Raw genomic sequence first — 57671 nt, 5'->3', positions numbered from 1 at the left:
TCTGTTGCTCTGGCAGAACAAATCGCAGGCACAGAAGCGCTGCAACAACGTAGCTTTATTCTTGCGCATGGCTCGAGCACACCACAAAACCGTGTGACAGAATCTTTCATTTACCATCGTATTGCAGAGACCTTTGGTATTGATGGCTGGAAAGTGGCAGCACCCAAAGCATTTGTGGGTCATACTATTGGCCCTGCATCGGGCGACCAGCTTGCCATGGCATTGGGCGTTTTTAGCCATCAAATTATGCCGGGCGTGACAACCATAGACGCAGTCGCTGACGATGTTTATGATCAACACTTGGATATTCGCACACATCACTACCCCTGTGGAGAAATGGATATTGCCTTTATTAACTCCAAAGGGTTTGGTGGTAATAACGCGACTGCGACAGTCCTGTCACCTGCGATGACGCTGAAGATGCTAACCAAGCGTTATGGCGAAGCTGAATTTGCACAGCACGGTGCAAAGCTGGCAGAAACAAAACAACAGCAAGCCAGCTATCAACAGGCGGCTGATCTCGGCCAGTACGAGCTTATTTATCGCTTTGGTAATGGCATGATCGATGAGTCACAATTGCAGCTAAGTAAAGATGCGCTGGGTATTCCGGGCTTTGACAAATCAGTCAAACTGACAGTGAACAACCAGTATGGTGACTTGACCCTATAAAATACTATGTTAAGCAAACAAAAGGCGCGTCAGCGCCTTTTTTTGTGGTTATACCAATTTACCCCTTCAAATTAACCAGGTATCACTTCAGATACTGCGCGTGAAAATCCAGGTGTGCATCTATGAATGACGAAATAAAGAAGTAACTGTGGTCATAATCCGGGTGTATTGTTACTGTGAGCGGATAGTCCACAGCCTGAGCTGCTTTCACCAAAGCTTGCGGCTTAAGCTGTTCTTCAAGAAACGGGTCGGCCTCGCCCTGATCAACACGCACAGGCACCTTCAGGTCGTCCTTACTTTGACTGAGCAAGTAGCAGGCGTCATAGGCCAACCAGGCTTGACTCTCTTCACCCAGATAACCCGAAAATGCTTTTTTGCCCCACGGGCAATCTGCCGGGTTAGAAATAGGGCTAAATGCAGAGATACTACAATAGCGCGATGGGTTTTTCAGCCCGACGATCAGTGCGCCATGACCGCCCATAGAATGACCAGCGATAGCACGCTTATCAGAAACGGGGAACTGCTGCTCGATCAGCGCAGGTAGTTCTTCGCTTACGTAGCTGTACATCTGATAGTGTCTATCATAGGGCGCTTGTGTGGCGTTGACATAAAAGCCTGCTCCCAGACCAAAGTCATAGCACTGCTGAGGGTCATCAGGTACATCTTCTCCGCGTGGCGATGTATCCGGTGCCACGATAGCGATGCCTAACTCATTGGCCCGTTTAAACACTCCGGCTTTTTGCATGAAGTTTTCGTCAGTGCAGGTCAATCCTGACAACCAGTAAAGTACGGGTACTGGCTGGGTGTTATTTGCCTGCTCTGGCAAGAAGATAGCAAAGGTCATGTCACACTGAGTATGCTGACTTTGATGGCGATAGCGTCGATGCCAGCCACCGGCGACCCTATTCTCACTCACTAATTCCATATGCTTCCCTTAGAAATGGATAACAGAACGAATACTTTTGCCCTGATGCATCAGATCAAAGGCTTCGTTGATATCATCAAGTGACATGGTGTGGGTGATGAAATCATCCAGTTTAAACTCACCTGCGAGATAGCGCTCGACAATTTCGGGCAGTTCAGAACGACCTTTCACTCCGCCAAATGCGGTGCCACGCCAGACTCGGCCTGTGACCAGCTGGAAAGGACGAGTAGAGATCTCCTGGCCTGCACCGGCTACACCGATAATAACAGATTCGCCCCAGCCTTTATGGCAGCATTCCAGCGCACTGCGCATTACATTGACGTTTCCAATGCACTCAAATGAGAAGTCCACGCCACCATCAGTCATCTCTACGATGACTTCCTGAATGGGTTTGTCGTAATCATTCGGATTAATCACGTCTGTAGCGCCGAGTTTTTGTGCCAGTGCATACTTGTCTGTGTTGATATCCACGCCTATGATCCGGCTGGCACCCGCCATAACTGCACCTATCACAGCTGACAGGCCGATCCCGCCAAGCCCGAAGATAGCTACTGTATCACCAGGTTGGACTTTTGCGGTATTCATGACAGCGCCCATGCCTGTAGTTACGCCACAGCCTAGCAGGCAGATCTCTTCAAGGGGGGCACTTTTGTTCACTTTTGCCAGAGAAATCTCGGGCAGTACCGTGTACTCTGAGAAGGTCGAGGTACCCATGTAGTGATAAATCGGTTCACCATCTTTGTAGAAACGTGTGGTACCGTCTGGCATGACACCTTTACCCTGTGTGGTACGGATTTTTTGGCACAGGTTTGTTTTACCTGAGGTACAGAACTTACATTCACCGCATTCAGGTGTGTACAGTGGGATCACATGATCGCCAATAGCCACGCTGGTCACACCTTCGCCCACAGCCTCGACAATACCGCCCCCTTCGTGGCCTAAAATAGCCGGGAACACACCTTCAGGATCGTCGCCAGATAAAGTGAATGCATCTGTGTGACACACGCCGGTGGCAACGATTTTGACCAATACTTCGCCCGCCTTTGGCATCATGACATCTACTTCTTCAATGCTCAGTGGTTGTCCTGGTCCCCAGGCAATCGCTGCCCGTGATTTAATAAACTCAGCCATCATTACTCCAGTTTTGTAGTGTGAAAACAAAAGTATAACTTGCTCTGAGAGTTTGATAATCTTAAAAATTAAGAAAGACTTTTACGTATTTGTAATAATGGACAGATGGTCAGGTTTAGATGAATTTGTAGCGGTGGCGACCTGTGGGTCATTTACGGGAGCCGCACAGCAGCTGGATACCTCCGTGGCACAGGTAAGTCGCCGGGTGAAGACCCTTGAATCAGAGCTTGGGTATCAGCTACTCACACGTACAACGCGCAATCTTGCTCTGACGCCGGAAGGTCAGGTATTTCTTAGTCATGCGCGGCTGTTGCAGCATGCCTACGAGGATGCGACAGCCGCTTTGCGACAAAGAGACTCTCAACCGACGGGGAAAATCAGGATGACGGCACCCGTGATGTACGGTGAGCAATATATTATGCCGCTGGTGCACCAATTTATGTGCCGCTTTCCTTCTGTGACTGTGGATATGGAATTGACCAATGCCCAGTTGGACTTGGTGGAGCAGGGCGTGGATCTGGCGATTAGAATCGGCCAGCTTAAAGACTCGTCGTTGCATGCGAAGCGTTTGTCTCAGCGGCGTACTTTGGTATGTGTTTCACCTGGTTACCTGAAACATCACCAGTCAATTAAGCACATCCGGGATTTAGCTGAACACAATTGCCTGCTGGGCAATGCGCAGTACTGGCGCTTTATGGATCATGGCGTTGAACGGCATGTAAAAGTATCCGGAACTCTCAGATGTAACAGTGGCTGGGCCTTACTTGATGCGGCCAGGCAGGGGTTGGGAGTCGTACAACTACCTCATTATTACGTTCAGGAAGCCCTTGAGTGCGGTGCGTTAGTGACTGTTTTGGATGACTTTACGCCTAAGGAGGAGGGGATCTGGGCGGTTTACCCACCCAGAAAGTATTTGTCGACGGCTATTCGTGCACTTATCGACTTTTTAGCAGAGCAGCTCTAAGCTTCAATACTGCTTGTCTCCATGGCTTCCAGTGCTCTGCTCAGTGCCTGTTCGCGGCTATTACAGAATGCATGCTCTCCCAGTTTGCTGCGAATATCAAACTTCTGAAGCTGCTCGCTGGTATCTTTATTAGGTGAGTAAATAAAGACCTGGCAATTCGCGTCCAGTGCATCGCTGATGGCGTTTTCAATTGCCAGGCTAACGGTTACATCCAGCATAGCTACATCGCTTAAATCGAGCACCATTGTCTTATACTCGCCAATATGACGGTGCTGTCGAGTAATGGCTTTTGATACGCTAAAGATCATTGGCCCTGACAGGTAAAAGAATAGCAGCTGGCCCTTTGCTTGTTCTAACAATGCGCGCTCATGCGCGGATAAAGGTACGTCATCATCAGCATCACCATCACTAATGGCTTTGACATGTTGCTCCTGCACACGGCTAAGGCGCTCAATGACCATTATGTTGGAAATAAACACACCTAGACCAACAGCCACCATTAAGTCGACGAATACAGTCAGTAACATAACGCCATACATAATGGCCATCTGACTTATACTGAGTTTGTGCGCGCGCTGGATAAAGCTCCAATCGAGAATGTTAATCCCGACGTAGACGGCGATACCTGCCAGCACAGCCATTGGGATTGGTTCGGTCAGGCTGCCTGCAACAAAGACAACGGCCATCAGGATCAGCGCCCGGAAGATACCCGCCAGCGGAGAGCGAGCACCCACCTGAATATTGACCACAGTGCCCATCGTGGCACCAGCGCCTGGTAGCGCACCAAAAAAGCCTGCAATCATGTTAGCAATACCCTGACCACGCAGCTCTTTGTCTGAGTCATGCTCGGTACGGGTCAAACTATCTCCAATGACGGCTGTCAGTAATGTATCTATGCATCCAAGCGTCCCCAGTACCAGCGCATCGATGACCATCTCAGTGAACAGTTCGGGGGTAAAAGTCGGCCAGACAATCTCAGGCAGGCCACTGGGGATTTCGCCAATTCTGCGAATGCTGTCGGTATCAAAAAGCAGGATGGATATCAGGGTAACAACGACTAAGGCAACCAACTGAGCGGGAACATACTGGCGATATTTCTTTGGCATATAGAACAGTACACCCAGAGTCAGCACACCTAAAAAGAGCTCGGAGAAGTGTAGATTAAGAAACAGCTCGGGAAATGCAGACAAGGTGCCGGGTACACCTCCTGGAGGGGCCTGATGACCCAGCAGTGGCGCCAATTGCAGGATGATTAGTATGACGCCAATCCCTGACATAAACCCTGAAACGACGCTGTAGGGCATTAAAGTGACATATTTACCGAGCTTGAGTGTCCCCAGTAATATCTGAAATGCCCCAGCCATCATCACCACAGTAAAGGCCATTGCTGGTCCGGCTTCAGGATATTTTGACACCATAGTGGTTAGTACTGCTGTCATTATGACCGTCATCGGGCCAGTTGGCTCTGAGATCAGGGAAGTTGAACCGCCAAACAAGGCAGCAAAGAGGCCAACGAGAATTGCGCCCCACATACCGGCTTCAGCTCCGGCTCCGGATGCCACGCCAAAGGCGAGGGCGAGTGGTAGGGAAATGATTGCAGTGGTCACACCACCGAACAAATCTCCCTTGAAATTCATATGTTTAAATCTTGATAACGAAAACATTGAAGGTCCATACCGCGAGATTTGTCGCATTCTACACTAAAACCCAGTGTAATTTAGAGCCACTATTAAAAATTTTTACACTTTTTTTTGGGGTCAAAGGTATGACCCCGCTTTCTTGATTGTGCTAGTATCGTGCACTGAACTTATATATATAAAAATAAACTATTATGTTTCAGCCTGTTAGCCTTTATATAGGGCTCAGATACAGCCGTGCTACAAAAGGCAACGGGTTTGTGTCTTTTATTTCGTTTTTTTCCATTGCCGGTATCGCACTTGGTTTAATGGCATTGATCACGGTCAGTTCTGTGATGAATGGGTTTGAGCAGAGCCTTAAAAACGCCATGCTCGACCTGATCCCCCATGTGCAGTTGCATAAGTCGTCAGAAGACCAAAAAGCCGATGCAGCGCTGCTGTTAGATAAATTAGCAACCTTGCCAGAGGTTAAACGGGTCACGCCATATGTTACCAGTGATGTGATTCTGCAGACCAATAAAGACCTGGTCGGTGTACGACTGCAGGGCGCTTTCAATGGTTATCCTTCAGCACTGGAGCCCCATGTCGAAGCGGGTAATATAGCGCAGTTTCGTGAGCAGAAATATCAACTGGCATTGAGCCGTTACTTAGCGAACCAACTGGATGTCCGTCTGGGCCAGAAAGTTCGGGTGATTATGCCCGATATCAGTAGCTACACGCCGATGGGGCGGGTACCCAAGCAACGCCTGTTTACCGTGGCGTTGATCTACAACACGCGCAGTGAAGCCGATGTTAATTTGGCTTTTGCCGATGGTAAGAGTTTGCAACGTCTGCTTAAGCGCAAGCCAACAGATTTTGATATCAGTATTACTCTGAAAGATGCGTTTGCCGTCAATCAGTTTAAAACAACACATGCTCCGCTGCTGTCAGGGCTGACGTATTCCGACTGGCATGTACAACAGGGGGCGCTATTTGCCGCTGTAGCGATGGAAAAACGTATTATGTCATTGTTACTTGGGCTGATTGTGATTGTCGCGGTCTTCAATATTATTTCTGCTTTATCCATGATGGTCAGTGAAAAGCAAGGCGAAGTTGCTATTTTGCAAACTCTGGGGTTGGCACCTGGTGCTATCGCTCGGGTATTCATGGTTCAGGGATTGTATAACGGCGTAGTTGGTACTCTTCTGGGGGCCGTTTTTGGCTACTTACTGGCCAGCAACATCAATGAAGTGGTAGCACTTAGCGGCTTGTCCTTACTTGGCGGTGCTGAGTTACCAGTTAGGTTCGACTGGTTGAGTTTGTGTCTGATAGTTGCAACCAGTTTGTTATTGAGTTTTCTTGCAACATTGTATCCGGCGTTTAAAGCCGCAAAAGTGCTTCCTGCTGAGGTGTTAAGGTATGAGTGATTTAGTAATTGAGTGTCAGGGTTTGAATAAGGCCTATGATGAAGCGGGGCAGCAGGTTGAGGTGTTGAAAGGGGTTGAACTGGTACTGAAGCAGGGCGATATGATGGCGATTGTTGGCAGTTCAGGCTCGGGTAAAAGTACCTTGCTACACATTCTTGGCACGCTGGATACTGCCAGTAGCGGCACAGTTCGAATTAAAGGGACGGATGTCGCCAAGCTGTCGCGTCGCAAACAAGCGGACTTTCGTAATCAAAACCTGGGTTTTATCTATCAGTTTCATCATTTGTTGATGGATTTTACTGCGCTTGAAAATGTCGCAATGCCGCTGCTGATATCGGGTCAGTCGCCCAAAGCCGCGCACGCTCAGGCCGAGGAAATGCTGGATAAAGTGGGACTGGCCCATCGCGGTGGTCATCGTCCATCTGAGCTATCAGGTGGCGAGCGTCAGCGAGTGGCAATTGCCAGGGCACTGGTTACCCGTCCGGCCTTAGTACTCGCGGATGAGCCAACGGGGAACCTGGATAAACAAAATGCATTAAAAATTTATGCGTTACTCAAAGAGCTTAATCGTGACTTGAAAACCAGCTTTGTGGTGGTGACACACGATCTGGAGCTCGCAGCCAAACTTGGACGTGCTGTGGCTCTGGATGATGGCGTTCTGGTCGAACATACTTTGCAAAGCGAGGCTTAGTGCAATGCTGAGTATATTTATCAGTAACCGGTTACGTGCATCCAAACATCAGGTTGGGTTGATCGGTTTTTTGAGTAAATCGTCAACACTTGGGGTGATGCTGGGTGTGGCCGTCTTGATTGTAGCCTTGTCAGTCATCAATGGATTTGAGCAGCAGCTAAAGACCCGCTTGTTGTCTGTGGTACCGCATGTGGCTTATCAAGCACCGTATGAGCCAATTTCTGATTGGCCCGATAAGGTCCGTTTACTGGAGGCGCAATCAGGTATTGCTGCAGCAGCACCTGAGATCTCGGTCACAGCTATGGTGCAATTCCGTGGTGAGTTGAAAGCTGCCGAAGTGAAAGGGGTTGACTTTGTTTCTCATCACCGTGTTTCGGAAGTCGGTCAGTTTATTAGCGAAGCGTCACTGTCTGAATTGTCCGGGGATGATATTGTTTTGGGCCGGCATATCGCCGAGGAGTTGGGGTTAGATCGAGGTGACAAGGTCACGCTATTAGTGGCCAATCCTCAGGCCGACTCTCCTCTGGCAGCGCCAAAGCGGTTGAATTTTGTATTGGCTGGAGTCATTGATATGGGTGGACCCATTGACCGGTCATTGGCCTTGGTATCGGTGAAAAGATTACAACAGGCAATGGGGCTGGCTGAGGACCAAGTTACCGGATTGCGCGCAAAAGTAGAGGATGTGTTTTCTGCACATCAGATTGCGATGTCTGCGGGCAGGGCGTTACCCGATCTGGTTTATGTTAACAGCTGGTTTCGCACCCAGGGCAGTTTGTATCAGGACATTCAGATGGTCAGAACCATTGTCTACCTGGTGGTGTTTCTGATCATCGCAGTGGCCAGCTTTAACATTGTGTCCTCCATGGTGATGGAAGTAAAAGAAAAGCAGGCGGATATCGCCATTTTAAAAACTATGGGGGCGAAAGACAGTACCATTTTTGCAACCTTTGCTATCCAGGGGATAAGTTATGCGCTTATCGGGGCACTGGTTGGCCTGTTTATTGGTATTGTGCTGGCACTGAATATCTCTGACTTATTCCGTGCCTGGATTGAGATGGATGGCGACAACCCGTTACAGGGAGTGTACTTTATTGAGTTTCTGCCCAGTCAGTTGATGTGGTTTGATGTGGTGGCCGTGTTGTCTATCACTCTGGTGATAGCTGTTTTGTCCTGCCTGTATCCAGCCTGGCAGGCTGTTAGAGTCGACCCAGCCAGAGTTCTCGGGGGCTAAGTGCGAGTAACGCCCGCTCTGAGCAGGCGTTACTCTTCAAAATGCAGATAGCTGGACTTATCCGCGACCACATACTCAACAAAATCAGTAATACTCAGTGGCTTGCTGTAGTAATAGCCTTGCACGTATTCAACGCCTTTGGCCTTAGCGTAAATCATCTGATCTAAGTGCTCAATGCCTTCTGCAACCAGAGGCTTATCGAGATTTTTTGCCAGAGAGACGATGGAATTAAACAAAGACTGCATTTTTCCGTCACTGACCACATGGGTAACAAAGGCCCGGTCTATTTTTATCTCGTCGAAATGTAATTTGCACAAGTAACTCAAGCTGGAGTAACCAGTACCAAAGTCATCTATGGATATCATCAGCCCCTGACTTTGTAGTGTCTGTAATATCTCATTGATGTAATTAAAGTTGTCAATCAGGGCTGACTCCGTCAGCTCTAGTTTTATCTTCGCAGGATTGAGTGCCAGTCTGTCCAGAGCTTGCAGCAGTCGGGTAGTAAAGTTAACATCGAGAATTTCTACAACACTGATATTGATGGCAAAACGGAACAAACTGGCTTCAATTTGTTCCTCGGCCAGCAGCGCTTTTAATACGTTGATCTGGCTTAGCGTAAAGTGCGTCAGTTTGTTGATTTCTCCTGTACTTTCTATGACAGGAATAAACTCAGTTGGCGGAATAGGTTGGCCGTCAAGCTCCCAGCGCATCAGACATTCAGCACCAATCAGGCGTTCGGTTTTGGTGTCATGTATTGGCTGAAAGACCACTTCAAAGCTATCCGCCAAGTTACCCTGATATAGCGCACTGCGCAAACCGGTTTCAATTTTGTTTTGTCGTTCAATCTGTTTGGCCAGTGTATCTTTGAATTCTACCAGGCGATTATGATCCGCGAGCGAATCAAAGGTTGCCATTTCTGCTTTGTTGAGACTCAGCTCATGGTCGTCGTCGGGTTGCTCTTTATAATAGCCAAGTGAGACATTACTGTAGAAACTGTTACCGTTAAAATTGAATGGCTCATTCAGCTGTTTGTAAAGTGTTTCTATGTTGATGGGCACAAAATGCGGGATAAACACACAGTAACAATCGGAAGAATGTTTTGAAAAAATGCCCTTGTCAAACTCGCCCTGAAATCGTGCCAGGATCTCCATAAACACCAAGTTGGCGACGCCAATATTCCACACTTCGGAAATACGTTGAAAATTACAGATGCGGACACAGCAAATGGTCCCCTGATGTGATTGCTCTTTAATTTTACTGATGAAGGCATCCCGATAGAGTAAGCCGGTATGGGGGTCGCGGATAGCTAATTGTTTATTCAAACGTCTGACAGAAATCAGCTCTTCTATGGGTTCCAGTCTAATGTACTGGAGGCCATCCTGTTTGAAGCTATACAACTTCACCCAGATCACGCTGCTGTTATCAATACTGATACCCAACTCTATCTGGTCAAAGATAGGGTCGAACAAGATCTCTGAAATACTAAGCTCTTTAAAATCTTCGTCAATAAACACCAACTTTTGTGACAGGATATCGCCAGGTTTTAAATCCAGCATGCGTTCGGCTGCTTCAGAAAGGGCGACGATCTGACCTTGCTCATCATAGCTTAGATAGGCAATATCCAGAAGTTGACTCAGTTGCTTTTTCATACAGATCACCCAAGCGCTTTTTGGATCTGATAAGGGAGGTTGCTCAGCGCATAGATTTTGTCGACGGCCCCCCTTGCGATGGCTTCTTTAGGCATGCCAAATACCACACAGCTGGCTTCACTTTCTGCAAAAGTGACCGCACCTTTTTGTTTCATTTCCAGCAGGCCACTGGCGCCGTCGTTTCCCATACCGGTTAAGATCACACCAATGGCATGGTTTCCTACCGACTGAGCCACAGAGCGGAACAGCACATCGACCGAAGGCTTATGACGGCTCACCAGTGGCCCATCGCGTATTTCTAAATAGTAGTCCGAGCCTTGACGTTTTACCAACATATGTTGACCACCCGGCGCAATATAAACATGGCCTGGGCGGATCCGTACAGCGGTTTGTCCTTCCGAGACGGTATGTGGTGTGATGTCGTTGAGTCGTTGTGCAAACGCCGCTGTAAACTTGCCTGGCATATGTTGCACAATCACAATTGGAGGAGACTGAACCGGCAGTAGTTGGAGTAGTCGAGCGATTGCCTCTGTGCCACCGGTAGAGGCACCTACAGCAATGACTTTTCCCGCGCTCTCTGGTGGTTGCATAGTTTTGTGTGCAGGCAGTACTTCTTCCGTTGTATGCAATTCCCGAAACGTGCCCTCATCAAGATACTTAAGCTGACGCACTTTGGCTTTGGTGGCAGCTTTGATGGCGTCAATGATCTGAGACACCGAGTCGCTGTGAAGAAACTCCCCCAGCCCCTGTGTGGGTTTGGCAATGACATCGACCGCGCCACAGGCCAATGCCTCGATGGCAGTGGTGGTTTTTTCCTGGGCCAGCGCTGAGCAGATGATCACCGGCGTAGGGCGTTCCTGCATGATTTTTTTCAGGAAAGTTAAGCCATCCATTTTTGGCATTTCGACGTCCAGCAAGATAACATCTGGCCAGTTGAGCTTCATTTTTCGCTCGGCAATGACGGGGTCTGGTGCTGTTCCACTGACATTTAAGGTGCGCTCATGGGCGATGACTTCACTCATGATCTGACGCATCAGGGCAGAATCATCGATGATAAAGACGCTGGTCATAAGGCTACCTTCTTATAAATGCACGGACTCAGAGTCTGCAGACATGCGGGCTTGTCACGCATGGCTTCCGAGTGTCCTAAAAAGAGTAAACCGCCATGGTTTAAACGCTTGATGATATTATTTAGGATGGCTTGTTGTTTGGGTTTGTCAAAATAGATCAGCACATTGCGTAAAAAAATCACATCAAAAGAGAAGTCCACTGTGGTCAGGTTCAATAAGTTATCTTCCTGAAAACTACATTGTTTCTTCAATGTGGAGATAAGCGTAAAATTGTCGGCATTCTTGCCTGTCCCTTTCATGCAATAGCGGATCCGGTAACGTTTAGGGATCTTCCCGACGGTGGAAATCGCATAGCGAGCATCTCTGGCCATCAGTACCGACATTTCAGAAATATCCGTCCCGATTACATGCCAGGGTCGATTGTAAAACAGATCGTCGAGGATCATGGCGAGCGAGTAAGCTTCTTCACCGCTGGAGCAGGCCGCACTCCAGGCGCGGATAGGTGAATGCCTGGGGCGATTGTGTTGATAGTAGTGGTACAGAAACTCAAACTGGGCCTGCTCGCGAAAAAAATAGGTCTCATGTGTGGTCAGCTTGTCGATGAAAATCTGCAGTTCATCTTTGCCTTCGGGCGTCAGTAATAATCGGTAGTATTTGCTGAAAGACGGACTACGACTGGCGCGCAACCGGCTGGCAAGGCGACTGGCCACAATATCGGCTTTGTTTTTACCCAGACTTATTCCGGTATGTTGTTCAAACAGCCGATTGAGTTGTTGAAATTCCAGCGCTGAAATCGCCATAGTAACCTAGCGCTGGCAAAACCGGGTAAAAAACTCAGCCTGAGAGGATTTCAGCTGAGTATTGATTTCGCTGATATTGAGCACGCTTTTCATATCCAGCAAAATAGTGAGCTGATTATTGATCTTGGCCATTTTCCAGACGAAATGACGAGGAATATTAGCGCCAAATGAGGGCGAGTCTTCCAACTGAGCACAGTTAATAAACTGGATCGACATCACGCCGCTGACCAGCATGCCCAGTGTCATGATTTCGTCCAGGCTTGGGTCATAGAAGTCATATAAAACGATACAGCTGTATTTATTGTAGGGCTGAGGGCTTTTCAGCATCAGTCGATGCTGCAGGTCCAGCACGGGGATCACGCTGCCCCGAACGTTGATCACGCCTCGGATCACTTGGTCGCACATAGGCACCATGGTGGTGTCAGTCAGCTCTATCACTTCCTTGACCGATTCTATGGGAATGCCAAAGGTGTCGTTTCCGATAGACACCAACAGTGAATGAAGCTCGTCGCTGATGGTATTGTTGTCGGGTCGTATAGACTCTGAACTCATGTTAGGTCTCCTCAAACTGGGTATTGGAGTCAGCGTCGAGAGGCAGCTCAAAAGACAGCTGTTTGTGCTGCAGCTGTAAATCGTCAAACAACTGGACATCATCCAGCGTGAGTATTTTGGTAATGTCCAGTATGGTCATCAGGTTGTCTGTTAATTTTGCCAGGCCATAGACAAAGCGACTATGAAACTGACCGGCAATACTGGGCACCTGATCAACCTCATGAGCCGGGATATCCAATACCTTGGTGACCATATCGACTTTCAGACCCACAGTAATATTTTGTGCCTTGTAGTCACATTCGGCCACAATAATACAGGTGCGATTGGTAATGGCTTGCGCCGGTTTGTTGAGTCTGACAGATAAGTCAAAAACCGGAATAACCAGCCCTCTGAGGTTGATGGCACCAATAATAAAATCGGGCGCCATGGGGATTTTGTCCACTTCAATGTACTCCATTATTTCCCTGACAATGGAAATACTGATTGAATAGGGCGCGCCGTTGAGTTCAAACGCCAGATATTTATCGTGGTCGTAAGCGGTAGTAGCCGGGCCGTGAAGTAAGTCACTCATAGCGCATTACTCATCAAACGGGGTATAACCGTCTTCCCGGCTATGACTACTGTCGTGGACTATATGAGAAGAGCGTCCTTTGTTGCCCCGACCATTATTACTCAACTTAAAGTAGCCCACGGTAGAGCGAATATCTCCGGTCTGGTCCTGAACCATCTTAGCGGTTGAGGCGAGCTCTTCCGAGGCGGAGGCATTTTGCTGAGCTATCTCATCAAGCTGGGCAACGGTACGGTTGATTTCGGCAACACTGGTACTTTGCTCTGTGGAGGCGGCGGTGATCTCTTGTACCAGGTCGGCGGTTTTGCCGATATTAGGCACCATTCTGTCGAGCATTGCACCGGCATGTTGGGCGATTTTAACACTGTTGTCGGCCAGTGTACTGATGTCCTGTGCGGCAACCTGAGAACGCTCTGCCAGTTTTCTGACTTCATCTGCTACCACGGCAAAACCTTTACCATGTTCACCGGCTCTGGCGGCCTCAATGGCAGCGTTCAGTGCCAGCAGATTGGTTTTGTAAGCGATGTCTTCGATAATGCCAATTTTTTCGGCAATCTGCGTCATGGCCTGGACCGTGTCTTTTACCGCCTGGCCGCCATCGTTAGCTTCACTGCTGGACTGCTTGGCGATGTCATTGGTCATTTTCGAGTTCTCGGTATTCATCGAGATTGAGGAGCTCATTTGCTCCAGTGATGCGGAGGTTTCCTCCACACTGGCGGCAAGCTGGTTCGAGGTAGAGCTGAGCATGCGAGAGGTGGTGCTGACTTCATTGGTGCTGTGGGCGATGGACTCAACGGACTCCTGAATATCCAGCAGAATGTTTTGTAGTCGCTCAATAAAGCCGTTAAAGCTCTGCGCCGTTTGACCAATCTCGTCATTGCCAAAATCCGGGATACGGCGGGTCAGGTCGCCTTCGCCCGAGCGCAGGTCTTCCGCGGCATCCGCCAGTGCATTAATAGGAAGCACAATGCCGCGGATCAAGAAGGCGGCGGTGGCGATAGCAAGCACAATGGCGACTACCAGCAAGCCCCAGACCAGTTGGATACTGTCACGAGCGGCAGACATCAGGTCGTTGAGTGAGGCGGTACTCTCTGCAATGGCTTCGTTGGAGATCTTTTCCAGAATTTCCTCTATTTTACTAAATATATCATGCTCCAGCCGGTCAACGTCTTTTGAAGCCTGGATTTTTTGTCTTGGGTCGTACATAGCGAAAATCTCTTTACCGCCGTTGTAGAGCCCCAGGTACATGCGTTCGATATCACCAATGGCTTTTATTTCCAGTGGCTTTCTTTCGAGCGGTTTGAGTTCAGACAGAAAGTTAGAAAAGGTCCGGGCGTCTTTTTCGAACGCGGCGGTGGCACCGACCCGACCCCGCATATAGGCGTTCAGTGAGCTCATCATGTCGCCTTGCTCGTCTATCAACTCCAGATAGTAGCGCACGCCGGGTAAGTCATCGTTAACCACTTCGGCAAAGTCGCCGCTGCTGCCGGCATCGGCCACTTCGGCTTCTTTTTGTGAGTCGAGCAGGCTTTCCAGAGGCTCTGCAAATTCGCGATTGAGGTATTCATATTTTTCGACCGCTTTTTCCTCCTGAAGGGGATCAAAGCGGTCAAAGATCAATTCCTGGTTTTCACTAGCATATCGGCGCACCAAGTCTTCCAGCTGACGTATGTAGCTGGTATCAACAGAGTTGAGTCGTTTAAGGTCTTCCAGATAGTTTGTGAACTCATTGTAATTAGACAAAAAGTCCGCTTTTTCATCGGCTTCACCGGCAATATATTCCAGCACATTGCTGTTCATGTCGCCAAGTTCATCGAGCATGTTCAGCGCATAGATGGCTTCGGGAATATCGGTTTGACCTACATCGGTGGCAAACCCTTCTATACGGCCATTTTTCATTTGCACAGATACGGCAATCACCAGCAGCAATAGCCCCATGGTAAACATGGCCAGAATGATTTTGTTTTTGATGGTCAGATTCTTAAACATCTTTATGCTCCGATTTATCTGACTAATGTTTGAGTTCTAAGGACTCGTACATAGTAATTGCAGTACGGATCAGGGCAGACACATCAAGAATAATGGCCACTTTACCACTACCGAGTATGGTTGCGCCGCTGATACATTTGAGGCCTTCGAACAGCCTCCCCAGAGGTTTTACTACGGTCTGAAACTCTCCTTGCAACGAGTCTACGACCAGCCCAGCTCTGAGCGTGCCAAACTGGACGATGACCAGTGATTCCTTCGCGTGTTCTATTTGCTGCTCAATCCCAAATAGGGTGCGCAGACGAATAAAAGGCAGGACCTCAGTTCTGAGGTTGATGTAGTTTTTATCCTGAATATCAGACTCCGTCACCACTTCGTGCAGTTCCAGGCACTCCACGACGGTATCCAGCGGGATCACATAGTCTTCTTCACCAACGGTAAACATGAACCCGTCTATGATAGATAAGGTCAGCGGCAGACGAATGATGATTTTAGAGCCCAGTCCTTTGGTGCTGTCGACTTCTACGCTGCCACGCAGGCTTTCAACATTACGTTTTACCACGTCCATGCCCACGCCACGACCGGAAATACTGGTCACGGTAGCGGCGGTAGAAAATCCAGGCTCAAAAATCAGCAGGTTGATTTCTTTATCCTGTAACGAGTGGTCTTTATTGATCAGACCGTTCTCTATGGCTCGGGTCAGGATCTTGTTTTGATCCAGCCCCTGACCATCATCCTGAATTTCAATGACGATTGAGCCGGAATCATGATAGGCCTTAAGTGTCAGCTGGCCACATGCCGGTTTGCCCGCGGCCAGTCGCTGTTCAGGTGGCTCAATGCCATGATCGATGGCATTACGAATAATGTGCATCAGCGGGTCGCTGACCTTTTCGACAAAGGTTTTGTCCAGCTCGGTATCGGCACCGACAATATTGAGCTCCACCTCTTTGCCGAGCTCATCGGCCACATCGCGAACAACGCGTTTAAATTTATTGAAGGTTTCACCAATCTGGACCATGCGCAGTTTTAATGAACTGTCACGAATGTTCTCAACCAGTCTCTCCAGCAGGGCCATGGCTTCAATCAGTGTCTCGTTACCCGTTTCGTGTGCCAGTAAGTTGGTTCGGGCACCCGTGATCACCATTTCCCCAACCTGATCGATTAGTCTGTCGAGCTTCATGGCTTCAACCCGAAGCGTTTTACTCGTGTGAAGCTTATTTTTCTTCTTGCCTTTTGCTTTAGCTGGCGGCTCGCCATCATCTGGCACGGATTCTGGCACCAGAGACTGAGCCGGCAGGCGTGATTGTGTCAGTTTTGCCAAGGTAGCATGAAACTGGGAAGGGTCTGGAAAGTGTTTTGCGCAATCTTCAATGGCGCTGTAATGACACTGACCTGGCGGTAAAATCTCAACCACCGCATCATTTTTTATAAATTCGAACACGTCCTCTATCACGTCTTTACTCTGACCGGTTTGAAATAACAGCAAAAAAGCCAGGTAACAGGATTCAGGATCATAGGGCGTATCGGCACTGAGAGCAGTACAATTGGTGGCCACTTCAAGTGATTCTACTTCGTTGTTCAGAAAGTGAATAAACGGGTAGGGATCCAGGCCGTTGCGCAGTACATTTTCGTTAGGTACAAAGCATATAAACCAGAGTCCATCTTGCGGTTGTGTTTCGCACTCTGTGTCTGTGTTTTGCGATGAATCGACGCTGCCGGTAAATTCACTGAACTGCTTCGTCAGCTCAGCAAGCTGGGTAAGTTGTTGTGCACTGGGCTCACTCTCCGATGCGGCCAGCTGGATCAATTCATCACATAAGTCACCGGTTTCCAGATATAAAGAAAGCAGCGCTTTGCTCATTTCCTTGTTACCAGCGCGGACGTCATCCAGTACCGTTTCGGCAATATGCGTCAGGCTCACGACGTAGTCAAAGCCAAATAATCCGGCACTGCCTTTAATGGTGTGAATGGCGCGGAAGATAGCATTGATGGTCTCTTCCTGATCAGCACTGGCTTCACTGCTTTCGAGATCTAGCAAGCTATTTTCCATCTCGGCCAGTAGCTCTTTAGACTCGCTAACAAAGGTGGTAATGGCGGCACTCAAATCAACAGACATAATTACGGCTCGCTTGTGGTAGGACTGGCCAGGGGCACATTTAATAAAGACAGTCTGGCAGTGAGCAGATCGGACAAGACAAGGGTATTTATCTGAACGCCTGTGTTGCGGCAGTAATTAACCAGCCAGATAGCCAGCTGGATCCCGGCACTGTCGAGCTCATCGACCTGGCTCAGATCCAGCGTTACCTGCTGTTTTCCTGCCAAAAAAGCAATGAGCTCCGTATGCACATCCTGTACTTCGTAGATGGTCAGCTCCGCGGGAAACTTAAAACACTCGGACATGGATGTCACATCATCAGTAGTTTAGAAACGGCCTGAAGCATTTGTGCAGGCTTGAAGGGTTTGACCATCCAGGCCTTCGCTCCGGCTTTTTTGCCTTCTTCCATCATGCTTTGCTGGTTTTCTGTGGTCAGCATAATCACAGGGGTGAACTTGTACTGTGGGAGTTGTTTAACATTTTTGACGAATTCTATGCCATTCATATTCGGCATGTTGACGTCGCTGATTATGAGATGCACCTTGTTACCGTTAAGTTTGCTTAGTGCATCTTTGCCATCACACGCTTCAATCACCTGATAGCCAGCACCTGTCAGCGCAATATTGACGACTTGTCTTAATGAATCGGAATCATCCACCACTAGTATGGTTTTGCTCATAACTTACCCTCATGCTGTATGTCAGAAAAAAGTGAGATCGTCGACTGTATCGTCGTCGTTGTCATTCTTGGCACTGCCGTTTTTTGTTGCCAGAATATGCCTTTGCTCTCGTGTTGCAGCTGTGCGCGATAACGTTTCGCTGATCCGCTCGTGATTGAATCGGGCGTTGGCGCTGTTGCGACGCTGCGCAATAAACTCATCCAGCTCTTGAGTCATAATGTCCAGGGCAATGGTAACGCTGTCCTGGATCTGATCGACACGGTCCTGAAACTGTAAATCGATCAGTATTTCCGAGATTTTCTGCCGATTATCCTCATTTGAGGTTTGCAGCACCTGCGCTTGTTGTTCTACGTTTTGTGACAAGGTGAGCCAGGTATCAATCACCTCATTAATTTGCTGCTGGTACTTATCAGTCAGGGCTTGGCGCTCTTCGAGCTCGCTTTCCATCATCGTCATTGAGCTTTGCATTGCCTGGGCGATTGTTTCGACCATTTTGTTGATCTTCACCCCTGTCTCGCCACTCGAATTAGCAAGCGCACGCACTTCATCGGCAACAACCGCAAAGCCACGACCATTGTCTCCGGCACGGGCAGCTTCAATCGAGGCATTGAGTGCGAGTAAATTTGTTTGCTCTGCAATTTTGGCAACGTCAATAGACATAGCCTGTAACTCTTTACTTTGCTCAACCATGGTTTTAAAGGTTTCTGTTCTTTGTTGCTGGCTGACGTTGGACTGTTCGAGATAAGCCAGGATCTGAGTAAGTTGTTCTCGGCTGTGCTGTGCTGTTTGCTGCAGACTGTTGGCGCTGCTATCGTCCAGACTGCTAAGCGTTGAGCTAATATTGCTGACAAGCTGTGAAAATTCGGCGGACATATTATCGACAGCTTGCTTGGTTTGCTGGCGGGCACTATTAATCTGATCCCTTAACTGAGGAGTAATAGTGTGACCAAGTTGCTCTAGGCATGTCAGGTCACTGTGTTGTCCTTCTGAGATAGAGTGTTCGGGTGGGGTGTCCGCGTGTACCTTTTTATTTGCTCCCCTATGGGCGGTAAATACTCCCACTGCTGATAAGCCTGTCACTATCAAAGCGAACATCCAACCTGCTGCATACCAGGTGATGGCACAAATCACTAACTGAAGTGCGATGAAAAGTGGGAGCATATAGGTGCCACTCAGACCACAGAAATCGTCCTTTAATCCTAGTAGAGTCTATTTATTGTGCAAATGAAAATAATAGCCCTTTGTAACTCTCACTTTGCGAACTGACTTTGCATGCGGTTGGCGCTTGCATCGAGCTGTTATAATCCCTAAAGTAGGGGAAAAATGACAATGAAGTACGTAAAATGAATGATCAAGATACACAACTAAGTAATGAAGAGCAGCAGCAACTGATTTCTCAATGGCAAAGGGAGTCTTTGCAGGCCGCACAAAAATACCTAGCTGAAAAAGGGATTCTGGGTATGAACATCCAGGCAAACGCATCACGTATCCTGCCTCCAATTTGTGGGGTTTGGAAAATTAAGGATGATTTAGGCAAGGTGTACTGGGTGGTCTCAGGAAAAGTACCGACAGATGCTATGCTAGCGAGCGGTGCAGAGGACGCTCGCGCAGCACTGAAGCATTTTTCATACCAATGGCAAATTAAAGCCGACAAAATACTGGCAGGAAAGCTAGTGGATCCTGCACAGAAAGAATATGCTAATATTCTGATTCACCATGCCCATGGCTTATACGAATTGGCAAATGCAGAAAATCTCTGGGCTAATGCAACATCGTAAATGGTTCTGAGTTGATTTCTTTAACTGGGCATTTCATGCGCTGTCTTGGAATGCCTGCTTCCATAAATACGCTTCCTTGTTTCGAAAAGCCTGATTTAAGAAACGTCGGGACTTCATCCAAGATGCACTGCACAAACACATTTTCATAGCCTTTTTGTTCAGCCAGAACGCTCAAAAAGCCAATTAAAGATTGATAAGCCTCTCGGTTTCTGTGTGCTCGAATAATCGCAACACGACTTATTAGGCCATCACAGCATAGCCTGCCTGTTCCGATAGGACACTGGTTTTCATCCCGCACAAGCACATGATCAGCGGTATTATCATGTTGATCAAACTCGACTTCTTTTGGAAGGTGAAGCTCGTAAACAAAGACGCGTTCACGGATTTGGCGCAGTTGTCCCTGAGTTTTTTGCCAACTCACTCTATCGACGTGGTAATTCATGATTGCCTCGCATCAAACATCATAATCACGCCTGACCAAGGGACCAGCCTGTATTATTATTGGGGCATCAGCGAGCTGATGCCCATAGTTGTGTGACTAACCCTCAGATTCAGGTAATTACACCCAGCCCTCAATGTAAAAGGACCCATCATTTATAAGCGTAGTTAAAGTTTGTTTAAAATCCAAACATTCAATTGCACTCAATAATGATGAAATTGGAGTAGTAGCCTGATCAGTCAGCTGTTTTACGGCTGGTAAGACCTCTAGGGGTAGGGTAAAATTTTGCCCGTTTACACTCAGTATCACGGCTTGTGTCGTTACTTGATATAGTGCTCTGACGCCACCTGAGCGCACCAGTACATCATCAGGTGAAATATCTTCCAGTAAGGCATCAAATGTTAAAGGTGGATCCAGCGGTGCCAGGTCCATTTCATGTTTAGGTTCACTAAGTGTACGGCCCAGCCATTCATCGAAAATATCACTATCGTGGAGCACCGATTCAAGCATACTGCGGATCTTACCTTTATCCTGGCTACTAATCTCGCCCAAAGAGTCGCGCAACGTAAGCTCTGGGTCACTGTATCGGGTTGAGCCTAACTCTGAGTCTATCAAATGGTCAGCGAGGCTGGAGAGTAAATCTTTTTGATCTGGCGCTCTGAAGCCCACAGAGTAGTTCATCGCATTCTCGATAGCATAGCCCTCGTGAGGACAGCCTGGCGGAATATACAGAATATCCCCAGGTTCTAGCTCTGCGTCAATGACAGCTTCGAACTGTTCCACCTGCAACAGACTTTTGTTCTGGGCAAATTGCTTCAGACTTGTGTCTGGCATACCTACGCGCCAGCGTCTTTTACCTTGGCCCTGAATAATAAACACGTCGTATTGGTCAAGGTGTGGACCAACACCGCCTCCTGGAGTCGAGAAGCTGATCATTAAATCGTCAATTCGCCAATTAGGGATGAAGCGAAAAGGCTCAAGTAAGGTTGCGGCCTGAGGGTGCCAATGATCAACCGCTTGTACCAGTAAGGTACTATGCTGCTCCGTAAGAAGAGAGAAGTCTTCAAATGGACCATGGTGCGCGTCCCAGCGATTGTCATGATTGGTGACAATACGCGACTCTATGTTTTCTTCCATTGCCAGACCGGCCAGCTCTTCTGGCGATAGAGGGTCGCTGAAGTCCTTAAAACCTTGCTTTATAAGTAACGGTTTTTTTTGCCAGTACTGAGTTAGGAAAGCCGTCTCGGTGAGGGCATTAATAGATAGCTGATACATAAAGGGCTCCAATAAAAAAGCGAAAGCTCGGCACTGCGCCGCAACTTCCGCTTCTCAGACTTTAGATGAGATTAATTTAGTTCATCGATAAAGGCTTCGGCGCGGCCAATGTAGTTGGCAGGCGTCATTAGCTTCATGTCAGCTTTTACTTGCTCAGGCAGGTCTAAACCATCGATAAACTCAGCCATGATCTCCTGATTAACACGCTTACCACGCGTTAGTTCTTTGAGCTTCTCGTATGGTTTTTCGATACCATATTTACGCATTACTGTCTGGATTGGCTCTGCAAGTAACTCCCAGTTGTCATCCAGCTCAGCCAGCAGGCGATCGGCATTGACTTCCAGTTTGCTGATCCCTTTAAGCGTTGCCTGATAGGCAATCAGGGTATAACCCATACCAACACCCAGGTTACGCAGTACTGTTGAGTCAGTCAGGTCACGCTGCCAGCGAGATACTGGTAGCTTTTGTGCAAGGTGAGTGAAGATAGCATTCGCGATGCCCAGGTTGCCTTCTGAGTTTTCGAAGTCAATTGGGTTTACTTTATGTGGCATGGTCGAAGAGCCGATTTCGCCTGCAATGGTTTTTTGCTTGAAGTGGTTCAGTGCAATGTAGCCCCAAACGTCACGGTCAAAGTCGAGCAAAATGGTGTTGAAACGTGCCACTGCATCGAACAGCTCAGCGATATAATCGTGCGGCTCAATTTGTGTAGTAAACGCATTCCAGGTCAGGCCCAGGCTGGTGACAAATTGTTCTGCGTGCGCATGCCAGTCATAGTCTGGGTATGCGCTCAGGTGAGCATTGTAGTTGCCAACGGCGCCATTAATTTTGCCCAGGATCTGAACGTTGGCGATTTGCTCGCGCTGACGCTGCAGGCGTACATAGACGTTGGCGAATTCCTTACCCATAGTCGAAGGAGAAGCAGGCTGACCGTGGGTGCGGGTCATCATAGCCACGGATTTGTATTCAATTGCTTTTTCTTTGATGGCTGCAAGCAGCTTATCACAGTATGGCAACAGCACCTGATCGCGGGCTTCACTCAACATCAGACCGTGCGACAGATTGTTAATGTCTTCTGATGTACAGGCAAAGTGAATAAACTCGTTAACAGCCTGAAGCTCAGCATTGTCTGCCACTTTCTCTTTTAACAGATACTCAACGGCTTTAACGTCATGGTTGGTGGTGCGCTCAATCTCTTTGACGCGCTCAGCATCGGCTTCGCTGAAGTTGTCAACGATACTATCCAGCAGGGCGTTTGCCTGGTCACTGAAGGCTGGAACTTCGTTGATCGCAGCTGCGTTAGCTAAGGCTTGTAGCCAACGTACTTCAACGGTCACACGGTATTTGATCAAGCCAAACTCACTGAAAATACTTCTCAGCTCACTGGTTTTGCTACCGTAGCGGCCATCCACTGGAGAGATAGCGGTTAACGCTGAAAGCTCCATAACTTCTCCTAACTAATTGGTTTTTTGAACGATATTTAAATATAACTTTGTGCAGCAGCGATGATTTTCTTCTTTGCAAAGAAGAACTGACGACGCTTACCTCCAAGCTGACGCCACAGCACTGCACTGCGGATCCCGGCCAGCAACAGCGCCCGGATCTGATGTTGTACATGAGATTGTTTAAGTAACTCGGGTTTACCAAAAATTTGAATCTTTGGCCCAACCGGACTTACCACCTGGCTGTAAATATCCGCCAGCGCGGCAACGATTTGCTCGTCGCCGATGTCGAAGTGCTGCAATTGCCTGTCGAGCTGCTCGATACGTTTACCAAGTTCAGCCATAGCTTTACTGTTAGCAGACAAAGCGCGTTCAAGCTGCATCAGGCTGCCCACATACTTAACCATTTCGACATCTTTCTCACCCTGCGCACTCAACTGGTCCACCAAAGCTCGGCAACCTTGTTGGACGGCGCTAGGGTCTTCGTAGACATCCTGTGGATTTTTTGGTGAAGTGATAGTGATACTTCTTAACAAACTGGCTGTTTCATGGCTGTTAAAGGTGCCGTAGCGGGCACATTTTTGCACCAGTTTCGCAACCTGACACATAGCTGCCAGAGGGATAACGACTTCACGTTGCATTACTTGATCACCGATTCTATGATACCACCGCCAAGACACATATCGTCCTGATAAAATACCGCAGATTGGCCAGGGGTTACGGCCTTTTGTGGTTCATCGAATAACACCCGGGCCATGCCGTCCTGACCAACGAGTAATGTACAAGGAATGTCTTCCTGGCGATAACGGGTTTTAACTGTGCATCGGGTAGTACCTTGTGGACCGACACGGTCGACCCAGTGAAGTTGATTCGCATTGAGGCCATTGCTGAACAGGCGAGGGTGGTTTTTGCCCTGACCAACAACCAGTACATTGCGTTCCACGTCTTTATCGACAACATACCAGGGCTCGCCGGAGCCTTCTTTCATGCCACCGATCAGCAGGCCTTTACGCTGGCCTAGTGTGTGGTACATCAGGCCTTCGTGCTCACCAACATGGTTGCCTTCGCTGTCCTCAATTTTACCAGGTTGAGCCGGCAAGAATTTTTGCAGGAAGTCTTTGAATTTGCGCTCACCGATAAAGCAAATGCCGGTACTGTCTTTCTTGTCATGCGTGATCAAATCTTGCTCTTCTGCAATACGGCGCACTTCCGGTTTTTCAATGTTGCCTACCGGGAACAGGGTTTGGGCTACGTGCTCATGGCTGAGTGTATACAGGAAGTAACTCTGATCTTTGTTATTGTCCAGACCGCGTAACATGGCAAATTTGCCATCACGTTCCTCACGGCGCACGTAGTGACCTGTTGCAATATAATCGGCACCCAGTGCCTCTGCAGCAAACTCGAGAAACGCTTTAAATTTGATCTCTTTGTTGCACATGATATCCGGGTTGGGTGTGCGGCCAGCTTTGTACTCTGCAAGAAAGTACTCAAATACGTTGTCCCAGTATTCTGCAGCAAAATTGACAGTGTGTAGCTCGATGCCCAGTTTGTCGCAGACAGCCTGCGCATCTTTCAAATCTTCAGCAGCGGCACAGTATTCGTCATTGTCGTCTTCTTCCCAGTTCTTCATGAACAGGCCTTCAACCTGATACCCCTGCTGTTTTAGCAGGTAGGCTGAAACGGAGGAATCTACGCCGCCGGACATACCGACGATGACTTTAATTTGACTGTTATCGCTCATAAACTCGCTGTGTATTTTGATTACAAAAAAGTGAGCTGCATTATAGCATGTAAATCAAGGTGCCCGGAAGTCGCGGGTTGATTAATCCCAAGTTTTTCGCGGTGGGGTTATTTTGCTTTCACCACCTGATACTGGCCGTTATCAATCCCATCCAGGGTATAGGGTCCGATCCGGTAACGTATGAGTCTCAGTGTGGGGTGGCCGACATGCGCTGTCATACGCCGAACCTGACGGTTACGCCCCTCAGAAATGGTAATTTCAAGCCAGCTGGTGGGAATGTTTTTGCGTTCGCGAATAGGCGGGTTACGTGACCAAACGGTTGGTGCAGTGATCAGGTTAACCTTGGCGGGTCGGGTCGGGCCATCTTTGAGGATGACACCATCACGCAGTGCCTGCAATGCAGCTTGGTCAGGTTCGCCTTCTACCTGAACCCAGTAAGTCTTGTCGGTTTTTTTGCCTGGTTCAGTCAGCTTATGCTGTAAGCGACCGCAATTGGTGAGCAACAGCAGACCTTCGCTATCACGGTCAAGCCTGCCAGCAGCGTATACGCCTTTTATATCAACAAAGTCGGCAAGCGTCTGACGGTTTTGATCATCTGTAAACTGGCACAGAACATCAAAAGGCTTATTGAATAGCACTACCTTAACCTGCTCAGGCGAAACCTTTGGCTTGGTTACGCGCTTGGGGCCTGGGCGTTGATTGGCTGGACGCTTGGCAGAGGTGCGGTTAGGTGTATGTGTTCGGGTTTTTTGGCGCGGTGCAGACATAGTTAGATGTTTAGCTAGTGGAGCGATGGCGCGAGTGTAGCAAAGATTGGAGCCAAATAAAAAAGGTGGCTAATGAGCCACCTTTTTTCTGTTAAATGGCAAGTTAAGCCATGCTTGCTAATACGTCGTTAAACGTTTTGCTAGGACGCATTGCGTCAGCAGCGAGCGCATCGTTAGGCTGGAAGTAGCCGCCGATATTCATCGCCTGACCCTGCACATCGTTCAGTTCACTGACGATGGCCGCTTCGTTGTCTGTCAGACCTTTAGCAACTTCGGTGAACTTTGCCTGTAGCTCTGCATCTTGCGTTTGCTCAGCCAGTGCTTGTGCCCAGTACATAGCCAGATAGAAGTGGCTGCCACGGTTGTCCAGTTCTTTCACTTTACGTGACGGAGACTTGTTCTCGTCCAGGAATTTACCTGTGGCAGCATCCAGGGTATCAGCCAGTACTTGCGCCTTGCTGTTACCAGTCGCCTGGCTCAGGTGTTCTAAAGACGCAGCCAGTGCCAGGAACTCGCCCAGTGAATCCCAACGCAGGTGGTTCTCTTTTTCGAACTGCTGAACATGTTTAGGTGCAGAGCCGCCCGCACCTGTTTCGAACAGACCACCGCCATTCATAAGTGGTACGATAGACAACATTTTCGCACTGGTGCCAAGTTCAAGAATAGGGAACAGGTCAGTCAGGTAGTCACGTAGTACGTTACCAGTCACAGAAATGGTATCCTGACCGTCTTTCATTCTTGCCAGTGAGAACTTAGTAGCTTCAACTGGTGCGAGGATGTGAATTTCCAGACCAGCAGTATCATGTTCTGGCAGGTAGGCATTTACTTTCTTGATCAGCTCAGCATCGTGTGCACGGTTTTCGTTCAACCAGAATACCGCTGGGGTATTTGATGCGCGTGAACGGTTAACAGCAAGCTTAACCCAGTCTCTGATTGGTGCGTCTTTTACCTGACACATACGCCAGATATCACCTTGCTCTACGTCATGCTGAAGCAGTACGTTACCTGCTTGATCAACAACGCGGATTTGGCCCGCTGAAGGTGCTTCGAATGTTTTGTCGTGTGAGCCGTATTCTTCTGCTTTTTGTGCCATCAAACCAACGTTAGGGATAGTACCCATAGTACGTGGGTCAAATGCACCGTGCTCTTTACAGAACTCGATTGTTGCCTGGTAGACGCCAGAGTAGCAACGGTCCGGGATCACAAAGCTGGTGTCTTGTTGCTTGCCTTCAGCATTCCACATTTGACCGCTGGTACGGATAGCAGCAGGCATTGACGCATCGATGATCACATCGCTTGGTACGTGCAGGTTAGTGATGCCACGATCAGAGTCAACCATAGCGATGCTTGGACGTACATCATATACCGCAGCAAGATCGGCTTCGATTTCTGCGCGTTTTGCATCGTCCAGGCTGGCCAGCTTGTTATAAACGTCGCCAATACCATTGTTAACATCGACACCCAGCTTTTCGAAAGTTTCGCCGTGTTTAGCAAAGACTTCTTTATAGAAGACTTTTACAGCGTGGCCGAAGATGATTGGATCAGAGACCTTCATCATTGTGGCTTTCATGTGCAGTGAGAACAATACGCCTTTTTCTTTGGCAGCTTCTACTTCAGCTTCCAGGAAGCTGCGTAGTGCTTTAACGCTCATGCGTGACGCATCAATGATTTCACCAGCAAGCAAAGGTGTGCTTTGCTTAAGGACAGACACCGTGCCGTCAGCAGCAACGTGTTCAATACGAACATCAGTTGCGTCGGTCACAGTTGTTGACTGCTCAGAACCAAAGAAGTCGCCTTCGCTCATGCTGGCAACATAAGACTGCGAATCTTTTGACCAGGCACCCATTGAGTGTGGGTTTTTGCGTGCGTATGCTTTTACAGAAGCTGGCGCGCGGCGGTCTGAGTTACCTTCACGTAGAACAGGGTTTACTGCACTACCTTTAATCTTGTCGTAAGTTGCTTTGATTGCAGCTTCTTTGTCGTCTTTTGGTTCTTCTGGATAGTCTGGAAGGGCGTAACCTTTTTCCTGCAGTTCTTTAATGGTGGCCTTCAGCTGAGGGATAGACGCACTGATATTAGGGAGTTTGATGATATTGGCTTCCGGCGTTTTTGCCAGCTCGCCCAGTTCAGCCAGAGCATCACCAATTCTTTGCTCTTCGCTCAGAAACTCGGGGAAGTTAGCAATGACACGGCCTGCCAGTGAGATATCACGGGTTTCAACTTCAACACCAGCCGCTTTGGTATAAGCCTGGATAACTGGCAATAAAGAATAAGTTGCCAGAGCCGGCGCTTCATCTGTTTTAGTGTAAATAATTTTTGATGTCATCATCATTCCTAGATAGTTTAGGGCTAAACAGCCGTTCAACAAAGCAAAAGCTTGCTATTCAAGGACGTATCCGCATACACGATCTTTATTCAGCCATCCGCTTGGTAACCGATATTCGGGTCATCATGCGGATGGTTGAGTTCGGCATATAGCAAGTTTGTTAGGTATTGTTACTAGTTTGGACAATAAAAATATCTAACACACCTGACGCGTTTTTGGGCCAGCTACCACGGAGCCCGACCTGACATCGGCGGGGATTGTATCAACCAAATCACTAAGTCGCTAATGCAATTTAATAAAGATATAAAATTTTATGAACTAAGATGGAAGAAATGAGACTAATTGATGAAGGGATTAAGCGAGCAACAAACGTAACCCGCTTTAAGTGTGCCAAAATAATGCAAAACTACACAACTTCGTCCGCAAGCGGTGCGATATTGGTAGCGTGCAGGCCTTTGGGACCTTCTTGCAGATCGAATGTTACATCCTGACCAGCTTTAAGCGTTTTGTATCCATCCATTACAATCGTGGAGTAATGGGCAAAGATATCTTCCTCGCTGCCGTCTTCTACGATGAAACCAAACCCTTTGGCGTTGTTGAACCATTTGACTTTTCCGCAAGCCATACTTCTACATCCTTCTATAAGTTGACTAAATTAAGTTAATCTAACCTTTGAAATTTGCTAAGCTGCCCATATGATGATTATGTCCAGCTAGGTAAAGACTGTAGTTTATTTGGCCAGACAGTCAAGTTTTTAAAGCGATTTTTTAACAATTTATTTATTTTTCAATTCAAGTTGCTTGAGTTGATAAGACAAGACTATATTTTATTATGACTGGGACAAACGAATCTGGTGTGGTTGACGCGGTACGCGACGAACAGAAACAAAAGTTGCAACCGCCGCGCAAGTACAAAGTGATTTTAAACAATGATGATTACACACCTATGGACTTTGTCATTGAAGTTTTGATGACATTTTTCAGTATGGATAGCGAAAGAGCAACTGATGTGATGTTGAAAGTACATCACGAGGGAAAAGCGGTATGTGGACTGTATCCTGCCGACATTGCCCATACAAAGGCTGAGCAGGTAAATCGATATGCTCGGGATCACGAGCACCCGCTGCTCTGTAGTTGTGAGCAGGAATGACCTTATATATTCTCGTTGGGGGTTGCCAATGCTAAATAAAGACTTAGAAATTACTCTGAATACCGCGTTTCGCGAGGCGAGAAATCGTCGCCACGAATTTATGACGGTAGAACACTTACTGCTCGCATTGATTGATAACCCCTCTGCCAGTGAAGCACTTAATGCGTGTGGCGTTGAGACAGAGGGGTTGAAACGGGAGCTATCTGAATTTATTGACGAGACCACTCCTGTTATACCTGATTTAGAAGAAGACCGTGAAACGCAGCCTACACTTGGCTTTCAGCGTGTTTTGCAAAGGGCGGTTTTTCATGTTCAATCCTCTGGTCGTAATGAAGTGACCGGCGTAAACGTGTTAGTCGCTATTTTCTCTGAGCAGGAGAGTCAGGCGGTTTATCTTCTTAAAAAGGCCGATGTAAGTCGTCTGGATATCGTTAACTACATCAGCCATGGCATTTCAAAATCGGATGATGAGGTTGAGCCTGAAGATAACGAAGAAATGCATGAAGAAAATCATGAAACAGCCTCTGAAGAAAAGACTAAACTGGAAAACTTCACTGCTAATCTAAATGTGATGGCAAAAGCGGGTCAAATAGATCCTTTGGTTGGTCGCGATCAGGAAGTAGAAAGAACCATTCAGGTTTTATGTCGCAGAAAGAAAAACAACCCACTTTTGGTGGGCGAAGCGGGGGTCGGTAAAACAGCCATTGCAGAAGGTTTGGCATATCGTATTGTGAATGAGCTGGTGCCTGATGTGATTGCGGATGCCGTAGTGTATTCGCTGGACATGGGCGCTTTACTTGCTGGTACTAAGTATCGGGGCGATTTCGAAAAACGCTTTAAAGCATTGCTCAAAGAGCTACAGGCAAAACCAAATGCTATTTTATTCATTGATGAAATCCACACTATCATAGGTGCCGGCGCTGCATCGGGTGGAGTTATGGATGCTTCTAACCTGATTAAACCTCTATTGTCGAGTGGTCAGCTGCGTTGTCTGGGTTCAACAACTTATTCTGAATTCAAAAACATTTTTGAAAAGGACCGTGCACTGGTTCGTCGATTCCAGAAAATTGACATTGTGGAACCAAGCGTTGCCGATACTGCCAAAATCCTCAGCGGTCTGAAAGAGCGTTACGAGGAACACCATGGCATACGCTATACACAAAAAGCGTTGAAGGCTGCCGCTGAACTGAGTGCAAAATACATTAATGAACGCCATTTGCCTGACAAAGCTATCGACGTGATTGATGAAGCGGGAGCTAATCAGCGCCTGTTGCCAGCTTCACGTCGGAAAAAGACCATTGGTGTATCGGATATTGAGCAAATAGTGTCTAAGATTGCACGTATTCCTCAGCAAAATGTGTCTTCAAGCGACAAAGAAGTGCTCAAAAATCTTGATCGCAACCTTAAAATGCTGGTTTTCGGTCAGGACGAATCTATTGATGCATTGACCTCTGCAATTCGTCTGTCACGTTCTGGTTTAGGCAGCGAGGACAAACCAATTGGGTCGTTCTTATTTGCCGGCCCTACGGGCGTGGGTAAAACTGAGGTGACCAAGCAGCTGGCCAAGTGTATGGGCATTGAGTTTGTACGTTTTGATATGTCTGAATACTCAGAGCGTCATGCAGTAAGCCGTCTCATTGGTGCGCCTCCAGGTTACGTAGGCTTTGAACAGGGTGGCTTGCTGACGGATGCGGTTATCAAACACCCTCATTCTGTGGTGTTGCTGGATGAAATTGAGAAGGCGCACCCTGATATTTACAACATTTTGTTGCAGGTTATGGACCACGGCACGCTCACGGATAACAATGGTCGCAAAGCTGACTTCCGTAACGTAATCGTGGTGATGACGACCAACGCGGGTGTGCAGGAAACTGTCCGTCAGTCTATCGGCTTCCAGGAGCAAGATCATTCGCATGACGCACTGGTTGAGATAAATAAGGTATTTACACCTGAGTTCAGAAACCGTCTGGACAATATTATTTGGTTCAACCACCTTGAGAAAGACGTTATCTTGCAGGTTGTAGACAAGTTCATCGTCGAGTTACAAGCGCAGCTTGATAAAAAATCTGTGTGCCTGGATTTAACCAATGAAGCCAGAGACTGGTTGGCAGATATAGGATACGACAAGTCAATGGGCGCACGTCCAATGGCTAGAGTGATTCAGGATAACCTTAAGAAGCCACTTGCAAACGAAATCTTGTTCGGTGAATTGGTTGACGGAGGAACTGTCACTATTTCAGTCAAAGATAAAAAGCTGGCATTTAAATTTGAATCCAGTGTGGTCGAGCCCGCCTAACTTGGAATAGAGATAACAAAAAGCCCGGCATTAGCCGGGCTTTTTGTTTTAATCGTCTCTTAGTACGGCTCAGCCTGTTGCGGCAAGTGTACCTGAGCTGGGCGAATTAACGCGCGCGGAAGACGATGCGTCCTTTGCTCAGGTCATAAGGTGTCATTTCAACAGTCACCTTGTCGCCGGTCAAAATGCGGATGTAGTTTTTACGCATTTTACCAGAGATATGTGCCACAACTACGTGGCCATTTTCCAATTCAACACGGAACATAGTATTTGGTAAAGTGTCAAGGACCGTGCCTTGCATTTCAATAACGTCTTCTTTCGCCATGGGGAGCGTATCACCTCTTTGATAAGTTTAACGGTGCAGATTTTGCCGAAAAGCGCGCGATAAGTAAAGGCGGGAGCGCGAATTTTGTAATCTAAATGTTGACCCAAACATCGCTTTTGAACTGTTGAGCAGGTAAATATTGCTGTTTGTAGCGCATTTTGGGGCAGGCGTCTATCTGGTAACCAAGGTAAAGGTAGGTTTTATGATGCAGGCGCGCATAGTCGAGTTGTGCCATGATCATAATGGTGCCTAAGCTCAGATCAGCGTAGTCAGGGTCAAAAAAGGTATAAATGGCAGAGAGGGCAGTAGGCATAGTGTCAGTAACTGCAACGGCTATGAGCTGTTCTTTGTGCCATAGTTCGATGAAGGTAACTGGCAGCCAGCGGCAAAACAAGAAGCTTTCGTACTGAAGCCGGTTAGGCGGGTACATCGAACCATCACTATGCCGCATGGTAATATACTTTTCGTAAAGCGGGTAGTAGCCTGGTTGCTCCTGAGTGTTATATTCAAAGCGAAACTCTGAGTTAATTTTATTCCATTTACGCTTTTGCGAGCGAGAAGGTTGATAGTCATTGGCTAAAACGCGGACTGACTGGCAGGCTTGACACGCGGGACAGTGGGGGCGATATATCTGGTCGCCGCTACGACGAAATCCAAATGACAGCAAAGTTTCAAAGCGCATCGACGTATAACAGTTACTATCCAAAATCACTAATAGTTGTTCTTTTTGGTCAGGTAGATAGCTGCAATCAAATTGCTGGCTCAGACCAATTTTTGAAGGGAAATGTTCAGTCATATATCGCCCTCAATGGTTGCGGATGCCACATGGTTTCAGGTAGTTGATAATGGCTTGCTGATATAAGTTTAGCCAAAAAATCTTTTCTTGATATGACTTTTGCACCCAGAGACAGCAAATAGGGGTTTTCCAGCTGACAATCTATAAAATGAGCACCATGTTGCTTGAGCCAATTGACGAGCGCCCACATTGCCAGCTTTGACGCATCTGGAATGTGATAAAACATAGACTCACCGCAAAAAACGCCGTTCAGCATGACACCATATAAGCCGCCTATCAAGGTACCCTGTTGCCATACCTCAACACTATGAACAAAGCCTTCTTTATGTCCCTGAATATAGGCATTAAGCATGGCTTTGTTTATCCAGGTACCTTCCTTATCGACTCTTTGTTGTCGACATGCTGTGATAACCTGCTCAAAAGCTGTGTTTATGGTGACGTCGGGTGCCAGTTTACGGACAGATTTTTTAAGCGAGCGGCTGATATGAAACTCATCTAGTTCCATGATGCCACGCTCACTGGGGGCCCACCACATAATCGGCTCTTTTTCATTGAACCAGGGGAAAATACCTTGCTGATAGGCTCGGCGCAGTCTTGCTGTGCTCAGACATCCACCCACGGCAAGTAAGCCATCAGGGTCTTTGAGTGCAAAGTGACAAGGAGGAAAAATAAAGTCAGTGGCAGACAGATGAAACAATTGCTGTGTCATATTGGCGGTTCTGAATAACAAACTAAAAACCTGATATATGACATTAGTCTAACCTATTTTAGGTTAGGAGTGGGAATTTATGTATGAAGACGTGTTTTTCGAAACACGTCTTCGATAACGCTCGGATTACTTAAGGTTGTCTAAGTAACGCTCTGCATCTAATGCTGCCATACAGCCAGTGCCGGCAGAGGTAATGGCTTGGCGATAGATGTGATCAGACACGTCACCAGCTGCGAATACGCCTTCAACACTAGTTTGAGTTGCGTTGCCATTGAGGCCCGATTGTACAACCAGGTAGCCGTCTTTCATTTCCAGTTGCCCTGCAAACATGTCCGTATTCGGCTTGTGGCCAATGGCAATAAAGACACCAGCAAGATCAAGCTGCTCGGTAGCGTCAGAGTCAGTGTCTTTAATACGAATGCCTGTGACACCCATGTCATCACCCAGCACTTCATCAAGTGTTTTGTTGAGATGCAGAACAACATTGCCATTGTTTGCTTTTTCCATCAGACGATCTGAGAGAATCTTTTCGCTACGGAAAGTGTCACGTCTGTGGATCACATGTACTTCTTCGGCGATGTTTGACAGGTATAGTGCTTCTTCAACGGCGGTATTTCCACCACCAACAACAGCGACTTTTTGTCCGCGGTAGAAGAATCCATCACAGGTTGCACAGGCTGATACACCACGACCCTGGAAGTTTGTTTCTGACTCAAGGCCCAGGTATTTCGCTGAAGCACCTGTTGCAATGATGAGAGCATCACAGGTGTAAGTGCCTTGATCGCCGGTAAGTGTGAAAGGGCGCTTGGTCACATCTACTTTATTGATGTGATCAAAGATGATTTCAGTCTCAAAACGCTCGGCGTGCTCTTTCATACGATCCATCAGTGCAGGACCAGTTAGACCATGCGCATCGCCGGGCCAGTTTTCAACTTCTGTTGTTGTAGTCAGCTGACCACCTTGCTGCATACCCGTAATAAGCACTGGGTTAAGGTTAGCACGTGCAGCATAGACTGCGGCTGTATAGCCTGCAGGTCCTGAACCCAAGATCAACAGTTTGCAATGTTTTGCATCAGTCATGTAAACAATTCCTAAAATAAAATTTCTATCTTCTCTAGTTAGTGCTGCCGATTCTATGAAATTCAAGCCAGAAGTAAAATAAATTACAAAAATCGATTTTTTATAAAATCAGAAGCTGTCAAATATACTGTACTTGATGAGAATTTGTACCATAGCGCCGCAAATGAACGGTATTTCATGACCTGAGAGTTTTTTTTTGCTATGTTCTAGGGAATTTTTCTCTGTCTATTTGACGTTAGTCTGTTTTTAAAGGTAGTTATGGCATTTTGGCAGGATAAACCTGGGTTTGCACTGGACGCACAAAGTTGTGAAATACTGACTGATGCGAAGCAGTATCATGCGCAGCTTTTGTCTCTCATCCGTGGCGCGCAACAGCGCATCTACTTGACCGCTCTGTATCTACAGGACGATGAGGCGGGGCGCGAAATATTAACCGCGCTACACGAGGTGGCTTCGGCACGTCCACACCTTGAGATCCACGTATTGGTTGATTTTCATCGGGCTCAGCGCGGGCTAATCGGTGAAGCTAAATCTGAGGGGAACGCAAAGCTGTATTGCGACATGCAGGCCGAATTTGGCTCAAATGTAAAAGTGTATGGAGTGCCGGTTAAAGCTAAAGAACTGTTTGGCGTTTTACACCTAAAAGGCTTTGTTATCGACGAGACCGTTTTGTACAGCGGCGCCAGCATTAATAATGTGTACTTACAACATGGTGAAAAGTACCGTCTGGATCGTTATTTTGTCATTGAAAATACTGCGTTGGCAGCCAGTTTCTGCCACTTTCTAGATACCTACTTATTGTCTAGCGAAGCGGTACCAAGGCTTGATCTTCGTCCGTTAAAGCCATTTTCCGAGTTGAAGGTGGCGCAAAAGCAGCTGATGAAGCAGCTCAAAAAAGCTCAGTACGATATGCGCTCTGCAACCGCAACTGGTGGCTTAAATGTTCGCGCCTTTTTAGGCTTTGGTCGTCGAACGAATAAGCTAAACCGCCTGATTAAGGCGCTGTTTGATACCACGGAACGCGAGCTGCTTTTATACACGCCGTACTTTAACTTTCCGGCACCGTTGCTACGATCACTACGTCGGTTGCTCAAAGAAGGTAAAACAGTCACGATCGTGATTGGTGATAAAACCGCAAATGACTTTTACATTGCACCCGATCAGCCGTTTAGTCGAATTGGTGCGTTACCTTATTTGTACGAGACCATTTTGTACAAATTCCTTAAATCACAACGGCGCTATATCAACTCTGGGCATCTAAATGTGTATTTGTGGCGTGATGGAAACAATTCATTCCACTTAAAAGGGATTAACCGTGACAATCAGGTCCATCTGATGACAGGACACAACCTTAATCCTCGCGCCTGGGGATTGGACATTGAAAACGGTATTTTGATAGAAGATCCCGAGCAAAAACTCGAGCAAGCGATAACCCAAGAGCGAGAGGCCATTCTGGCTAATTGTACTAAACTCAATGGTCATCAGGATTTGGAAACAATCGACGATTATCCGTCTGCGGTGAAAAAAATTCTCGGACAGGCGAAGCGAGTGAAAGTCGACTTTATTATTAAAAAGTTTATTTAATATAAAAAGGGCCGTCAGGCCCTTTTTATTGTCTACTCCGCGCTTTGGTAAGCGTGACTGTGTACGTTGGCAGCACGTCCGGATGGATCGGCATTTTGCTCAAAAGACGCGTCCCAGGCCAGCGCTTCAGGCGTCGAACAGGCAACTGATTTACCATGCGGCACGCATTTGGCAGCCGCATCTCCCGGGAAGTGGGATTCAAAAATGCAACGATAATAATAGGCTTCTTTACTGTCTGGCGTATTGATAGGGAAGCGATACTCTGCACTGGCCAGTTCCTGATCGCTCACCTTCTCATTGACATACTCTTTTAACGAGTCAATCCAGGAATACCCAACGCCGTCAGAAAATTGCTCTTTTTGACGCCAAAGCACCTCATCTGGGAGATAGCCATCGAACGCCTCCCGGATAATATGTTTCTCAATTCGACCCTCTTTGCACATCTTGTATTCAGGGTTAGTGCGCATGGCGACATCTACGAACTCTTTATCCAGAAAAGGAACTCTTGCTTCCACCCCCCAGGCTGCCATGGACTTGTTGGCGCGCAGGCAGTCAAACATATGCAGCTTAGAGACTTTACGATTGAGCTCTTCATGAAACTCCTGGCTGTTGGGCGCTTTGTGGAAATACAGATAACCACCAAATAACTCATCGGCTCCTTCACCGGAGAGTACCATTTTAATGCCCATGGCTTTGATGTAGCGAGCCATCAGGTACATTGGAGTAGACGCCCGGACTGTGGTTACATCATAAGTTTCAAGGTGGTAAATAACTTCTTTCAGGGCATCGATACCTTGTTGCACCGTGAAATGAATTGGGTGGTGAACTGTGCCTATCTGATCTGCAACTTTTTGCGCCGCAGCCAGATCAGGTGAGCCTTCAAGTCCGATTGAAAAGGAGTGTAATTTGGGCCACCAGGCTTCAGTCGCATCATCATCTTCTATGCGTCGTGCGGCAAACTTTTGAGTAATGGCGGAGATAACCGACGAGTCCAAACCACCTGACAGCAATACGCCATAAGGTACATCACACATTAGCTGACGCTTTACGGCTGCCTCAAGTGCGTCTTTAACTGTACCAGCAGCGGCCTCGTTATCTTTAACGGCCTCAAACTGTTGCCAGTCTCGCTGATAATAGGATCTGAGTGTACCTTCTTTAGAATAAAGGTAATGCCCCGGCGGAAACTCTTCAATCTGGTTGCAAATTGGTGTAAGCGCCTTCATTTCACTGGCGACATAAAGATTGCCATGCTGGTCTCGCCCTGTGTATAGCGGGATAATACCAATGTGATCGCGACCTATCAGATAGGCATCTTCCTGCTCATCATACAGACAAAAGGCAAAAATACCGTTCAGGTCATCGAGGAACTCAGGACCTTTTTGTTTATATAAAGCCAGTAACACCTCACAGTCTGATTGAGTCTGGAACGTAAAAGGCACAGTGAGCTTTTGAGCCAGCTCCTTGTGGTTATAGATTTCGCCATTGACTGCGAGAATGTGGGTTCGCTCCGGGTTATACAGTGGCTGGGCACCGCTGGATACGCCTACAATGGCGAGTCGCTCATGCACCAGAATGGCTTTATCACTGGCATAGACACCTGACCAGTCTGGACCACGGTGCCTTAATCGCTTAGACATTTCTATTGCCTGCTCGCGCAGAATGGCTGGGTCGGATTTGATCTCCAGCACACCAAAAATTGAACACATAATGACCTCATTCCTGTTAACTATTATTATCGAGCGCACGCACCGGTGCCATCTCGTGCCCTTAGTACTATCAGAAATGAGATCGCAAGTCACATAAAAAACAGCGATTTTATTGGATAGGTTTTGCCCTGTTTTGGTGCGAAAATGAACCAAAACAGGGCGTGTGTATTAGTGAGTGGTGCCCGCGGCTATCTGAAGATCACTGTCATGGCGTAGAGCGGATGAAATCATCACTTTAAGAGCATCAATCACCATAGTAGCGCTCATACTCGGTGCACCAGTGTGGTGCAGGGCCTGCTCGGGTAAATAAGGAATATGGATAAATCCTCCCCGACATTCGAGCTGATGCTCATGAATATAGTGTAGAAGTCCATACATCACATGATTACACACATAGGTGCCAGCAGTGTTTGAAATACTGGCCGGGATCTGTGCTTGCCTTAAATCGTTGAGCATGTGTTTTACTGGTAACGCAGCAAAATAAGCCGCCGGGCCACCTGCCAACACGGGGGTATCTATGGGTTGTGCCCCTGCGTTGTCAGCGATGCGGGCATCATTTACATTGATGGCCACGCGTTCGATAGAAATATCGGCACGACCCCCTGCCTGGCCAACACACAGTACGAGCGACGGAGCATATTTATCGATGGCACGGTTGAGCTGTGTCAGGGCATGGTCGAACTCGCAGGGGAGTTCTTTGGTGCGAATAGTGAACTCACCAATATGGCAGCCATCGAGCTGGTGTACCGCCTGCCATGAGGGGTTAATCGACTCTCCGCCGAAGGGTTCAAACCCGGTCAATAACACGGTTTTGTGTGTTCCTTTAGTCATTGAAGATTACTCCATACATGAGCAAGATGTTGATAGCCAACAGGGACAGAGCCGTTGGGATCTGTACCTTAATGACCTGGTACTTGTCTTGCAAATCTAACAGCGCAGCGGGGACAATGTTGAAATTAGCCGCCATTGGTGTCATCAGCGTGCCGCAATAGCCAGAATACATACCGATTGCAACAAGCGGAGCCGCACTGGCGCCATGACCCTGAATTAAGAAAGGCACGGCAATACCGGCTGTCATGACAGGGAAGGCGGCAAATGCATTGCCCATGACCATAGTAAACAAGGCCATACCAACACAATAAATAACCACAAGCATAAAGCGGTTATCGGGTGAGACAAACAGAGTGACCAGATCCTGAATAGCCGTGCCTGTATTAGACACTATGAAAACACCACCCAGCATCGCAAGCATTTGCGGCAGGATTGCAGCCCAGCCAATGGAGTCAACCAAGCGGCGTGATTCACCGAGCGCCTGAACCGGACTACCTCCGGTGAATTTCCAGCTCACTAGCAAAGCGATTGCGCAAGCCAGAGTGAGCGCCGCGAGGGTAACATGGCTCTGATCGAAGACAAACAGACTCCCAATCTGGATATCCTTGAGCACAATGGTACAAATGACCGTGACAATGGGAATAAGAACCGCCGGAATAAACAATTTATTGCCGATCCTCCTGGCACTGGCGGTTTGCTCTTCCTCACTGGGTATATCGTAGTGGCCCATCGAAACTTTGCCCATGCCTGCCAGCACGGCGATGAGTATGACAAACACACCAACCCAGCGATAGGTGAGACTTTCTCCAAGGTAAGTGAGAGATAAGTCGCCAAATAAGAAAACGCTGCCAAACAAGCCCCAGAATAGTGCCGTGGTCAGTCGTTTGGGATGGTGTTTATCTTGCAGTGTTTTGATGACCAGAAACAGCACCACAAAGCCGATGAGTAAATAGATATTTTCAATTGACAGTAAAGCAGGCTGCGCGTCTGCAGAGGATCTCATCGCACTCATGCAAGCTCCTCCCTGGTTACCGAGCTTTGTACATCTGATTGACTTTGTTCAGCATGCAAGGCAACTTGTGCGCGTATTTTGGCTTCAAGTCGTGCCAGACGGAACAGATGAACAATTAATGCAGCGATGGCGGTTGGAATTGCCCACAGACCAATATGCAGTGGCTCAATACCCGTTATGCCATTTTCTCTTAAGAAAGCATCCATCAACAATACGGCGCCAAAGGCAATGAAAATATCTTCACCAAAAAAGACGGCAATATTGTCACATGCCGCCGCATGTGCACTGATCAGGTCCCGAACGGGCTTTGGCAAATCACCATGCAGGTTGCTCGCGGCGCCAAGCGCCATAGGGGCAAGTAAAGGGCGCACGGTCTGGGGCTGGCCTGCAAGATTAATTAAGCCGAGTGCGGCACTACATTCACGTACGACAAAATAGACGCTCATGATCCTCGCTGTGGTTGCGCCTTTGATACTCGCTATCCAACTCTTGGCGTGTTGTTGTAAGCCATATCGCTCGAGAATCGCAATAACGGGGAGTAAGAGTAAAAAGCTTGCAAGCTGGCGTGAATTCAGAAACTTCTCGCCGAAGGTTTCCAGCATAGTCAGAAAGTCTAAGTCAACCGCCCAGCCGGTAACAATACCAGCGCAGGTAACAACCAGTAGTGGGTTAAAACGCAGGGCAAATCCGAGGATCACCACTAAAATCCCGCTCAGGGGTAAAAAATTAAGTTCACTCACGAAAAGCTCCTGTCGCGATGAGTCAGCGCTATGCGCAATTGATTGAGATGATTTTGTTGTTTTTGTGTCTCCTGGCGCGCCTTGCTTTGGGTCGTCAGACTAAAGCTGACCTGAGCGCCTGCAGCAAGTTGGGCAAAGTGTCGCAAATCGGCGCTGATCACCTGAGCTATCATCGGGTAACCACCGGTAGTCTGACAGTCGTTCAGCAAAACAATGGGCGCTCCGTTTGGGGGCAGCTGAATCGTGCCAGGCAGCACAGCCTGACTATTTATCGTAACCTGGTGACTGGCAGGGGCAGAGTTACTAAGTCGCACCCCCATCCGATTACTGTCGGCTGACACCTGCCATTGCTGGCTGCACAACAGTTGCTCTGTTGACTGGCTCAGGTGTTTGCAATGGGGACCGGGTAATACTCGGATCTGGTTTAGGTAGGGCGGTTGTAATGCTCCTATACTTTGTTTTTCTGAACAGGCTTTATAGCTTAGCTGGTCTGCTGCAGATAACGCTTTACCTTCTAACCCGCCAAACCCAGCCTGTAGATCTGTGGAGTCAGATCCCATAACAGGATGGAGGTTGAAGCCACCTTCTACACTGATATAGGCGCGAATTGCGCTAGGGCTGGAAGCAAAGCTGAGCACTTGCCCGGACTTAGCAAAGTAACGCCAGCCTGGTGTCAATGCACAGTCGTCCAGACGCGCATTGAGATCGCCGCCGGTCAAGGCGAAGTTGGTAGCCTGATTAAATCGCAACTGACAGAGACCGACCGTGATTTCAAGGACCGCGGTATCAAGAGGGTTGCCCAGTAAGGTGTTGGCAATTTTCATCGCCATAGGATCAAGTGCGCCGCTTTGTGATACACCCAGGTGACGATAGCCATATCGGCCAAGATCCTGAATACATACCTGAACACCAGGTTTGATGATTTCTAGCACAGCCCCTCCTTTTGAGGTACAAATTTGACGTTATCACCTGGCTGGAGCAAACAGGGCGAGTGGGCTTGAGCATCGAATAACCGTGTTGAGCTGTGCCCCAGCAGTCGCCAGCCACCGGGAGAGGTACTGGGGTATATCGCACTGAGGTCTTCTGCAATGGCAACCGAGCCTGCGGGTACCTGTGTTCGTGGTGAGTCCAGTCGGGCGACCTGAAGTTGTTGCGGTACCGTCCCCAGATAGGCAAAGCCTGGCAAAAAGCCCAGAAACTTAACCTGATAAATGGGTGTACTGTGCAGCTCAACAATATCCCGTGGTGACAGGTCTAGTTGAGCGGCCAGTGGCAAGAGGTCTGGGCCAGCTTCTTTGCCGTAAATAACCGGGATAGTGTGTGTGGTTGGATGAAAATCTGTTGCGCTCAGCTCCTGCCAGAGCGTCAAGAGTCGTTCTTGCCAAGTGTTACAGTGAATGGGGTTTCTCAGAACCAGCGTGATAGAGGTTTTTCCAACCACGATGTCACTGCCAACCTCCAGTTGTTGTAAGTGGCGATGCAACGCAAACAGTCGGTTCTGTTGAGCATCATCGAGTCGGGCGCAATTAAGATCAAGCACCACAGCTTGCTCACCAAGCAGATAAGTCTGTTCCTGATTCATGGTTTCTTATTGTCATTATATTATTGTCACACAAGGCTAACCCTGAGGTTATGCCGACGCGGTGGGGTACCTGAGGCAAAGAATAGCAAGCTTATCATTGACTGTCTTGCCTAATGTGTCCAACGCTGTCAGCATGTGTCCACAGTACGTAAAAAAAAGCCATGCAGTGGTCGCATGGCTCTCTTCGGTTGGGGTTCTGTTAGTTGCTCAAAAGCCACTCACTCAACAGGCGTACACCAAATCCGGTGCCACCCGCAGAGACTTCGCCTTTGCCTGTGGAGGCCAGTGCATTGCCTGCAATATCAATGTGTACCCAGCGTGTCTCACCCGCAAAATGTTGCAAGAAAGAAGCCGCTGTCGTGGCGCCTGGGCCACCTGAACCAATGTTCGCGATATCCGCAATGTCTGACTTCAGCATATCTTTGTAGCCCAGAGGAAGGCGCCAAAGTGGCTCATTAACGGCTTTGCCTGCCACAGTGAATTCGGAAATCAGGTGCTCGTCGTCAGAGAAAACAGCTGCATAGCGGTTACCAACGGCACGGATCTTTGAACCAGTTAATGTGGCCAGGTCAATCATGACTTCAGGTTTGTAGTAGGTACGGGCATACCACATCGCATCACTCAGTACCAAGCGGCCTTCTGCATCGGTATTCAGGATTTCTACGCTCAGGCCTTCTGCTGTGCGCAGCACATCACCCGGGGCAATTGAATTTTCAGATACCATGTTAGCGGCCATCCCCATCACAGCGACAACGTTCACATCGGCTTTTGCCAGGGCCATAGCTTTGACAGTGCCAAGTACTGCAGCGGCGCCGGCCATGTCTGACTTCATGCGTGCAATCGACTTACCGGTTTTAATACTGTAACCACCAGAATCAAAAGTGATCCCTTTGCCCACTAATGCGATGGGGGTGTCGTCATTACCTTTATAATGTGCAACAACAAGACGCGCGCCTTGTTTACTACCACGACCTACGCCTTCCAGCGCATTCATGCCTAAAGATTTAAGCTGCTCAGGCTCAAGAATTTTCACTTCGACGCCGTATTGCTCAAGTTGTTTGGCTGCATTGGCGAAATCAACAGGTGTCATTTCAGTCGGCACTTCAGAGGTCAAGTCTCTTGCCAGGAATACACCTTGCTCAATGTAGCTTAAAGTGGTGTATTCAGCCTTGGTTTTACCCTGATCATCCACATTCAGACTGTAGGTCATGGTGTGTGTGTTCGGCTCTTTCTTATACAGTTCAAACGTGTGGTCACGCAAATTGGCACCATGTGCATATTGAGCCGCAAGTTCGTGGTTACTAAGCTGACCATTAAAACCTTTGAGTGCGACACTGACTGTATCTACCTCTTTTTGCTCAAGCTTCGCGTGCAGATTACCACCGAGTTTAGCCATCTTAGCACTGTCCAGCTCTTCCAGTTCACCAAGACCAACGACAAGGATACGCTGATGCTTGGAGTCAACAGGAGCAAGTACTTCGACGACTTTGCCATAGTCACCAGAAAACTTGTCCGCTTCGAGTGCTTTGGTAAGCTGCTTGCGGGTATCTCTGTCGAGGAATTTAAATGCATTGCTTTGCTCGTTATCCTGAAATACGACCAGTGCATTCGTCTTTTCATTCAGTTTATTGGTGAATTGGATATCAGCGGCAAGCGCCGATACAGATCCGAAAAGGGCAACACTGAGTGCGCACAGACGAGTAGATAATGACATTGATTAAACCCTTAATAACTAATTTGGGATTCGTTTTACCTTAAACAAGGCGATTAATTAATTAAATGTCGTTGAACGACACAGAATCCTAGTTAAAGCGCTGACAAAAAGGTTTTTTGTACAAAAGTGAAAGTGACGGCTTGCTTAAGCGGTCTCACTAGGCATCTGAAATCAATTTTAAGGAATACGGTGTGATTAAACGACTCATTCTGAGTTTGGCGCTTTTGGGGGGAGCGGGTTTTACCCAAGCTAACGATACCTCCGTTAGCAATATGCCAGACGAAGCTAGTTCGCACATTAAAACTCTGGTACTGGGATCTGGGTGTTTTTGGGGAGCAGAGAAACGCTATGAGGCTTTGCCTGGCGTGATTGATGCTGAATCCGGCTATGCTGATGGCCGTGGGTTTCATGCAAGCTACAAAGCGATTACCGCACCGAGCCGGCGGTTTGACCCCAATAATTACGCCGAAGTGGTCCGGGTTACCTACAACGCTAGTCGTCTATCAACGGAATCATTGCTAAAAGTGTATTTTGAAAGTCATGATCCGACACAGAAAAACCGCCAGGGCAACGATGTTGGCACCCAGTATCGTTCGATCATTCTGTATACGGAAGAGGCGCAGAAAACGACAGCCGAGGCATTACAGGGGCAATATCAGGCACTGCTGAGTGAAGCAGGATATGGGCCCATTCAAACTGCACTTAAGCCGTTAGTGGCTTTTGTCAGGGCGGAAGAGTATCACCAGAACTATTTGGTCAAAAATCCCAATGGTTATTGCCCGGATCACAGTACAGGCGTGACCTTTAAACAAACGGTAGAAGAAATTATCGACAATAAGCCATTAATGGTTGGCAAGCATATCGTTGTTATTGATGCGCCTTATTGCCCTTACTGTGAAAAATTCAAGCAACAAGTCGTAAATGATTATCAGGGCACTATAGCGCTGCATTATCGCCGTGCAAATCAGTTGCAGGGGCTAAGTATCATGTCTGCTACCTGGGCGACACCGACTATCTTGTTTTTAGACGCTGGTAAAGAAGTCGCAGGCTTTCAGGGTTATATGAATCGTGACGAATTTTACCTTGCACTGGGGGCTTTTAAGCTAGGTGACAGCGACGCATTTAAAACGGCATTTGAGCAAGGGACAGATCGCCCGTTTTGTAAGCAATATGATTTGTTTAAGAAAACAGGTGATGGTGTATTTATTGACAAACTAAGTGGGCAGGCTTTATTCGATACCAAAGACAGGTTTAACTCTGGAACCGGTTGGCTATCTTTTAAGCACCCGGTGGCGGGCAGCGTCACTTATCACAAAGATAACAGCCACGGGATGCGGCGCACAGAGATCCGTTCTCGCTCTTCTGGGATTCATCTGGGTCATGTTTTCGCTAATGAAGGTCCGGGTGGAAGCGATCGCTACTGCATTAATGCGACCGTGTTAGAGTTTAAACCCAGGCAGGATTACCAGATAAGTCAGTAGTAATCCTGAACTAACATGAAATAGGTGCTAAAGGATTAGCACCCAATCGCCTGGGATAATGGGCAGTTATTAATTGACTCTTCCCAACAGAAGCGGTTCTCAGTGGGTGCACAGTTATTAAAGTAGCTTTTAGGGCGTCCGCCTGCTACTTGAGGCGTTACCTGTTGCGCCAATGTCGCTTTGTCCGCACTGAGTCGTTTGATACATTTTTTGTTCAAATTGAGTTTCATTTTGATATTCCTTTTAAAATTTGTAGTGTTCATAGAGTGAACAATTAAACATTAGTACATCTGATCCTAGCGTGTAAAACGGTTTTACATAACTGTTTGTAAACAATTATGTCACAAAAAATGGAGTGGGTTTATAGACTGACAGAAGTGAAATAGCGCCTATACTGGAAGGGATTCATTCTGAGCAGGCATCAGTCTTTATGTACCGCATACTCTGTTTTTTGATTTTGTTGCTGGCAATGCCTCTGCGTGCCATGCAGCCTATTCAAATACTCTACAATGACTGGACGAGCCAGCAAGTTTTGTCCCATATTGTGGCCAATATTTTTACCGAACTTGGTTATCAAACTGAATTTATCGAAGCCAAAACAGATGGCCAGTGGTTTTTACTTAAAGCTGGAATGGCGGACGTTCAGATGGAGGTCTGGGAAGGCACCATGGCAGACAAATATGCGCAACTAATACGTAGTCAGGTGATTGTTGACCTTGGTGATTACACGTTGAAAACCCGCGAAGATTGGTGGTATCCGTTGTATGTTAAACAACACTGTTCTGGGTTGCCTCATTGGGAAGCTTTGATCCAATGTGCCGACATCTTTTCCAGGCCAGGCTCTCAGGGCAAGGGGGTCTATATTGCAGGGCCCTGGGAAAAGCCTGATCGGGCCAGGATCCGCGCATTGCAATTGCCCTTTGTTGTAGAGCAGGTCGACAGTGGAGAGGCGCTGTGGAAAAAGCTGGCTATTGCACACAAAATCAAACAACCGATCTTGATGTTTAACTGGACACCCAACTGGGTGGGAGCCGTTTATCCCGGTGAATTTGTTGAGTTTCCAGACTTTGACCCGCGTTGCGAAACAGAACCCGGTTGGGGAGTCAACCCCAGGTTTTTGTTTGATTGCGGTAACCCCAAATCCGGGTGGTTAAAAAAGATAGTCAGTACCGTGTTTTTTGAGCAACACCCTTGTCTGGTCAAGGGCCTGCGTCAGTTCGATATGGACAGCATCATGCTTGAGCAGCTGGCAGCCATGGTTAATCTGGAGAATTTTACGCCTGCATTGGTAGCAAAGCATTGGCTTGAAACCAATCGGATTCAGTGGCGTAGGTGGTTTGCCAAATGTATTGAATAGCTCTGTAAATGGAATAAAAAAGCAACATGAGTGGAGATCTTGAACTAAGCTTTTAATACCTGTCGATTTTACAAGTCAGGATGACGCTGGAGGTGCCGTGAGCATCAAATTGAAGCTTATTGTAAGCGTCTCAACTCTTGTAACGGTTGCACTTATTATTTTGTCCTTTAGTGTGGGCATAATTACACAAAAAGATGTAGCCAACACCCTGACTATGCAGGTCCAGCACCGCCTGGTGGGGCTCAGAGATGCAAAGAAAGAGCAGTTAACGGCGTATTTTGACTTCATCAATGGCCAGTTACTGACGCTGGCAACAAGTGAAGCCACTCGTAACGCGGCACTGCAATTTACCGATACTTTCAAACAGGTGGGCGCACAGCCCGACGAAGCCGCGTTGAGCCGCTATTATCGTGATGAGTTTGGGCGAGTATTTACGCAAAGAAACGGTACACAGACTGATACACAGCGTTTGATGAGCGCCTTGAGTGATCCCGCCAAATACTGGCAGGACAAGTACATAGCGCAAAATACGCACCCATTGGGGAGTAAAAATGCTCTGAACAGCTTTCAAGATGGTAGCAAATATGATGCTGCCCATCGTCTGCATCACCCTTTTTTCAATAGTTTCTTAGAGCAGTTTGGTTATTACGATATTTTTATCGTAGATGCAAAAAGCGGTCATGTAGTGTATTCCGTATTCAAGGAATTGGACTATGCGACGTCGCTGCTGCGTGGTCCTTATGCGCAAAGTGGCCTTGGTGACGTGTTCAGAGCTGCCAGAACACTACCCTCGGGAGAGATAGCCTTTGTTGATTTTGCCCCGTATCTACCTTCCTACAATGCAGCTGCGTCATTTGTTGCGACGCCGATTGTCAGAGAAGGAAATAGTCTGGCTGTACTGGTGTTTCAAATGCCAATCGACAGACTCAACGATATCCTCACTTACCAGCAAAACTGGCAAGCACGAGGGTTGGGAGAATCGGGCGAAACCTACCTGGTTGGCAGTGACTATAAAATGCGTAGCATGAGTCGCTTTTTGCTGGAAGATAAAGCAGGCTACCTACAGGTACTGGCAAAGGCTGATGTCGAGCCACAAGTGGTTGCCGCAATAGACAGGTTTGATACATCGGTCGGGTTGCAAAGTGTCCGCACTCAGGCTGTCGAAGCAGCATTGTCGGGTCGCTCCGGATTTGCCATCATAGAAGATTATCGCAATGTTGCTGTGGCATCTGCATATACTTTCGTTGAAATAAACGGCAAAATCTGGGCGCTACTGAGCGAGCTCGATCAGTCTGAGGCCTTTGCAGATGTAGAAGAAATAACCAATCAGATAACAACGATGGCGATCATCATAACCGTCATACTGATCGTCATTGCGCTGTTTTGTGCCTGGGTGCTGGGCAATATTATCGCGACACCCATTCAAAAGATGAGCCGGTTTATCAATCATGTTGCGACTTCACTGGATTTAACTTTGCGGTTTAACGAGTCGAATAGTCAAGACGAAATGGGCCAGGTAGAGCGAGCTTTGAATTCTATGTTTGAAACCTTTGCTGAGACCTTAAATCAGGTCAACTTCAGCGCCGAAAAGTTATCCAGTCAGATGGCACAGTTACAAGCGAACTTTACTCAGCTTACGAATAAAAGTGATACACAAACGGATTTAACCGTGCACATAGCCGCGGCAATGGAGCAAATGGCTGCAACCTCTGAGGACGTGGCTAAAAATGCACAGTATACCAGCGAAGCCAGTCATGATGCTGTTAGCGCGTCAGAGCAGGGGAAGAGTAATGTTGCCAAGAATATGCAGTCATCCAGAAGCCTGGAACAGGCGATGGACCTGACTATGCAACAAATGACGACTTTACAGGAACAATCCAACAACATCAGTCAGGTGCTGGAAGTGATCCAGACAATTGCAGAGCAAACCAATTTATTGGCATTAAATGCCGCGATTGAAGCAGCCCGAGCGGGTGAGCAGGGCAGAGGGTTTTCTGTTGTGGCCGATGAAGTGAGGTCTTTGGCGCAGAGGACACAGCAATCGACAGAAGAGATAAATCGTATGATTCAAAGTCTTCAAAGTGGTTCGGCAAACGCGATGTCAGCGATACGTGAAGCACATGCGTTAACAGAGAATAATTTATCATCTACGGACTGTACCCGGGATTCTTTGCAGCAAATTAATGAGCAAATTTGCAAAATCGAAGCCTTCAATGAGCAGATGGCGACGGCAGCTACTCAGCAAAGTGCCGTTGCCAAAGACGTTACCCAGCAAATATCAGATATCACAACTCTGGCTCAGGCAAACTGTGCCATTATTACTGAGGTTAATGCAATGGCCTCTGCTGCGGATGAGGATGCGTTATTACTCAAGCAGCAGATCAGCAAATTTCATCTTTAGCACAGGCGTTTAGGCGGATTTTCGAACAATCAGTTTAGGAGGTAGTAGGGTGTCCGTTACTGTTTCCCCTTTGATCAGGTTAAGCAGGTTGTTGACCAGCATTTGGCCTGCCAGTGTGGTGTTTTGCTGCACTGTGGTCAATGCAGGCGAAATAAAGCTGGCAGCAGCGATATTGTCAAAGCCAATAACAGCAACATCCCCAGGCACATCTTTACCGGCTTCTTTAAGTGCTTTGAGCGCGCCAATAGCAATGAGATCGCTGGCTGCAAATAGGGCATCAAACTGAATATTGTTGGCTAGTAATGAGCGCGTAGCATGATAGCCAGACTCTTCTGTTGAAATGGCGTTGGCGATTTGACGCTCAGGTAATGCTAACCCTTGTGCTGTAAGGGTATCCCGGAAGCCCTTGAAGCGTGCGAAAAATTCAGGGCTGTGATCGGACGCGTCACCGATAAAAACATACTGCGAGCGGTTTTGTTGTAGCAAATGTTCTGCAGCCAACTTGCCACCGCCGTAATTATCACAACTGACCGTTAAATCTTCCCGTCCGTCGACCGTTGCGCCCCAGCAGACAAACTTAGTGTCCTGAGAGAGTAATTGCTGAAGACGGGACTGATAGTCCATGTAATCACCATAACCAAGCAGAATAATGCCATCGGCCCTGTGGCTATCTTCATAATCTGCTCGCCAGTCCTGGCTAGTTGACTGAAAGGAAACAAGTAGATCATACCCTTGTTTTGCACAAGCTCGGGTGATACTTCCTAGCATGTTAAGAAAGAAGGGGTTGATCTGCGATTCGTCCCCAGTTGGATCTTCAAACAACAACAGTGCCAGAGTGCTGCTTTGTTGAGTACGCAGATTACTGGCATTTTTATCGACTTTATAATTCAGCTGCTTTGCCACTTCCCAGACGCGACGTCGGGTCTCTTCATTAACCAGCGGACTGTTTCTCAGTGCGCGTGACACCGTAGACTGGGAGACACCCGCAAAGTGGGCGATATCAAAAGAGGTGGCTTTGCCTTTTGGTTTCATAGTTTATTTGTTCTAAGTGATAACCTGATTATTGTCAGCAAATGAATAAAATTTGCAAGCGTAATATCCATGTTGCTGTCCTGATGACATACTTGACCGACCTGATTACCAGAATATTGCGGGTCTCAGAAATAGTTGCTGTGAAAATGCGCAGTTAGTAACTGCCACGTCGATCGAGCGAAAATTTTTATTGCCTCCATCTGACACCGGTGTCATAATGTTGTTGTTTTATCATTTTGTTGTCAAAACGTATTGGCTGTCCCTCCGGGGACAGCATTTTTTCAGCTGAACGTGCAAAGTTATACAGCTGGACTTTGGCATCATCACCCGAGCCAGTTACCTTGGAAGTTGTGCATTCAGTGCACCCGGATAAAAGAGAAAAACAACATGAGCCAGACAACACCTCATAGCTCGAATAATAAAGGCCACGTGTTTGAGCCTATTGTCGTCGCGGACATCGGCGGCACCAACGCCCGTTTTGCCGTTATAACTCAGTATGATTCGAGTACTAATCAGTTTGTAATAAGTCACCAGTCAACGTATCCCAGCGCCGAATTTCCCTCTTTTGAAACAGCCATCAGCCGTTACCTAAATGAACTGCCCATAGCCAAGCCGTTGCGTGCATGTCTGGCTGTGGCCGGGCCGGTGAAGGCACAGCAGGTTTATCTGACTAATTTAGGATGGCAATTCAACAGCCAGGATATTAAACAGCAATTTGGTTTTAGCGAATTAGCGGTTATCAACGATTTTGCTGCTTTTGCCTATGCTGCGCCTTATCTGGACCCAGAACAAAATATCGAAATAAAATCGGGTCAGGCTCAAGCAGGTGCCAATATTGCGGTGATGGGACCTGGCACTGGATTTGGTGCTGCGTGTCTGGCCAGAGACATTAACGGCAGTGCCGTAATGAGCTGCGAGGCCGGTCACATCAGCTTAGCTGCGGTCACTGAACTGGACCAGCAGTTGCTGGTTGCTCTGAAACAGGAGATTGCACATGTTTCCGTTGAAGAAGTCTTTTCAGGTCGTGGTTTAGCACATTTGTACCAGGCTATGGCAAAGGTAAAAGGACACTCGGCTGAGAGACTGAGCGCGGCGCAGATCAGTGAACGTGCTGCGGAATGCGAAATCTGTGATGCGACATTGAATCACTTCTGTGACTGGATTGGCAGTGTTGCCGGTGATCTGTCTTTAACATTTGGTGCACTGGGTGGAGTGTTCATTGGTGGTGGAATTTTGCCTCGTATGGCACAGCGTTTAAAGTCAAGCCAGTTTGCAGAACGGTTTGTCACCAAAGGCCCGATGAGTCAATATGCGGGTCAGATCCCAGTCACTTTAGTAGTACAGGAAAATATCCCTTTGATTGGCGCTGCTGCGTGCTTACATGAGCGCGCCAGTACCAGATAGTCAGGACAAGTGTAATGAAAAAAGTGACCATTAACAGTGTCGCGCAGTATGCGGGCGTGTCGAAAAAGACAGTGTCCCGGGTACTGAATAATGAACCTAATGTCAGCCCTGCAACGCGCGAGAAAGTACTCAAAGTTTTTAAGGAGCTGGATTATCGTCCAAACCCTATTGCGCGTGGATTAGCGCGCAACAAGAGTTTCATTATTGGCTGCCTGTATGATAATCCGAGTAAAAGTTATATAACCCGTGTACAAAGTGGTGCATTAGAAGCCTGTCATAAACATAATTACAACTTACTGATCCACCCTTGTGAGCTTCGCGGCGAGGCATTGATTGATAATATTGATCAATTGCTGACAACGTCCCGACTGGATGGTCTTGTATTGACACCTCCGTTTTCTGATTCACGCGAACTAATCGATTTTCTCAAGCAGAAAAATATCAATTATGCGTTGGTAGCTTCAGCTATTCAGGATGATGAGTCTATTTCTATCTGTAGCAATGATGAGCAGGGTGCCTATGAGCTGACCGAACACCTCATCGCGCTCGGTCATACCGATATAGCCTTTATTAAAGGTCACCCGGACCACAGTGCGACAGAAAATCGCTTTAACGGCTATAAACGAGCGCTTGAGCAACACCAAATCCCACTCCAGGAACGTCTGGTTGCTGAGGGTAACTTTAGCTATCACTCAGGTGCAGACAGCGCTAAGGCTATTCTGGATATGACACCGCGCCCGTCGGCCGTATTCGCGTCTAACGACTACATGGCTGCTGCGGTACTTAAGCTGGCAACTCAACGGCAATTGCGCGTACCGGAAGACTTGTCTATCGCTGGCTTTGATAATGCGCCGATCGCACGGCATATTTGGCCTGGCCTGACCACCATTGCGCAGCCTGTTGAGGAGATGACGAGATTGGCTGTAGAGCAACTGATCATGCAAATTTCAGAACCCCAGGAGCAGGTATATCAGCGCGTCCTGGAAGCACGACTGATCACACGCGAGTCAACTGCCAAAAACCACTAGATCCCATTTTTATACTTGCCCAAAGCCCGGCCAATCTTGGTCGGGCTTTTTTGTTTGTTGTTTGTTCACTATTTGGTCATTTATGAAATTTAGACTAAATTTAAAGTAAGGGTTGACACCGGTGTCACAAACATGAGTAAATATAGTGACACCGGTGTCAGGTTGGGGTGAGAGACAACCTGACAGCGTACCTTTGAACGGGTAAATCAAAGCTGCTCAGTACAGGGAGAGCTGTACTGAGCCTTTTCCTCTAACAATAGAGAGTTGAATTATGTTGCATCCTCGAATTCATGAAGTCACTCAACGCGTTATCACCCGCAGTCAGCAATCTCGTCAGGCCTATCTTGAGCGCATAGAACAAGCAAAAAAACAAACTCGCGTCAGAGCCGGACTGGGCTGTGGTAACCTGGCACACGTGATGGCGGCCTGTTCGAGCAGTGACAAAGCAAGATTAAAAGCAGATGAGCAGCCTAATCTGGCTATCATCAATGCCTACAACGATATGTTGTCTGCCCACGTGCCTTACAAAGAGTATCCTGATCAGATAAAGGCGATTGCCGAAAAATACGATGCCACGGCTCAGGTCGCAGGTGGTGTACCTGCAATGTGTGATGGCGTAACGCAGGGACGTGACGGAATGGAACTGTCTTTGTTCTCTCGTGATGTTATTGCAATGTCGACAGCGGTTGCACTGTCACATGATGTGTTTGACGGTGTGTTTTGTCTGGGTGTATGTGACAAAATCGTCCCCGGATTACTGATTGGTGCGCTGTCATTTGGTCATCTGCCAATTTATTTCCTGCCAGCTGGACCGATGCAGTCGGGCATTCCTAATAAAGAGAAGGCTCGTGTCAGACAAAAATTTGCTCAAGGCCTGGTTAGCCGTGAAGAGTTATTGGAAGCAGAAAGTGCTTCTTATCACAGCGCCGGCACGTGTACTTTCTATGGTACGGCGAATTCAAATCAAATGTTGATGGAAATCATGGGCCTGCACCTGCCGGGCAGCTCATTCATTAACCCTTATACCGAGTTGCGTGATGGGCTGACTGCCAGCGCGGTGGAAACCATGTTAAAGCAGCTGCTTGGCGACGACAAAGTCAATAGCCTGGCAGAGGTCGTCAGCGAAAAAACCGTCATTAACGGCTTGGTTGGTTTGCTGGCAACGGGTGGTTCTACCAACCATGCTATCCACCTGGTGGCGATGGCTAAGGCCGCAGGCGTTCAAATCACCTGGAAAGACATGGCAGATTTGTCTGAAGTGGTGCCTTTATTAACACGTATTTATCCTAATGGGTCGGCCGATGTAAATCACTTCCAGGCCGCAGGTGGTATGGGCTTTTTGATGCGTGAATTACGTGATGCGGGTTACTTGCACAATGACGTTAAAACCATTGTCGGCGATGGCCTGGATGCGTATACCAAAGAGCCTGTCTTGGACGTTGATCCGACCCTCATCATGACAGACAGCACCGGGCCTGCAAAAGTGAAATGGGTAAATTGCCCTGTTGATTCTCTGGACGAAGATGTGCTCAGACCCGTGTCTAATCCTTTCAACAAGCAAGGCGGTTTGCAGCTGTTAAGTGGCAATCTGGGTAAGTCTGTTATCAAAGTATCAGCAGTTGCTGAGCAGCATCAAGTTGTCTCGGCTCCTGCGAAAGTGTTTAGCTCCCAAGCTGCATTGCAAGAAGCATATACACGAGGCGAGCTGAATCAGGATTTTATCGCGGTTATCAAAGAACAAGGTCCAAAGGCAAAAGGGATGCCTGAGTTACACAAATTGACGCCGGTGATGGCGAGCTTGCAGGACGAAGGCTTCAAAGTCGCGATTGTGACCGACGGACGAATGTCAGGTGCGTCGGGTAAAGTGCCTGCAGCGATTCATCTAGCGCCAGAAGCCGTTGAAGGTGGGCCGATTGCGAAAGTGCGAGAAGGTGACTTAATCACGCTTGATGCACCCAAAGGTGAACTGGTTCTGCACATTAGCGATGAAGAGCTTGCTCAGCGCGAAATTGAACTGACCGAGGTAGGCCCAACTTTTGGTACAGGCCGAGAGTTATTTAGCGGCTTCAGAAATATAGTCAGCAGTGCCGATTTAGGCGCAAGTGCATTCGGCATAGAAGAATAACAGCAACTGGGAATGAGGACATTATGAGCATTAAAGAGATTTTATCAGCGGCGCCGGTAGTACCCGTTATTGTCATTGACGACTTAGAAGACGCCGTGCCACTGGCACAGGCGCTATATAGAGGTGGTCTGCGTGCACTGGAAGTGACATTGCGCACACCGGTTGCTGCACAGGCGGTCAAAGCAATGAAAGAAGCGGTGCCAGAGGCTTATGTAGGGACCGGAACCGTCGTTGATAAAGCGTCATTCGACGCGTCTGTTGAAGCTGGAGCTGACTTTATGGTGAGCCCGGGTGTGAGCTCAGAATTGCTGACGCTGGCAAAAGGCTCGGATATTCCATTTCTGCCGGGCGCTGCGACGCCAAGCGAAGCGATGGAACTGGCCGCTCAGGGCTTTAAGTTTTTGAAGTTTTTCCCGGCAGAGGCTGCAGGTGGTACAGCCATGCTGAAATCAATCGGTGGTCCTTTGCCTCAGGTGACATTTTGTCCAACAGGTGGGATCAGCTTAGCGACAGCACCTGACTACCTGGCACTCAAAAATGTGATTTGTGTTGGTGGTACCTGGATGCTGGATAAGACACTTATCGCAAACAAAGACTGGCAAGCCATTGAAGCGCTTGCTCGACAAGCAAGTGAAGTAAACTAATTTAGGGGAATAGGGTTATGATTAATATTGCAATTAATGGCTATGGCCGTATCGGTCGAAATGTACTGAGAGCGCTTTACGAAGCAGGTCAGAATGACCAGATCAAAATTGTCGCGATTAACGACTTGGCACCAGCGCAGACTAACGCACACCTTACCCAGTTTGACTCGGTTCATGGGCGTTTTAACTTCCCGGTTGAGCTAAAAGACAACACCCTGATTGTCGGTGAAGACGAAATCACTTTGACTCAGGAACGTGACCCAGCGCAGCTGCCATGGGGCGACCTGAACGTAGATATCGTGCTTGAATGTACGGGCTTGTTTACTTCACGTGAGACCGCAGGTAAGCATATTGCAGCGGGTGCGAAAAAAGTCATCGTATCGGCACCTGGTACAGATATGGATGCCACGGTTGTACATGGCGTAAACAGTAACGTATTGAACGCAGATAGTAACATCATTTCAAACGCATCTTGTACGACTAACTGTCTGGCGCCAGTTGCAAAAGCCCTCAATGACACGATAGGGATTGAGCAGGGTAGTATGACCACTATCCATGCGTACACAAATGATCAAAACCTCTGTGATGTTTACCACAAAGACCTATATCGAGCGCGCAGCGCAACACAGTCAATGATCCCGACAAAAACTGGTGCTGCGAAAGCTGTGGGCCTGGTACTCCCAGAGCTGGCTGGCAAACTTGATGGCATGGCAGTACGTGTACCTACGGTAAATGTTTCTCTAGTTGATCTTACGTTTATCGCAAAGCGCGAGACGTCTGCCGAAGAAGTCAATGAGATCTTAAAAGGCGCTGCCGACGGTGCGATGGCTGGTATTCTTGAGTACAACACACTGCCACTGGTATCTGTTGACTTTAATCACAACCCAGCGTCATCGGTGTTTGATGCAACCCAGACTAAGGTAGATGGCAAACTGGTTAAAGTGATGGCCTGGTACGATAACGAGTGGGGTTTTTCAAACCGTATGCTTGATCAGGTTAAAGCACTAGGACAATTCCTGTAAGCCGGAACGATTAGTATTTTTTCTTACGTCATGCGAGCCCTGCTTAATGCAGGGCTTTTTTTGTGGCCGATTAAGCACCCTGAGCTCAAACTGGTTTGTTTACCTTTTTTAACGCCAAAGTTGGGCTATTAGCCGCGTGGTGTTTGCACCATAGGGTCAATTTTTATTACACTGCGCACAATTTTAGTTAACGACAAAGAAATAACATGAAAGAAGGGTTTAAAGTTCCCCATACGCTCATCCTGCTACTGTCTATGATGTTGGTGGCTTACCTTGCGACTTGGCTGGTCCCGCAAGGTTTCTTCGATACTGTCACACTCGACAATGGGCGTCAGGCTGTCGTGCCAGGCACCTATGCGCTTGCCGAGGCGCAAACTCGCTTAACGCCCATGGACTTCCTGGTTGCCATTCCGCGCGCGTTTGCCGCGGCACAAGATGTCATTTTCTTTGTGTTTATCGTTGGTGGCGTGCTATCCATTGCGCGGGCTACAGGCACCATAGATGCGCTGATAGGCCGCTTGTTGGAGCGGTTTGGGCATAAGCCGAATATCTTGATTTTCATGGTCGTGTTTTGTTTTGCGCTAGCATCAGGTGCAATTGGTACAGCGGGCGAGTATATTCCTTTTGTTCTAATCTTGGTTGGACTATGTAAGGCAATGCGCCTGGATGCCATGACCGCTGTGGGCATGGTGGTCGCGGGTTACGGCATTGGCTACGGCGTATCTGCCTTTAACCCGTTTACTGTGATGGTGGCGCAAAAGGTGGCAGACATTCCGGTTTATTCGGGTATTGAGCTGCGCCTGGCGATTTTCCTGCCGTTCGTTTTAATTGGTTTCCACCATGTATGGAGCTATGCCAAAAAAGTTCAGGCCAACCCAGAGTTATCTCTGACCAAGGGCTTACCTTGTCCTTTAGCCGGTACTGCTGAGGCAAATTATCCGGCACTAAATAAACGTCACCAAATGATTTTGTTTGGCCTGGTTGCTGCGATTGTGACGGCGGTTTGGGGTATTTCTCAAAAGGGCTGGTATCTGTATGAACTGGGAGCCGTATTTATTTCTTGGGGAATTTTCACAACTTTAATTGGCCAGATAGGAGCGGATCGCGCTGCGAATGAGTTTATTGAAGGGGTGAAAGACTTGGCAAGCACTGCTATTTTGATTGGTGTTGCACGTGGTATTGCACTAATTATGGAAGATGGCCAGATCCTCCATACTCTGGTTTATGCTATGTCGTCGCCGTTATCACATCTAGGAGCTGAGCTGGCAGCCGTTGGCATGTTCATTATGCAAACCTTGCTGAACTTGTTTATTCCATCTGGCAGTGGTCAAGCTTATGTTACTATGCCGTTGATGGCCCCGGTAGGTGACATTATTGGTGTGTATCGTCAGGTTGCAGTACTGGCTTACCAGTTTGGTGACGGCTTCTCCAATATGATCATTCCGACCAATGCGGTTCTGATGGGAATTATTGGTATGGCAGGTGTACCTTATCACTTATGGTTCCGATTCTGTTTACCTCTGTTTGGTAAACTGATGCTGGCAGCATCCCTTGTACTGGTTCTGGCTGTTACCTTTGGTTACGGCGAAGACGTCCAGCCTAAAGTGGAAGGGACTGCACACACACAAGCAAAGTAAGCAGGATAAGATACCGTGTATCTCACAGAGTGAGCCATGTGCTCACTCTGAGCGACGTATCAATCAAACTGCAATACCCACGAATCATGTTACCATAGTGATATCAATCCGCATTAATACCTAACCAATCGCAGAGAATCACTCGTCTCAAGATTGGCTAGTAATACCAATTTCACTTAATACCTGTTCAATTTGAAG

General features: G+C 47.8%; 52 protein-coding genes (1 of these 52 running past the window's edge). 18 read left to right on the top strand and 34 right to left on the bottom strand.

Features of this window, described 5'->3' with window-relative positions; genetic code table 11:
* Window positions 1–669, top strand: partial view of a beta-ketoacyl synthase gene (locus tag CWB98_RS04180; RefSeq protein WP_138543720.1) — the 3' end only. It extends 1233 nt beyond the left edge of the window; 669 of the gene's 1902 nt are visible here — the last part of the coding sequence; its start codon lies off the left edge, out of view; its stop codon occupies window positions 667–669.
* A gap of 82 nt (window positions 670–751) precedes the next feature.
* Here CWB98_RS04180 and fghA read toward each other — a convergent pair whose 3' ends face one another.
* Both fghA and CWB98_RS04170 read right to left on the bottom strand, forming a co-directional pair.
* On the bottom strand, window positions 752–1594 hold the full coding sequence (gene fghA, locus CWB98_RS04175; protein ID WP_138543719.1) for an S-formylglutathione hydrolase: 843 nt from the start codon (window positions 1592–1594) through the stop codon (window positions 752–754).
* A 9-nt stretch (window positions 1595–1603) separates the two neighbouring features.
* The gene (locus CWB98_RS04170; protein ID WP_138543718.1) at window positions 1604–2728 is read right to left on the bottom strand and encodes an S-(hydroxymethyl)glutathione dehydrogenase/class III alcohol dehydrogenase; all 1125 of its coding nucleotides are present in this window, start codon (window positions 2726–2728) and stop codon (window positions 1604–1606) included.
* 94 nt (window positions 2729–2822) lie between these two features.
* Here CWB98_RS04170 and CWB98_RS04165 point away from each other — a divergent pair, with 94 nt between their 5' ends.
* The gene (locus tag CWB98_RS04165; RefSeq protein ID WP_138543717.1) at window positions 2823–3689 is read left to right on the top strand and encodes a LysR family transcriptional regulator; all 867 of its coding nucleotides are present in this window, start codon (window positions 2823–2825) and stop codon (window positions 3687–3689) included.
* Here the strand turns inward: CWB98_RS04165 and CWB98_RS04160 are convergent.
* Window positions 3686–5353, bottom strand: coding sequence for a SulP family inorganic anion transporter (locus tag CWB98_RS04160; protein ID WP_138543716.1), 1668 nt, complete (start codon window positions 5351–5353; stop codon window positions 3686–3688). The two genes, CWB98_RS04165 and CWB98_RS04160, sit on opposite strands and share 4 nt — an antisense overlap.
* Before the next feature lie 167 nt (window positions 5354–5520).
* On the opposite strand from CWB98_RS04160, the gene CWB98_RS04155 reads away from it, so the two are divergent.
* From CWB98_RS04155 to CWB98_RS04145, 3 genes are read left to right on the top strand one after another with little or no spacing between them, the layout of a single operon-like run.
* Window positions 5521–6732 carry a lipoprotein-releasing ABC transporter permease subunit gene (locus CWB98_RS04155; RefSeq protein WP_138543715.1) on the top strand — a complete coding sequence of 404 codons (1212 nt, stop codon included), beginning with the start codon at window positions 5521–5523 and terminating at the stop codon, window positions 6730–6732.
* Complete coding sequence (gene lolD / locus CWB98_RS04150) at window positions 6725–7423, top strand: lipoprotein-releasing ABC transporter ATP-binding protein LolD (RefSeq protein WP_138543714.1); 699 nt, start codon at window positions 6725–6727, stop codon at window positions 7421–7423. The genes CWB98_RS04155 and lolD overlap by 8 nt, the downstream gene beginning before the upstream one ends.
* Before the next feature lie 4 nt (window positions 7424–7427).
* Window positions 7428–8654, top strand: coding sequence for a lipoprotein-releasing ABC transporter permease subunit (locus CWB98_RS04145; protein ID WP_138543713.1), 1227 nt, complete (start codon window positions 7428–7430; stop codon window positions 8652–8654).
* Window positions 8655–8683: 29 nt separating this feature from the next.
* Here the strand turns inward: CWB98_RS04145 and CWB98_RS04140 are convergent, their stop codons facing one another.
* The 10 genes from CWB98_RS04140 to CWB98_RS04095 are packed head-to-tail and all read right to left on the bottom strand — an operon-like array spanning window position 8684 to window position 19214.
* Window positions 8684–10303 carry a bifunctional diguanylate cyclase/phosphodiesterase gene (locus CWB98_RS04140; protein ID WP_138543712.1) on the bottom strand — a complete coding sequence of 540 codons (1620 nt, stop codon included), beginning with the start codon at window positions 10301–10303 and terminating at the stop codon, window positions 8684–8686.
* Between the two features lie 5 nt (window positions 10304–10308).
* Complete coding sequence (locus CWB98_RS04135; protein WP_138543711.1) at window positions 10309–11373, bottom strand: protein-glutamate methylesterase/protein-glutamine glutaminase; 1065 nt, start codon at window positions 11371–11373, stop codon at window positions 10309–10311.
* Window positions 11370–12173, bottom strand: coding sequence for a CheR family methyltransferase (locus tag CWB98_RS04130; RefSeq protein ID WP_138543710.1), 804 nt, complete (start codon window positions 12171–12173; stop codon window positions 11370–11372). Before CWB98_RS04130 ends, CWB98_RS04135 begins: the two co-directional genes overlap by 4 nt.
* Window positions 12174–12179: 6 nt before the next feature.
* Window positions 12180–12725: a chemotaxis protein CheW gene (locus CWB98_RS04125; protein WP_138543709.1), complete on the bottom strand. Its 546-nt coding sequence runs from the start codon at window positions 12723–12725 to the stop codon at window positions 12180–12182.
* Between the two features lies 1 nt (window position 12726).
* On the bottom strand, window positions 12727–13296 hold the full coding sequence (locus CWB98_RS04120) for a chemotaxis protein CheW (RefSeq protein WP_138543708.1): 570 nt from the start codon (window positions 13294–13296) through the stop codon (window positions 12727–12729).
* Between the two features lie 6 nt (window positions 13297–13302).
* Window positions 13303–15282, bottom strand: a complete 1980-nt coding sequence (locus tag CWB98_RS04115; protein WP_171045579.1) for a methyl-accepting chemotaxis protein — start codon at window positions 15280–15282, stop codon at window positions 13303–13305.
* Between the two features lie 22 nt (window positions 15283–15304).
* Entirely contained in the window at window positions 15305–17395 is a 2091-nt protein-coding gene (locus CWB98_RS04110) for a chemotaxis protein CheA (RefSeq protein ID WP_138543707.1), read from the bottom strand.
* A 2-nt stretch (window positions 17396–17397) separates the two neighbouring features.
* Entirely contained in the window at window positions 17398–17679 is a 282-nt protein-coding gene (locus CWB98_RS04105) for an STAS domain-containing protein (RefSeq protein WP_138543706.1), read from the bottom strand.
* 5 nt (window positions 17680–17684) lie between these two features.
* Entirely contained in the window at window positions 17685–18053 is a 369-nt protein-coding gene (locus CWB98_RS04100) for a response regulator (protein ID WP_046003219.1), read from the bottom strand.
* A gap of 21 nt (window positions 18054–18074) precedes the next feature.
* Window positions 18075–19214 carry a methyl-accepting chemotaxis protein gene (locus CWB98_RS04095; protein ID WP_138543705.1) on the bottom strand — a complete coding sequence of 380 codons (1140 nt, stop codon included), beginning with the start codon at window positions 19212–19214 and terminating at the stop codon, window positions 18075–18077.
* Window positions 19215–19396: 182 nt separating this feature from the next.
* On the opposite strand from CWB98_RS04095, the gene CWB98_RS04090 reads away from it, so the two are divergent.
* Window positions 19397–19831: a DUF4826 family protein gene (locus tag CWB98_RS04090; RefSeq protein ID WP_138543704.1), complete on the top strand. Its 435-nt coding sequence runs from the start codon at window positions 19397–19399 to the stop codon at window positions 19829–19831.
* Here the strand turns inward: CWB98_RS04090 and CWB98_RS04085 are convergent.
* The 8 genes from CWB98_RS04085 to cspD form a co-directional block, all read right to left on the bottom strand.
* Window positions 19815–20273, bottom strand: a complete 459-nt coding sequence (locus CWB98_RS04085; protein ID WP_138543703.1) for a GNAT family N-acetyltransferase — start codon at window positions 20271–20273, stop codon at window positions 19815–19817. The genes CWB98_RS04090 and CWB98_RS04085 overlap by 17 nt on opposite strands.
* A gap of 117 nt (window positions 20274–20390) precedes the next feature.
* Window positions 20391–21545 (bottom strand): cupin domain-containing protein, encoded by a 1155-nt coding sequence (locus tag CWB98_RS04080; protein ID WP_138543702.1) that lies wholly within the window; start codon window positions 21543–21545, stop codon window positions 20391–20393.
* A gap of 71 nt (window positions 21546–21616) precedes the next feature.
* Window positions 21617–22987, bottom strand: a complete 1371-nt coding sequence (gene purB / locus CWB98_RS04075; RefSeq protein WP_138543701.1) for an adenylosuccinate lyase — start codon at window positions 22985–22987, stop codon at window positions 21617–21619.
* A 35-nt stretch (window positions 22988–23022) separates the two neighbouring features.
* Window positions 23023–23625, bottom strand: a complete 603-nt coding sequence (hflD, locus tag CWB98_RS04070; protein WP_138543700.1) for a high frequency lysogenization protein HflD — start codon at window positions 23623–23625, stop codon at window positions 23023–23025.
* A complete protein-coding gene (mnmA, locus tag CWB98_RS04065; RefSeq protein ID WP_138543699.1) occupies window positions 23625–24725 on the bottom strand; it encodes a tRNA 2-thiouridine(34) synthase MnmA in 1101 nt (366 codons plus the stop codon). The genes hflD and mnmA overlap by 1 nt, the downstream gene beginning before the upstream one ends.
* Window positions 24726–24832: 107 nt before the next feature.
* A complete protein-coding gene (locus CWB98_RS04060; protein ID WP_138543698.1) occupies window positions 24833–25492 on the bottom strand; it encodes a pseudouridine synthase in 660 nt (219 codons plus the stop codon).
* A 103-nt stretch (window positions 25493–25595) separates the two neighbouring features.
* Window positions 25596–27818, bottom strand: coding sequence for an NADP-dependent isocitrate dehydrogenase (locus CWB98_RS04055; RefSeq protein ID WP_138543697.1), 2223 nt, complete (start codon window positions 27816–27818; stop codon window positions 25596–25598).
* A gap of 406 nt (window positions 27819–28224) precedes the next feature.
* The gene (gene cspD / locus CWB98_RS04050; protein WP_046003210.1) at window positions 28225–28443 is read right to left on the bottom strand and encodes a cold shock domain-containing protein CspD; all 219 of its coding nucleotides are present in this window, start codon (window positions 28441–28443) and stop codon (window positions 28225–28227) included.
* A 206-nt stretch (window positions 28444–28649) separates the two neighbouring features.
* On the opposite strand from cspD, the gene clpS reads away from it, so the two are divergent.
* Entirely contained in the window at window positions 28650–28967 is a 318-nt protein-coding gene (clpS, locus tag CWB98_RS04045; protein ID WP_054013812.1) for an ATP-dependent Clp protease adapter ClpS, read from the top strand.
* Window positions 28968–28995: 28 nt separating this feature from the next.
* Window positions 28996–31263 (top strand): ATP-dependent Clp protease ATP-binding subunit ClpA, encoded by a 2268-nt coding sequence (gene clpA, locus CWB98_RS04040; RefSeq protein WP_138543696.1) that lies wholly within the window; start codon window positions 28996–28998, stop codon window positions 31261–31263.
* A 106-nt stretch (window positions 31264–31369) separates the two neighbouring features.
* On the opposite strand, the gene infA is transcribed toward clpA, so the two are convergent.
* The 4 genes from infA to trxB all read right to left on the bottom strand — a co-directional run bounded on the left by infA (window position 31370) and on the right by trxB (window position 34173).
* Window positions 31370–31588 (bottom strand): translation initiation factor IF-1, encoded by a 219-nt coding sequence (gene infA / locus CWB98_RS04035; RefSeq protein ID WP_002962494.1) that lies wholly within the window; start codon window positions 31586–31588, stop codon window positions 31370–31372.
* Between the two features lie 91 nt (window positions 31589–31679).
* Complete coding sequence (locus tag CWB98_RS04030; RefSeq protein WP_138543695.1) at window positions 31680–32384, bottom strand: arginyltransferase; 705 nt, start codon at window positions 32382–32384, stop codon at window positions 31680–31682.
* Window positions 32377–33093, bottom strand: a complete 717-nt coding sequence (gene aat / locus CWB98_RS04025) for a leucyl/phenylalanyl-tRNA--protein transferase (RefSeq protein ID WP_138543694.1) — start codon at window positions 33091–33093, stop codon at window positions 32377–32379. The genes CWB98_RS04030 and aat overlap by 8 nt, the downstream gene beginning before the upstream one ends.
* Window positions 33094–33219: 126 nt before the next feature.
* A complete protein-coding gene (trxB, locus tag CWB98_RS04020; RefSeq protein ID WP_054013808.1) occupies window positions 33220–34173 on the bottom strand; it encodes a thioredoxin-disulfide reductase in 954 nt (317 codons plus the stop codon).
* A 258-nt stretch (window positions 34174–34431) separates the two neighbouring features.
* Here trxB and pssA point away from each other — a divergent pair, with 258 nt between their 5' ends.
* Entirely contained in the window at window positions 34432–35757 is a 1326-nt protein-coding gene (gene pssA, locus CWB98_RS04015; RefSeq protein WP_138543693.1) for a CDP-diacylglycerol--serine O-phosphatidyltransferase, read from the top strand.
* Between the two features lie 32 nt (window positions 35758–35789).
* Here the strand turns inward: pssA and asnB are convergent, their stop codons facing one another.
* From asnB to CWB98_RS03980, 7 genes are all read right to left on the bottom strand, one after another.
* Window positions 35790–37463: an asparagine synthase B gene (gene asnB / locus CWB98_RS04010; protein WP_138543692.1), complete on the bottom strand. Its 1674-nt coding sequence runs from the start codon at window positions 37461–37463 to the stop codon at window positions 35790–35792.
* 168 nt (window positions 37464–37631) lie between these two features.
* Window positions 37632–38294, bottom strand: coding sequence for a pyroglutamyl-peptidase I (pcp, locus tag CWB98_RS04005; protein ID WP_138543691.1), 663 nt, complete (start codon window positions 38292–38294; stop codon window positions 37632–37634).
* Entirely contained in the window at window positions 38287–39306 is a 1020-nt protein-coding gene (locus tag CWB98_RS04000; RefSeq protein ID WP_138543690.1) for a DUF979 domain-containing protein, read from the bottom strand. The genes pcp and CWB98_RS04000 overlap by 8 nt, the downstream gene beginning before the upstream one ends.
* Complete coding sequence (locus CWB98_RS03995) at window positions 39303–40046, bottom strand: DUF969 domain-containing protein (RefSeq protein ID WP_138543689.1); 744 nt, start codon at window positions 40044–40046, stop codon at window positions 39303–39305. The genes CWB98_RS04000 and CWB98_RS03995 overlap by 4 nt, the downstream gene beginning before the upstream one ends.
* Window positions 40043–40978, bottom strand: coding sequence for a biotin-dependent carboxyltransferase family protein (locus CWB98_RS03990; protein WP_138543688.1), 936 nt, complete (start codon window positions 40976–40978; stop codon window positions 40043–40045). The genes CWB98_RS03995 and CWB98_RS03990 overlap by 4 nt, the downstream gene beginning before the upstream one ends.
* Complete coding sequence (pxpB, locus tag CWB98_RS03985) at window positions 40972–41628, bottom strand: 5-oxoprolinase subunit PxpB (protein WP_138543687.1); 657 nt, start codon at window positions 41626–41628, stop codon at window positions 40972–40974. The genes CWB98_RS03990 and pxpB overlap by 7 nt, the downstream gene beginning before the upstream one ends.
* A gap of 199 nt (window positions 41629–41827) precedes the next feature.
* Window positions 41828–43342, bottom strand: a complete 1515-nt coding sequence (locus CWB98_RS03980; RefSeq protein ID WP_138543686.1) for a leucyl aminopeptidase — start codon at window positions 43340–43342, stop codon at window positions 41828–41830.
* A 191-nt stretch (window positions 43343–43533) separates the two neighbouring features.
* Between CWB98_RS03980 and msrA the strand changes: the two genes are divergently transcribed.
* Window positions 43534–44823 carry a peptide-methionine (S)-S-oxide reductase MsrA gene (gene msrA, locus CWB98_RS03975; RefSeq protein WP_432765877.1) on the top strand — a complete coding sequence of 430 codons (1290 nt, stop codon included), beginning with the start codon at window positions 43534–43536 and terminating at the stop codon, window positions 44821–44823.
* Window positions 44824–44858: 35 nt separating this feature from the next.
* Here the strand turns inward: msrA and CWB98_RS03970 are convergent, their stop codons facing one another.
* Window positions 44859–45053: a hypothetical protein gene (locus CWB98_RS03970; RefSeq protein WP_138543685.1), complete on the bottom strand. Its 195-nt coding sequence runs from the start codon at window positions 45051–45053 to the stop codon at window positions 44859–44861.
* A gap of 200 nt (window positions 45054–45253) precedes the next feature.
* Between CWB98_RS03970 and CWB98_RS03965 the strand changes: the two genes are divergently transcribed.
* Together CWB98_RS03965 and CWB98_RS03960 are read left to right on the top strand one after the other, a co-directional pair.
* Window positions 45254–46180: an ABC transporter substrate-binding protein gene (locus tag CWB98_RS03965; RefSeq protein ID WP_138543684.1), complete on the top strand. Its 927-nt coding sequence runs from the start codon at window positions 45254–45256 to the stop codon at window positions 46178–46180.
* Window positions 46181–46277: 97 nt separating this feature from the next.
* Entirely contained in the window at window positions 46278–48581 is a 2304-nt protein-coding gene (locus CWB98_RS03960) for a methyl-accepting chemotaxis protein (RefSeq protein ID WP_138543683.1), read from the top strand.
* Between the two features lie 9 nt (window positions 48582–48590).
* Here the strand turns inward: CWB98_RS03960 and CWB98_RS03955 are convergent, their stop codons facing one another.
* On the bottom strand, window positions 48591–49613 hold the full coding sequence (locus CWB98_RS03955; RefSeq protein ID WP_138543682.1) for a LacI family DNA-binding transcriptional regulator: 1023 nt from the start codon (window positions 49611–49613) through the stop codon (window positions 48591–48593).
* A 387-nt stretch (window positions 49614–50000) separates the two neighbouring features.
* On the opposite strand from CWB98_RS03955, the gene glk reads away from it, so the two are divergent.
* The 6 genes from glk (at window position 50001) to CWB98_RS03925 (ending at window position 57473) form a co-directional block, all read left to right on the top strand.
* Window positions 50001–51017, top strand: a complete 1017-nt coding sequence (glk, locus tag CWB98_RS03950) for a glucokinase (protein ID WP_138543681.1) — start codon at window positions 50001–50003, stop codon at window positions 51015–51017.
* Between the two features lie 14 nt (window positions 51018–51031).
* Window positions 51032–52045, top strand: a complete 1014-nt coding sequence (locus tag CWB98_RS03945) for a LacI family DNA-binding transcriptional regulator (protein ID WP_138543680.1) — start codon at window positions 51032–51034, stop codon at window positions 52043–52045.
* 271 nt (window positions 52046–52316) lie between these two features.
* Entirely contained in the window at window positions 52317–54170 is a 1854-nt protein-coding gene (edd, locus tag CWB98_RS03940; protein ID WP_138543679.1) for a phosphogluconate dehydratase, read from the top strand.
* 23 nt (window positions 54171–54193) lie between these two features.
* Entirely contained in the window at window positions 54194–54814 is a 621-nt protein-coding gene (locus CWB98_RS03935) for a bifunctional 4-hydroxy-2-oxoglutarate aldolase/2-dehydro-3-deoxy-phosphogluconate aldolase (protein WP_138543678.1), read from the top strand.
* 17 nt (window positions 54815–54831) lie between these two features.
* Window positions 54832–55836, top strand: a complete 1005-nt coding sequence (gap, locus tag CWB98_RS03930; RefSeq protein WP_138543677.1) for a type I glyceraldehyde-3-phosphate dehydrogenase — start codon at window positions 54832–54834, stop codon at window positions 55834–55836.
* 206 nt (window positions 55837–56042) lie between these two features.
* Window positions 56043–57473 (top strand): YfcC family protein, encoded by a 1431-nt coding sequence (locus tag CWB98_RS03925; RefSeq protein ID WP_138543676.1) that lies wholly within the window; start codon window positions 56043–56045, stop codon window positions 57471–57473.
* Window positions 57474–57671 lie beyond the last annotated feature (198 nt).

This window comes from Pseudoalteromonas rubra (assembly GCF_005887115.1).
Classification (GTDB): domain Bacteria; phylum Pseudomonadota; class Gammaproteobacteria; order Enterobacterales; family Alteromonadaceae; genus Pseudoalteromonas; species Pseudoalteromonas rubra_F.
This window is presented reverse-complemented; position numbering and strand designations above follow the sequence as displayed.

Bases quoted from the DNA above. Each gene is read 5' to 3' on its own strand.
- CWB98_RS04100 (WP_046003219.1), bottom strand. From the start codon at position 18,053: ATGAGCAAAACCATACTAGTGGTGGATGATTCCGATTCATTAAGACAA.
- purB (WP_138543701.1), bottom strand. From the start codon at position 22,987: ATGGAGCTTTCAGCGTTAACCGCTATCTCTCCAGTGGATGGCCGCTAC.
- CWB98_RS04090 (WP_138543704.1), top strand. From the start codon at position 19,397: ATGAATGATCAAGATACACAACTAAGTAATGAAGAGCAGCAGCAACTG.
- CWB98_RS04165 (WP_138543717.1), top strand. From the start codon at position 2,823: ATGGACAGATGGTCAGGTTTAGATGAATTTGTAGCGGTGGCGACCTGT.
- aat (WP_138543694.1), bottom strand. From the start codon at position 33,093: ATGACACAGCAATTGTTTCATCTGTCTGCCACTGACTTTATTTTTCCT.
- CWB98_RS03980 (WP_138543686.1), bottom strand. From the start codon at position 43,342: ATGTCATTATCTACTCGTCTGTGCGCACTCAGTGTTGCCCTTTTCGGA.
- CWB98_RS04000 (WP_138543690.1), bottom strand. From the start codon at position 39,306: ATGAGTGCGATGAGATCCTCTGCAGACGCGCAGCCTGCTTTACTGTCA.
- edd (WP_138543679.1), top strand. From the start codon at position 52,317: ATGTTGCATCCTCGAATTCATGAAGTCACTCAACGCGTTATCACCCGC.
- glk (WP_138543681.1), top strand. From the start codon at position 50,001: ATGAGCCAGACAACACCTCATAGCTCGAATAATAAAGGCCACGTGTTT.
- lolD (WP_138543714.1), top strand. From the start codon at position 6,725: ATGAGTGATTTAGTAATTGAGTGTCAGGGTTTGAATAAGGCCTATGAT.
- CWB98_RS04080 (WP_138543702.1), bottom strand. From the start codon at position 21,545: ATGTATCAGCTATCTATTAATGCCCTCACCGAGACGGCTTTCCTAACT.
- pxpB (WP_138543687.1), bottom strand. From the start codon at position 41,628: ATGAATCAGGAACAGACTTATCTGCTTGGTGAGCAAGCTGTGGTGCTT.
- pssA (WP_138543693.1), top strand. From the start codon at position 34,432: ATGGCATTTTGGCAGGATAAACCTGGGTTTGCACTGGACGCACAAAGT.
- infA (WP_002962494.1), bottom strand. From the start codon at position 31,588: ATGGCGAAAGAAGACGTTATTGAAATGCAAGGCACGGTCCTTGACACT.
- CWB98_RS04130 (WP_138543710.1), bottom strand. From the start codon at position 12,173: ATGGCGATTTCAGCGCTGGAATTTCAACAACTCAATCGGCTGTTTGAA.
- CWB98_RS03945 (WP_138543680.1), top strand. From the start codon at position 51,032: ATGAAAAAAGTGACCATTAACAGTGTCGCGCAGTATGCGGGCGTGTCG.
- CWB98_RS03935 (WP_138543678.1), top strand. From the start codon at position 54,194: ATGAGCATTAAAGAGATTTTATCAGCGGCGCCGGTAGTACCCGTTATT.
- CWB98_RS04125 (WP_138543709.1), bottom strand. From the start codon at position 12,725: ATGAGTTCAGAGTCTATACGACCCGACAACAATACCATCAGCGACGAG.
- CWB98_RS04120 (WP_138543708.1), bottom strand. From the start codon at position 13,296: ATGAGTGACTTACTTCACGGCCCGGCTACTACCGCTTACGACCACGAT.
- mnmA (WP_138543699.1), bottom strand. From the start codon at position 24,725: ATGAGCGATAACAGTCAAATTAAAGTCATCGTCGGTATGTCCGGCGGC.
- CWB98_RS04155 (WP_138543715.1), top strand. From the start codon at position 5,521: ATGTTTCAGCCTGTTAGCCTTTATATAGGGCTCAGATACAGCCGTGCT.
- cspD (WP_046003210.1), bottom strand. From the start codon at position 28,443: ATGGCTTGCGGAAAAGTCAAATGGTTCAACAACGCCAAAGGGTTTGGT.
- CWB98_RS03970 (WP_138543685.1), bottom strand. From the start codon at position 45,053: ATGAAACTCAATTTGAACAAAAAATGTATCAAACGACTCAGTGCGGAC.
- pcp (WP_138543691.1), bottom strand. From the start codon at position 38,294: ATGACTAAAGGAACACACAAAACCGTGTTATTGACCGGGTTTGAACCC.
- CWB98_RS04095 (WP_138543705.1), bottom strand. From the start codon at position 19,214: ATGCTCCCACTTTTCATCGCACTTCAGTTAGTGATTTGTGCCATCACC.
- CWB98_RS04030 (WP_138543695.1), bottom strand. From the start codon at position 32,384: ATGACTGAACATTTCCCTTCAAAAATTGGTCTGAGCCAGCAATTTGAT.
- CWB98_RS04170 (WP_138543718.1), bottom strand. From the start codon at position 2,728: ATGATGGCTGAGTTTATTAAATCACGGGCAGCGATTGCCTGGGGACCA.
- asnB (WP_138543692.1), bottom strand. From the start codon at position 37,463: ATGTGTTCAATTTTTGGTGTGCTGGAGATCAAATCCGACCCAGCCATT.
- CWB98_RS04110 (WP_138543707.1), bottom strand. From the start codon at position 17,395: ATGTCTGTTGATTTGAGTGCCGCCATTACCACCTTTGTTAGCGAGTCT.
- clpA (WP_138543696.1), top strand. From the start codon at position 28,996: ATGCTAAATAAAGACTTAGAAATTACTCTGAATACCGCGTTTCGCGAG.
- gap (WP_138543677.1), top strand. From the start codon at position 54,832: ATGATTAATATTGCAATTAATGGCTATGGCCGTATCGGTCGAAATGTA.
- CWB98_RS04060 (WP_138543698.1), bottom strand. From the start codon at position 25,492: ATGTCTGCACCGCGCCAAAAAACCCGAACACATACACCTAACCGCACC.
- CWB98_RS03965 (WP_138543684.1), top strand. From the start codon at position 45,254: ATGTACCGCATACTCTGTTTTTTGATTTTGTTGCTGGCAATGCCTCTG.
- hflD (WP_138543700.1), bottom strand. From the start codon at position 23,625: ATGCAACGTGAAGTCGTTATCCCTCTGGCAGCTATGTGTCAGGTTGCG.
- CWB98_RS04145 (WP_138543713.1), top strand. From the start codon at position 7,428: ATGCTGAGTATATTTATCAGTAACCGGTTACGTGCATCCAAACATCAG.
- CWB98_RS04160 (WP_138543716.1), bottom strand. From the start codon at position 5,353: ATGTTTTCGTTATCAAGATTTAAACATATGAATTTCAAGGGAGATTTG.
- clpS (WP_054013812.1), top strand. From the start codon at position 28,650: ATGACTGGGACAAACGAATCTGGTGTGGTTGACGCGGTACGCGACGAA.
- CWB98_RS04105 (WP_138543706.1), bottom strand. From the start codon at position 17,679: ATGTCCGAGTGTTTTAAGTTTCCCGCGGAGCTGACCATCTACGAAGTA.
- CWB98_RS04135 (WP_138543711.1), bottom strand. From the start codon at position 11,373: ATGACCAGCGTCTTTATCATCGATGATTCTGCCCTGATGCGTCAGATC.
- CWB98_RS04085 (WP_138543703.1), bottom strand. From the start codon at position 20,273: ATGAATTACCACGTCGATAGAGTGAGTTGGCAAAAAACTCAGGGACAA.
- CWB98_RS03955 (WP_138543682.1), bottom strand. From the start codon at position 49,613: ATGAAACCAAAAGGCAAAGCCACCTCTTTTGATATCGCCCACTTTGCG.
- CWB98_RS03925 (WP_138543676.1), top strand. From the start codon at position 56,043: ATGAAAGAAGGGTTTAAAGTTCCCCATACGCTCATCCTGCTACTGTCT.
- fghA (WP_138543719.1), bottom strand. From the start codon at position 1,594: ATGGAATTAGTGAGTGAGAATAGGGTCGCCGGTGGCTGGCATCGACGC.
- CWB98_RS04115 (WP_171045579.1), bottom strand. From the start codon at position 15,282: ATGTTTAAGAATCTGACCATCAAAAACAAAATCATTCTGGCCATGTTT.
- trxB (WP_054013808.1), bottom strand. From the start codon at position 34,173: ATGACTGATGCAAAACATTGCAAACTGTTGATCTTGGGTTCAGGACCT.
- CWB98_RS04055 (WP_138543697.1), bottom strand. From the start codon at position 27,818: ATGACATCAAAAATTATTTACACTAAAACAGATGAAGCGCCGGCTCTG.
- CWB98_RS04140 (WP_138543712.1), bottom strand. From the start codon at position 10,303: ATGAAAAAGCAACTGAGTCAACTTCTGGATATTGCCTATCTAAGCTAT.